General features: G+C 72.3%; 44 protein-coding genes, 1 tRNA gene and 1 pseudogene (1 of these 46 only partly in view). 36 read left to right on the top strand and 10 right to left on the bottom strand.

Annotation, left to right across the window (positions count from 1 at the left end; genetic code table 11):
- Positions 1-3,087, top strand: partial view of an efflux RND transporter permease subunit gene (locus WDW90_RS02670; protein WP_336485708.1) — the 3' portion only. It extends 60 nt beyond the left edge of the window; the window shows 3,087 of its 3,147 coding nt (coding positions 61-3,147); the start codon falls outside the window, past its left edge; its stop codon occupies positions 3,085-3,087.
- Positions 3,088-3,239: 152 nt separating this feature from the next.
- On the top strand, positions 3,240-4,775 hold the full coding sequence (locus WDW90_RS02675) for an efflux transporter outer membrane subunit (RefSeq protein ID WP_336485709.1): 1,536 nt from the start codon (positions 3,240-3,242) through the stop codon (positions 4,773-4,775).
- A 50-nt stretch (positions 4,776-4,825) separates the two neighbouring features.
- Here the strand turns inward: WDW90_RS02675 and WDW90_RS02680 are convergent, their stop codons facing one another.
- Positions 4,826-5,743, bottom strand: a complete 918-nt coding sequence (locus tag WDW90_RS02680) for a LysR family transcriptional regulator (RefSeq protein ID WP_336485710.1) — start codon at positions 5,741-5,743, stop codon at positions 4,826-4,828.
- A 122-nt stretch (positions 5,744-5,865) separates the two neighbouring features.
- On the opposite strand from WDW90_RS02680, the gene WDW90_RS02685 reads away from it, so the two are divergent.
- Positions 5,866-6,312: a DMT family transporter gene (locus tag WDW90_RS02685; RefSeq protein WP_336485711.1), complete on the top strand. Its 447-nt coding sequence runs from the start codon at positions 5,866-5,868 to the stop codon at positions 6,310-6,312.
- A 152-nt stretch (positions 6,313-6,464) separates the two neighbouring features.
- Here the strand turns inward: WDW90_RS02685 and WDW90_RS02690 are convergent, their stop codons facing one another.
- From WDW90_RS02690 to WDW90_RS02700, 3 genes are read right to left on the bottom strand one after another with little or no spacing between them, the layout of a single operon-like run.
- On the bottom strand, positions 6,465-6,932 hold the full coding sequence (locus WDW90_RS02690) for a secondary thiamine-phosphate synthase enzyme YjbQ (RefSeq protein WP_336485712.1): 468 nt from the start codon (positions 6,930-6,932) through the stop codon (positions 6,465-6,467).
- Positions 6,929-8,791, bottom strand: a complete 1,863-nt coding sequence (locus tag WDW90_RS02695; RefSeq protein ID WP_336485713.1) for a cisplatin damage response ATP-dependent DNA ligase — start codon at positions 8,789-8,791, stop codon at positions 6,929-6,931. The genes WDW90_RS02690 and WDW90_RS02695 overlap by 4 nt, the downstream gene beginning before the upstream one ends.
- Entirely contained in the window at positions 8,788-9,831 is a 1,044-nt protein-coding gene (locus tag WDW90_RS02700) for a ligase-associated DNA damage response exonuclease (protein WP_336485714.1), read from the bottom strand. The genes WDW90_RS02695 and WDW90_RS02700 overlap by 4 nt, the downstream gene beginning before the upstream one ends.
- Before the next feature lie 44 nt (positions 9,832-9,875).
- Here WDW90_RS02700 and WDW90_RS02705 point away from each other — a divergent pair, with 44 nt between their 5' ends.
- Positions 9,876-10,817 carry a class I SAM-dependent DNA methyltransferase gene (locus WDW90_RS02705; protein ID WP_336485715.1) on the top strand — a complete coding sequence of 314 codons (942 nt, stop codon included), beginning with the start codon at positions 9,876-9,878 and terminating at the stop codon, positions 10,815-10,817.
- A 215-nt stretch (positions 10,818-11,032) separates the two neighbouring features.
- Positions 11,033-11,779, top strand: coding sequence for a YoaK family protein (locus WDW90_RS02710; RefSeq protein ID WP_336485716.1), 747 nt, complete (start codon positions 11,033-11,035; stop codon positions 11,777-11,779).
- A gap of 4 nt (positions 11,780-11,783) precedes the next feature.
- Here the strand turns inward: WDW90_RS02710 and arfB are convergent, their stop codons facing one another.
- Both arfB and WDW90_RS02720 read right to left on the bottom strand, forming a co-directional pair.
- Entirely contained in the window at positions 11,784-12,206 is a 423-nt protein-coding gene (gene arfB / locus WDW90_RS02715) for an alternative ribosome rescue aminoacyl-tRNA hydrolase ArfB (protein WP_336485717.1), read from the bottom strand.
- Positions 12,207-12,254: 48 nt separating this feature from the next.
- A complete protein-coding gene (locus WDW90_RS02720; RefSeq protein ID WP_336485718.1) occupies positions 12,255-12,539 on the bottom strand; it encodes a BolA family protein in 285 nt (94 codons plus the stop codon).
- A 116-nt stretch (positions 12,540-12,655) separates the two neighbouring features.
- Between WDW90_RS02720 and WDW90_RS02725 the strand changes: the two genes are divergently transcribed.
- The 4 genes from WDW90_RS02725 to cobT all read left to right on the top strand — a co-directional run bounded on the left by WDW90_RS02725 (position 12,656) and on the right by cobT (position 16,574).
- Complete coding sequence (locus tag WDW90_RS02725) at positions 12,656-13,282, top strand: J domain-containing protein (RefSeq protein WP_336485719.1); 627 nt, start codon at positions 12,656-12,658, stop codon at positions 13,280-13,282.
- 240 nt (positions 13,283-13,522) lie between these two features.
- Complete coding sequence (gene cobS / locus WDW90_RS02730) at positions 13,523-14,506, top strand: cobaltochelatase subunit CobS (protein ID WP_336485720.1); 984 nt, start codon at positions 13,523-13,525, stop codon at positions 14,504-14,506.
- 16 nt (positions 14,507-14,522) lie between these two features.
- Positions 14,523-14,666 (top strand): hypothetical protein, encoded by a 144-nt coding sequence (locus WDW90_RS02735; protein ID WP_336485721.1) that lies wholly within the window; start codon positions 14,523-14,525, stop codon positions 14,664-14,666.
- 12 nt (positions 14,667-14,678) lie between these two features.
- The gene (gene cobT, locus WDW90_RS02740) at positions 14,679-16,574 is read left to right on the top strand and encodes a cobaltochelatase subunit CobT (protein ID WP_336485722.1); all 1,896 of its coding nucleotides are present in this window, start codon (positions 14,679-14,681) and stop codon (positions 16,572-16,574) included.
- A gap of 300 nt (positions 16,575-16,874) precedes the next feature.
- Here the strand turns inward: cobT and rpmB are convergent, their stop codons facing one another.
- Positions 16,875-17,180 carry a 50S ribosomal protein L28 gene (gene rpmB / locus WDW90_RS02745; RefSeq protein ID WP_336485723.1) on the bottom strand — a complete coding sequence of 102 codons (306 nt, stop codon included), beginning with the start codon at positions 17,178-17,180 and terminating at the stop codon, positions 16,875-16,877.
- 295 nt (positions 17,181-17,475) lie between these two features.
- Here rpmB and WDW90_RS02750 point away from each other — a divergent pair, with 295 nt between their 5' ends.
- From WDW90_RS02750 to WDW90_RS02780, 7 genes are all read left to right on the top strand, one after another.
- Entirely contained in the window at positions 17,476-18,363 is an 888-nt protein-coding gene (locus tag WDW90_RS02750) for a DUF3108 domain-containing protein (RefSeq protein WP_336485724.1), read from the top strand.
- 7 nt (positions 18,364-18,370) lie between these two features.
- Positions 18,371-18,727, top strand: coding sequence for a hypothetical protein (locus tag WDW90_RS02755; RefSeq protein ID WP_336485725.1), 357 nt, complete (start codon positions 18,371-18,373; stop codon positions 18,725-18,727).
- 101 nt (positions 18,728-18,828) lie between these two features.
- Entirely contained in the window at positions 18,829-22,188 is a 3,360-nt protein-coding gene (locus WDW90_RS02760; RefSeq protein WP_336485726.1) for a helicase-related protein, read from the top strand.
- Positions 22,189-22,201: 13 nt separating this feature from the next.
- Positions 22,202-22,504, top strand: a complete 303-nt coding sequence (locus tag WDW90_RS02765) for an RNA-binding S4 domain-containing protein (protein ID WP_336485727.1) — start codon at positions 22,202-22,204, stop codon at positions 22,502-22,504.
- A 254-nt stretch (positions 22,505-22,758) separates the two neighbouring features.
- Positions 22,759-23,097 (top strand): ferredoxin FdxA, encoded by a 339-nt coding sequence (fdxA, locus tag WDW90_RS02770; protein ID WP_336485728.1) that lies wholly within the window; start codon positions 22,759-22,761, stop codon positions 23,095-23,097.
- Positions 23,098-23,565: 468 nt separating this feature from the next.
- Positions 23,566-24,162, top strand: a complete 597-nt coding sequence (locus WDW90_RS02775; protein ID WP_336485729.1) for a CarD family transcriptional regulator — start codon at positions 23,566-23,568, stop codon at positions 24,160-24,162.
- Between the two features lie 307 nt (positions 24,163-24,469).
- Complete coding sequence (locus tag WDW90_RS02780) at positions 24,470-25,345, top strand: RNA polymerase factor sigma-32 (RefSeq protein ID WP_336485730.1); 876 nt, start codon at positions 24,470-24,472, stop codon at positions 25,343-25,345.
- Between the two features lie 45 nt (positions 25,346-25,390).
- Here WDW90_RS02780 and WDW90_RS02785 read toward each other — a convergent pair whose 3' ends face one another.
- The gene (locus tag WDW90_RS02785) at positions 25,391-26,686 is read right to left on the bottom strand and encodes an MFS transporter (protein ID WP_336485731.1); all 1,296 of its coding nucleotides are present in this window, start codon (positions 26,684-26,686) and stop codon (positions 25,391-25,393) included.
- A 153-nt stretch (positions 26,687-26,839) separates the two neighbouring features.
- Here WDW90_RS02785 and WDW90_RS02790 point away from each other — a divergent pair, with 153 nt between their 5' ends.
- From WDW90_RS02790 to WDW90_RS02800, 3 genes are all read left to right on the top strand, one after another.
- Positions 26,840-27,595 carry a 4'-phosphopantetheinyl transferase family protein gene (locus tag WDW90_RS02790; RefSeq protein ID WP_336485732.1) on the top strand — a complete coding sequence of 252 codons (756 nt, stop codon included), beginning with the start codon at positions 26,840-26,842 and terminating at the stop codon, positions 27,593-27,595.
- Positions 27,596-27,712: 117 nt separating this feature from the next.
- A tRNA-Pro gene (locus tag WDW90_RS02795) sits at positions 27,713-27,789 on the top strand.
- Between the two features lie 259 nt (positions 27,790-28,048).
- Positions 28,049-29,437 carry a methyl-accepting chemotaxis protein gene (locus tag WDW90_RS02800; RefSeq protein WP_336485733.1) on the top strand — a complete coding sequence of 463 codons (1,389 nt, stop codon included), beginning with the start codon at positions 28,049-28,051 and terminating at the stop codon, positions 29,435-29,437.
- 40 nt (positions 29,438-29,477) lie between these two features.
- Here the strand turns inward: WDW90_RS02800 and WDW90_RS02805 are convergent, their stop codons facing one another.
- Positions 29,478-30,236 (bottom strand): Crp/Fnr family transcriptional regulator, encoded by a 759-nt coding sequence (locus WDW90_RS02805; RefSeq protein ID WP_336485734.1) that lies wholly within the window; start codon positions 30,234-30,236, stop codon positions 29,478-29,480.
- Positions 30,237-30,414: 178 nt separating this feature from the next.
- On the opposite strand from WDW90_RS02805, the gene WDW90_RS02810 reads away from it, so the two are divergent.
- Positions 30,415-30,816 (top strand): DUF6894 family protein, encoded by a 402-nt coding sequence (locus tag WDW90_RS02810; RefSeq protein ID WP_336485735.1) that lies wholly within the window; start codon positions 30,415-30,417, stop codon positions 30,814-30,816.
- A 133-nt stretch (positions 30,817-30,949) separates the two neighbouring features.
- Here the strand turns inward: WDW90_RS02810 and WDW90_RS02815 are convergent, their stop codons facing one another.
- Positions 30,950-33,658, bottom strand: coding sequence for an ABC transporter transmembrane domain-containing protein (locus WDW90_RS02815; RefSeq protein ID WP_336485736.1), 2,709 nt, complete (start codon positions 33,656-33,658; stop codon positions 30,950-30,952).
- Between the two features lie 182 nt (positions 33,659-33,840).
- On the opposite strand from WDW90_RS02815, the gene WDW90_RS02820 reads away from it, so the two are divergent.
- The 16 genes and pseudogenes from WDW90_RS02820 to WDW90_RS02895 form a co-directional block, all read left to right on the top strand.
- Positions 33,841-35,103 (top strand): glycosyltransferase family protein, encoded by a 1,263-nt coding sequence (locus WDW90_RS02820; RefSeq protein ID WP_336485737.1) that lies wholly within the window; start codon positions 33,841-33,843, stop codon positions 35,101-35,103.
- Positions 35,100-36,401 (top strand): glycosyltransferase family 4 protein, encoded by a 1,302-nt coding sequence (locus WDW90_RS02825; RefSeq protein ID WP_336485738.1) that lies wholly within the window; start codon positions 35,100-35,102, stop codon positions 36,399-36,401. Before WDW90_RS02820 ends, WDW90_RS02825 begins: the two co-directional genes overlap by 4 nt.
- Entirely contained in the window at positions 36,383-38,305 is a 1,923-nt protein-coding gene (locus tag WDW90_RS02830) for a glycosyltransferase (RefSeq protein ID WP_336485739.1), read from the top strand. The genes WDW90_RS02825 and WDW90_RS02830 overlap by 19 nt, the downstream gene beginning before the upstream one ends.
- On the top strand, positions 38,302-40,146 hold the full coding sequence (locus tag WDW90_RS02835; RefSeq protein WP_336485740.1) for an ABC transporter ATP-binding protein: 1,845 nt from the start codon (positions 38,302-38,304) through the stop codon (positions 40,144-40,146). The genes WDW90_RS02830 and WDW90_RS02835 overlap by 4 nt, the downstream gene beginning before the upstream one ends.
- Positions 40,146-41,102 (top strand): O-methyltransferase, encoded by a 957-nt coding sequence (locus WDW90_RS02840; RefSeq protein WP_336485741.1) that lies wholly within the window; start codon positions 40,146-40,148, stop codon positions 41,100-41,102. Before WDW90_RS02835 ends, WDW90_RS02840 begins: the two co-directional genes overlap by 1 nt.
- Positions 41,099-43,036, top strand: coding sequence for an ABC transporter substrate-binding protein (locus tag WDW90_RS02845; RefSeq protein ID WP_336485742.1), 1,938 nt, complete (start codon positions 41,099-41,101; stop codon positions 43,034-43,036). Before WDW90_RS02840 ends, WDW90_RS02845 begins: the two co-directional genes overlap by 4 nt.
- Complete coding sequence (locus WDW90_RS02850; RefSeq protein WP_336485743.1) at positions 43,033-44,049, top strand: ABC transporter permease; 1,017 nt, start codon at positions 43,033-43,035, stop codon at positions 44,047-44,049. Before WDW90_RS02845 ends, WDW90_RS02850 begins: the two co-directional genes overlap by 4 nt.
- Positions 44,049-45,203 carry an ABC transporter permease gene (locus WDW90_RS02855; protein WP_336485744.1) on the top strand — a complete coding sequence of 385 codons (1,155 nt, stop codon included), beginning with the start codon at positions 44,049-44,051 and terminating at the stop codon, positions 45,201-45,203. The genes WDW90_RS02850 and WDW90_RS02855 overlap by 1 nt, the downstream gene beginning before the upstream one ends.
- Positions 45,204-45,634: 431 nt before the next feature.
- The gene (locus WDW90_RS02860; RefSeq protein WP_336485745.1) at positions 45,635-45,862 is read left to right on the top strand and encodes a hypothetical protein; all 228 of its coding nucleotides are present in this window, start codon (positions 45,635-45,637) and stop codon (positions 45,860-45,862) included.
- Between the two features lie 115 nt (positions 45,863-45,977).
- Entirely contained in the window at positions 45,978-47,246 is a 1,269-nt protein-coding gene (locus WDW90_RS02865; protein WP_336485746.1) for a YbfB/YjiJ family MFS transporter, read from the top strand.
- 271 nt (positions 47,247-47,517) lie between these two features.
- A complete protein-coding gene (locus tag WDW90_RS02870; protein WP_336485747.1) occupies positions 47,518-47,859 on the top strand; it encodes a hypothetical protein in 342 nt (113 codons plus the stop codon).
- A gap of 131 nt (positions 47,860-47,990) precedes the next feature.
- Entirely contained in the window at positions 47,991-48,413 is a 423-nt protein-coding gene (locus WDW90_RS02875) for a hypothetical protein (protein WP_336485748.1), read from the top strand.
- Between the two features lie 141 nt (positions 48,414-48,554).
- The gene (locus tag WDW90_RS02880; RefSeq protein ID WP_336485749.1) at positions 48,555-50,030 is read left to right on the top strand and encodes a protein adenylyltransferase SelO; all 1,476 of its coding nucleotides are present in this window, start codon (positions 48,555-48,557) and stop codon (positions 50,028-50,030) included.
- 349 nt (positions 50,031-50,379) lie between these two features.
- The gene (locus WDW90_RS02885; protein ID WP_336485750.1) at positions 50,380-51,072 is read left to right on the top strand and encodes a calcium-binding protein; all 693 of its coding nucleotides are present in this window, start codon (positions 50,380-50,382) and stop codon (positions 51,070-51,072) included.
- Between the two features lie 268 nt (positions 51,073-51,340).
- The gene (locus WDW90_RS02890) at positions 51,341-51,556 is read left to right on the top strand and encodes a hypothetical protein (protein ID WP_336485751.1); all 216 of its coding nucleotides are present in this window, start codon (positions 51,341-51,343) and stop codon (positions 51,554-51,556) included.
- Positions 51,557-51,855: 299 nt separating this feature from the next.
- Positions 51,856-52,273, top strand: a pseudogene (locus WDW90_RS02895) (biotin/lipoyl-binding protein); the annotation flags it as partial.

A 52,273-nucleotide genomic window follows, 5' to 3' on the forward strand; every position in this document is an offset into this window, starting at 1 on the left:
GTGATGCTGGCGCTCGGCTATGCCAGCTACCTGCAGCTCAACATCGAGGCCTATCCCGATCCCGTCCCACCGCTCGTCGACGTCATCACGCAGAATCCCGGGCAATCGGCCGAGGAGATCGAGCGCTACATCACGATCCCGCTGGAGGTGGCGCTCGCCGGCATCCCGAACGCCACCGTGGTGCGCACGATCTCGTTGTTCGGCCTCTCCGACGTGAAGGTGCAGTTCAACTACGAGTACACGTACCAGGAGGCGCTGCAGCGGGTGCTGAACCGGCTCTCGCAACTGCCGCCCCTGCCGAACGGGGCGCAGCCGCAGATCTCGCCGACGAGCCCGGTCGGCGAGATCATGCGCTACAAGCTCGTCGGCCCGAAGGGCTTCTCCTCCGCCGACATGAAGACCCTGCAGGATTGGGTGCTGCAGCGCCGCTTCAAGGCGATCCCCGGCGTCGTCGACGTCACGGCCTTCGGCGGCAAGGCCAAGGAATACGAAATCGCGGTCGACCTGAACCGGCTCCAGGCGCAGGGCCTGACCCTGGTGCAGCTCGTCAACGCGCTCAACAATTCGAGCATCAACGTGGGCGGCCAGACGCTCAATGTCGGCGAGCAATCGGCGGTGGTGCGCGGCGTCGGCCTGATCCGCGACATGGACGACATCAAGGACACGATGCTCACGCAGGTGAGCGGCACGCCGGTGCTGGTGCGCGACGTCGCCGAGGTCCGCGTCTCGAACGCGCCCCGCCTCGGCATCGTCGGCCATGACGGGGAGAGCGACGTCGTCGAGGGCATCGTGCTGATGAGCCGCGGCGGCCAGAGCCTGCCGACCCTGAAGCGGGTCGAGGCCGAGATCGACAAGATCAACGCGTCGACCATCCTGCCGCCCGACGTGAGGATCGAGCGCATCTACGACCGCTCGAACCTCATCCACACCACCACCCACACGGTGATGCACAACCTCATCTTCGGCGTGGTGCTGGTCTTCGTGGTGCAGTGGCTGTTCCTGGGGAGCCTGCGCAGCGCCATCATCGTGGCGGCCACGATCCCGTTCGCGCTGGGCTTCGCCATCATCATCCTGGTGATGCGGGGCGATTCGGCGAACCTCCTGTCCCTCGGCGCCATCGATTTCGGCCTCATCGTCGACGCGACCGTGATCATGGTCGAGAACGTGTTCCGCCACCTCGCCGAGCCCGAGCACACGCAGGGCCAGGAGGCGCCCGGCGGCCTCTCGGGCCGCCTCGGCACCATCGCGATCGCGGGCGCGGAGGTGAACCGGGCGATCTTCTTCTCGGCCACGATCATCATCGTGGGCTTCCTGCCGCTCTTCACCATGACGGGCGTCGAGGGGCACATCTTCGGGCCGATGGCGAAGACCTACGCCTACGCGCTGGTCGGGGGCCTGCTCGCCACCTTCACGGTCTCGCCGGCCCTGTCGGCGCTGATCCTGCCGAAGCAGGTCGAGGAGCGCGACACGCTGATCGTCAAGCTCCTGCGCTTCGGCCACGTGCTGATCCTGCGCTTCGGACTGCGCAACAAGCTCCTGTCGCTCGGCGTGACGCTGGCGATCCTGCTGGCCGCGGGGCTCGCGGCGCGGGGCCTTGGGCTCGAGTTCCTGCCCAAGCTCGAGGAGGGCAACCTCTACATCCGCGGCACGATGCCGGCCTCGATCTCGCTCGAGGCCGGCAATTCCTACGTGGAGCGCCTGCGCCGGATCGTGGGCGACATCCCCGAAGTCGTGACCGTGATCTCCCACCAGGGCCGGCCGAGCGACGGCACCGACGCCACGGGCTTCTTCAACGTCGAGATCCTGGCACCCCTCAAGCCGTTCGACACCTGGCCGAAGGGCCTCGACAAGGACGGGCTGATCCGGGACCTCTCGAAGCGTCTGGAAGGCGAGTTCCCGGGGATCGAGTTCAACTTCTCCCAGTATATCGAGGACAACGTCCAGGAGGCGGCCTCGGGCGTGAAGGGCGAGAACTCGGTCAAGATCTACGGCAACGACCTCAACGAGATCACCCGGACGGCGAACGCGATCAAGGCGGTGCTGGCCACCGTGCCGGGCGTGACCGACCTCTCGGTCTTCGCCTCCCTCGGCCAGCCGACGGTGCGCATCGACGTGGACCGGCGCAAGGCCGCCCGCTTCGGGCTCTCGATCGGGGACGTCAACACGACCCTGCAGGCCGCGATCGGCGGGCAGATCGCGGGCGACCTCTACGAGTTCGGCTCGGACCGGCACTTCCCGATGCGGGTGCGCCTCGCGCGGGAGTACCGGCGCTCGCTCGAGACGATCCGCAACATCACGATCGGGGCGACGAACCCGAACGGCGGCGTCATCCAGGTGCCGATCTCCGAGATCGCGACGGTGGAGCTCGTCTCGGGCGCGGCCTTCATCTACCGGGAGGACCAGGAGCGCTACATCCCGGTGAAGTTCTCGGTGCGCGGGCGCGACCTCGGCAGCGCCGTGATCGAGGCGCAGCGGCGGATCGCCGAGGAGGTGCAGCTGCCGTCCGGCTCCCACCTCGAATGGGTCGGCCAGTTCACGAACCTCCAGGACGCCGTGCAGCGGCTCACCGTCGTGGTGCCGGTCACGCTCGCGCTGATCGCGCTCCTGCTGTTCATCAACTTCTCCTCGGTGACCGACATGCTGCTCGGCCTGAGCGTGATCCCGATGGCGATGATCGGGGGCATCTTCGCGCTGTTCCTCACCGGCACGCCCTTCTCGATCTCGGCGGCGATCGGCTTCATCGCGCTGTTCGGCATCTCGACCATGGAGGGCGTGATCCTGCTCGCCTACTACAACCAGCTCATCGACGAGGGCTGGGGCCGGGCCGAGGCGGTGTGGAACGCGGCCAATGTCCGGATGCGGCCCGTGATGATGACCTGCGTGGCCGCCTGCGTCGGCCTGCTGCCGGCCGCCGTCTCCACCGGCATCGGCTCGCAGGTGCAGAAGCCGCTCGCCCTCGTGGTCGTGGGCGGCATCCTGCTCGCGCCGAACCTGATCCTCGTCGTGGTGCCGATCCTGATCTCGCTGTTCTCCCGGCGCCGGCCGAGCGCGGCGGCCGCGCCCGCCCCGCACCGGGCGGCCGCCTGACCATGGCCGTGATGCCGGGGACACAGCCCGCGGATCCGAGCGGGCGCGACGGTGCGCGGCCGTTGACAGGCGGGCCGGCCGCGGCGCTGTACTCGTCGGACGGGGCGGGCGCGGTTTCCGGGGGCGGCATGGCGGCGCGAGCCTCAGGCGGAATGCGCGGGCGCGCGCCCGCGGCGCTCGCATCCGCTCTCGGCGCGGCGCTTCTCTTCGCGGCCCTCGGCGCCTGCGCGGTCGGACCGAACTACCTGCCGCCGGCCGACCCGCCGGCGACGCGCTACACCCGGGAGCCACTCGCGAATCCGAGCGCCGCCGACGCGATCCGCACGACGCAGGGCGGCTCGGCCGACCAGAGCTTCGTGTCGGGCGCCGACATCCCGGGCCAGTGGTGGACCCTGTTCCGCTCGAAGGCGCTCAACCGCCTCGTCGCGGAGGCGCTCGCCAACAACCCGACGCTGGAGGCCGCCCAGGCCTCGCTGCAGGTGGCGCGGCAGAATGTCGAGGCCCAGAAGGGCACCCTGTTCCCGACGCTGACGGCGAATCCGCAGGCCCAGGTCGCGAAGGCACCGGGCCTCGACCTGCAATCGCCCCTGCAGAACCAGAACCAGTTCTTCTACAGCCTCTACACGCCGCAGGTCGCGGTCTCGTTCAACCCGGACGTGTTCGGGGGCAACCGCCGTCAGATCGAGTCGCTGGAGGCCCAGGCCGAGAACCAGCGCTTCCAGCTCGAGGCCGCCTACCTGTCGCTCACCGCCAACGTCGTGGCGGCGGCAATCCAGGAGGCGAGCCTGCGCGCCCAGATCGACGCCACCAAGCGGGTGATCCAGGCGCAGACGGAGGTGCTGCAGCTCTACAACAAGCAGCTCTCGCTGGGGCAGATCGCGGGCGCCGACGTGGTGCAGCAGCAGGCCGCGCTCTCGCTCTCGCAGCAATTGCTGCCGCCGCTCGAGCGCCAGCTCGCCCAGCAGCGCAACCTCCTGACGGCGCTCGCCGGGCGCCTGCCGAGCGAGGAGGTGTCCGAGACCTTCACGCTCGCCCAGCTCCACCTGCCGACGAAGCTGCCCGTCAGCCTGCCCTCGCGCCTCGTGCAGCAGCGCCCCGACGTGAAGGCCGCGGAGGCGCAGGTCCATCAGGCGAGCGCCGATGTGGGCGTGGCGGTGGCCAACCGCCTGCCGCAATTCAGCATCACGGCCAATGCGGGCGCGAGCGCCGTGAAGCTCGCGCAGCTCGCCAACCCGAGCGCCGGCTTCTTCACGGTGATCGGCGCGGTGACGCAGCCCCTGTTCGACGCCGGCACGCTCTATCGCCGGCAGCGCGCCTCCGAGGAGACGCTCGCCGGGGCGCAGGCGCAGTACCGCGCCACGGTGATCACGGCCTTCCAGAACGTCGCCGACGCGCTGCGGGCGCTGCAATCGGACGCCCGCGCGGTCGCGGCCGCCTCCGCTGCCGAGCAGGCGACGGCCAAGAGCGTCGAGCTGATCCGCAAGCAGTACACGGCGGGCTCGGTCAACGGCGCCGTGGTGCTGATCGCCCAGCAGAGCTACCTGCAGGCCCTCGTCACCCAGGCGCAGGCGCGCGCCAGCCAGTACGCCGACACCGCCGCCCTGTTCCAGGCGCTCGGCGGCGGCTGGTGGAACCGCATGGACGTGGCCCCACCCCGCCCCGACACCGACCCGGCGAAGTTCCTGTAAGTCATAGTAAATCCGCTTGATCCCCGCGGGATCGCGGATCGGGGCCTCGCTCAGTCGCCGCGCGGCCGAGGATGCCATTCTGACGAAAGCGCGTCGCGCTCGGCCTTGAGATGGCCGATCAGGCGCTCGGCCAGACGGCCCGGCGGACGTCCCGACGGCCGGATCAGCATCGTCTCGATGCGCAGGCGAGGCCGGAACGGCCGCAGCACGACGGGCAGGCCGGCGAGCTCCCGGGCCGGGATCGGATCGACGACGGCGAGTCCCAGCCCTTCGGCCACGAGGCCGCAGCGCGCCGCGGTGTACTGCGCCATCAGGACGAAGCGCGGCGCGAGGCCGGCCCGCGCGAAGGCCGCCTCGACCGCCTGCTGGAACGGGCCGGCGCCGCCCGCGATCAGGGGCTCGTCCGCGAGATCCTGCACCGTGACGGTCCGCTTGGGCGCGAGGGCGTGCTTGCGCGGCAGCGCGCAGACCGCATCGACCGCGAGGAAAGGTTCGCAGACAACCCCCGCATAGCCGGACCGGGGCCGCACCAGGCCGACATCGCACTGCCCCGAAGAGGCCCACGACCAGATCGTGTCCGGGCTCGGCACGTGGACCGCGACGCGGGCGCCCGGACATTCGGCGCTCCAGCGCCGGACGGCACGCGGCAGCAGGCGGGACGCCAGCGAGGGCTGGCAGGCGACGCGCAGCGGCCCGGTGCCGAGCTCCCGAATCTGGCGCGCCGCGTGGCGAAGGTGGTCGAGCCCGGCACAGGTCCGCTCGACCTCGCGGGCGAAAGCCTCCCCCTCCTGCGTCGGCGACGCGCTCCCGTGGCCCCGCACGAACAGGGGAAAGCCGAGATCGGCCTCGAGCTGGGCCATCGCGCGGCTGACATGCGGCTGGCCGATGCCGAGCGCCGCCGCGGCCCGCGTCATCCCGCCATGGCGCAAGACGGCGCGGAACAGGTCGATATGGGCCGGGTTCATCATGCCCATCCTGCATGGAAAGGGAGATGTCCGGCATTTGACGGCATGCGCCGAGGGTGTTGTCAATGACCGATGCCGGGCTCCCGAGCGCGTCGCGGCACCCCCTTCGACAAGGCCAGGCGCCGATGCTCAACCTCCTGCTTCCCCTGGCCCTCGCCGCCCTGGCGGGAGGCAGCATCGTCGTCCAGCAGGTGCTGAACGCGAACCTGCGCGTGGCCCTGAACTCGGCCGCCTGGTCAGGGTTCGTCAGCTACCTCGTCGGGGTCGTCTGCATGGGGCTGCTCGCCCTCGCGCTGCGCGACCTGGTCCCTCAGGCGAGCCTGGCGGCACGCATCCCGTGGTGGGCCTGGAGCGGCGGCCTGTTCGGCGCGATCTTCATCGGCCTCGCCATCGTCCTCGTGCCGCAGCTTGGGGCGGCGGCGTTCATCGCGCTCCTCGTCACCGGCCAGATGCTCGCCTCGGTGGCGTTCGATCATTTCGGCTGGATGGGCCTCGCGCAGCGTCCGCTCGGCCTGCCGCGCCTGGCCGGCATCGCGCTCCTGATCGGCGGCGTGGTCCTGATCCGGCGTTGAGCACGGCGGCTAGCGCGCTTTCCGCCGAGTTGGTTGCCGGTTTGGCGATCAGAAAGCGCGCCAGATCAATGGTTTGGAGCATTGTCCGTGATCCAGGAATCGCGGACAATACTCTCGGCGCCCCGGACCGGCCCCGGGATCGACGAGGCCGGTCACGCCCCGATGGCGTGCAGCGCGATCTCTCGGCAGTGTGGGCGGTCGCGGTGCTCGATCAGGTAGATCCCCTGCCACGTGCCGAGCGCGAGACGGCCATCCACAACCGGAACCGACAGGCTCGAATCGGTCAGCATTGTGCGGATGTGGGCGGGCATATCGTCCGGGCCCTCGGCGCCGTGGACGTAACCCGCGTGGCGGGGCGCGAGCCCGTCCAGCGCCGTCATCAGGTCGGCCTGCACGTCCGGGTCGGCGTTCTCCTGGATCGTCAGCGAGGCCGAGGTGTGCCGGCAGAAGACGGTGACGAGCCCGTCCCGGATCCCGCTCTCGCGCACGAACCCGGTCACCGCCGCGGTGACGTCCGTGAAGCCCCGGCCGGGCGTCGCGACGGCGAGCGTCGCGCCCGCCTGGCGGCGGATCTCGCCCGCCGAGAACCCCTCGAGAGCCCCGATCCTGCCCGGCCTCATGTCGCCTCCTCGATGAGTGTCGCGCCCGGCGCGATCTCGCGCTCGCCGCGGGCGAGGATCCGCTCGAGAAGCTCGATCCGGTCGGCCTCGGCCGCAGGCTTGTCCCAGCGGATGCGGCTGACCCGGGGGAAGCGCATGGCGACCCCGGACTTGTGCCGCGTCGAGCGCTGCACGCCCTCGAAGGCGATCTCCAGGACGAGGCCCTTGTCGCGCCCGTACTCCACCTCGCGCACCGGGCCGAAGCGCTTGGTGGTGTGGTTGCGGACGTAGCGGTCGAGCTTGGCGAGCTCCGCGTCCGTGAAGCCGTGATAGGCCTTGCCGACCGGAACCAGCTCCTCGCCCCCCTCCGGCCGCTCGCGCCAGACCCCGAACGTGTAGTCGGAATAGAACGAGGAGCGCTTCCCGTGCCCGCGCTGGGCGTACATCATCACGGCATCGACGAGGTGCGGCTCGCGCTTCCACTTCCACCACGGTCCCTTGGGGCGGCCCGGCAGGTAGGCGCTGTTCAGGCGCTTCAGCATCACGCCCTCGATGGCCTCGGCATCCTCGCCGGCCCCGACCGAGGCCGGGTCGGCGCGGGCGGCAGCGAGATCCTCCCAGCTCGCGAAGGGCACGAGCGGCGAGATGTCGATGCGGGCGTGGTCGAGACGGGAGACGAAAGCCTCGAGCCGGGCGCGTCGCTCCGCGAAGGGGAGCGGGCGCAGGTCCTCGCCGTCGGCCGCGAGCAGGTCGTAGGCCCGCACATGGGCCGGGAACTCCTCGAGGAGCCGGCCCGTTACGGCCTTCCGGTTGAGGCGCTGCTGCAGGACGTTGAAGCTCTGCACCCGGGCCTCGCGCAGGATCAGGAGCTCGCCGTCGAGGGCGCCCGAGAAGGTGATGGCCTCGGCAAGGTCCGGAAAGGCGCCGGAGATATCCTCGCCGGTGCGGGAATAGATGCGGGCGACCTGGGCTCCGGCGCGGTCGCGCCCGCCGACGAGTTGCACCCGGATGCCGTCCCACTTCCACTCGCCCGAGAAGGCCTCGGGCTCCAGCCGGTCGAAATCGCTCTCCTCCTCGATCGGGTGGGACAGCATGGGCGGCCGGAAGGGGGCCGGGTTGAGGGTCTCGGGCCGCTCCCCCCTGCCCTCGACCCAGGCGAACAGCGCCTCGTAGGGCGGCTCGAGCCCGTGCCAGACCTCCTCGACCGCGTCGGCCTCGTGCCCCCCGAGCGCGCCGACCGCCGTCTTGGCGAGCCGGGCCGAGACTCCGACGCGCAGGTTGCCCGTGACGAGCTTGAGGAGCGCCCAGCGCCCGGTCTCGTCGAGGGCGTCGAGCCAGGTCGCGAGGTGGCGCGGCAGGTCGGCCTTGCGGGTGGCCGCGAGCGTCTCCACGACCTCGGCGAGGGTGGGCGCGTGGACGGACAGGTGCGGGGGCGGGTTGTTGTGGCCGGGGCCCGGCTCGCGCCGCGCTCCCTCTCCCGTTCGGGAGAGGGTCGGGGTGAGGGGTGCGACCTCTCCGGATATGGAGCACCCCTCACCCGGTCCGCGTCCCGCGGACTCGACCTCTCCCGTTCGGGAGAGGTGCCCCGCGCCCGATCCGGCCGCGTCCGGCGTCGGCCAGATCAGCGCCGTGGTCTCTGCGAGATCGCCCACGTAATTGTGCGAGAGCCTGAACAGGGTCGGGTCGACGCGCTCCTCCACGAGGCCTCGGATGAGGGCAGGCTTGGCCTCCCGGAAGGTCAGGCCCCCGGTCATGGCGGCGAGCGCGTAGCCGCGCTCCGGATCCGGCGTGTGGGCGAAGTAAGCCTGCAGGAGCCGGAGCTTGGCGTTGCGGCGCGGCTCGTAGGCGAGGCGGTCGAGGAGATGGGCGAAATCGTTCACGCGGTCGCCTCCGCGGGCTCGGCGGCCTGCTCGACCTCCTCGTCGCCGTAGCCGAGCATGTGCAGGGGCCTCGCCCGGATCCCCTGCAGCCCGCACCAGTGCACCAGCGCATCCTCCTGCCCGTGCGTGACCCAGACCTCCTCTGCACCGGTCTCGAGGATGGTGCGGCAGAGGTCCGGCCAGTCCGAGTGGTCCGAGATCACGAGAGGCAGCTCGATCCCCTTCTGGCGGGCGCGGGCCCGCACCCGCATCCAGCCCGAGGCGAAGGCGGTGACGGGGTCGGGGAACTTGCGCGACCACAGGTCCTGGATGGCGGAGGGCGGACAGAGCACGATCGCGCCGTGGAGCTTCGCGCGGTCGGCCGCCGCCACCTTCGGGGTCTGCCCGAGCGCGATGCCCTCGCGCTTGTAGAGTTCGGTGAGCTTCTCCATGGCGCCGTGCAGGTAAATCGGGCGGTCGTAGCCCGCCTCCCGCAGCAGCGCCATGACGTGCTGCGCCTTGCCGAGCGCGTAGGCGCCGACGATGTGGGCGCGCTCCGGGAACAACGTCACCGATTCGAGGAGCTTGGCGATCTCCGCGCCCGTATCGGGCATCCGGAAGACCGGCAGCCCGAAGGTCGCCTCGGTGATGAAGACGTCGCAGGGCACGGGCTCGAAGGGCAGGCAGGTCGGGTCGCGCGCCCGCTTGTAGTCTCCCGAGACCACCACCCGCACGCGCTCGGCTTCGATCGCGATTTGCGCCGAGCCGAGGACGTGGCCGGCCGGTGCGAAGCGTACGCTGACGTCGCCGATGCGGATCACCTCGCCGAGGCGCGCTTCCTGCCGGGTTGCGCAGAAATCCTCGCCGTAGCGCACCGCCATGATGCGCAGCGTCTCGGGGGTCGCCAGCACGCTGCCGTGGCCGGAGCGGGCATGATCGGCGTGCCCGTGGGTGATGAGTGCGCGCGGCACCGGCCAGGTCGGATCGACGTGGAAGCGCCCGAGCGGGCAGTAGAGACCCTCGCGGGTTAGGGTGAGGAGATCGCTGGCGCGTAACGGCATCGGCGAGGCTATATAGGGCGCCGATCCGCGCCCCGCTCACCCGCATGTCCCGCCAGCACACCTCCGGCGACCTCCGCGCCGACCGCCGCTACGCCTATGCCGAGGCCTGCCTCGCGGAGGGCGACGCCGCGGGCGCGGCCGAAATGGCCGAGCAGGCCCTCGACCTCGCGCCGCGCTTCGCGCCGGCCTGGCTGCTGCTCGGCCGGGCCCGCGAGGCGCTCCACGCGGCGGGTGGGCGGGAGACCGACCTGCAGGGCGCGCTCAGGGCCTACGCGAACGCCCTCGACCTCGATCCCGAGGACGTGCTCGGCAGCCGGCTGCGCCTAGCCCAGCTCGGCGTCGGCGACGCGCTCGCGGCGATCTCGCCGGCCTACGTGCGGGCCCTGTTCGACGGCTACGCCGCGCGTTTCGAGCGCCACCTCGTCGGCGAGCTCGGCTATCGCGGGCCCACGATGCTGTGCGCTTCCATCGATGCGCTGGCGGGCGCCGGGCGGCGCTTCGCGCGGGTGCTCGATCTCGGATGCGGGACCGGGCTGATGGGCGCGACGCTCGAAGGCCGTTTCGATCGCCTCGCGGGCGTCGATCTCTCGCCCGCCATGCTGGCGAAGGCGGAGGCACGCGGTCTCTACCACCGCCTCGTGGCGGGCGAGCTCACGGGCTTCCTGGCCGGCGAGGCCGCCGCGTCCGCCGACCTCGTCGTGGCGGCGGACGTGTTCATCTATCTCGGCGACCTCCGGCCCGCGCTCGCCGCGATCGCGCGGGTGCTCGGCCCGGACGGGCTCGCCGCCTTCACGGTGCAGTCGCATGACGGCGCGGGCATCGTGATCGGGCCGGACGGGCGCTACGCCCACGCGGATGCGGAGGTTCTGGCCGCCGCCGACGCGGCCGGGCTGAGCCTGCGAAGCCTCACGCCAGCGGCGATCCGCCGGCAGAACGGCCTCGGCGTGCCGGGCCGGATCGCGGTGCTGTCGCCCGGCCTTGCCTGACACGTTCCAGGCTCGAGGCTCATCCCCCCGCAAAACCCGGTTCCGGCAGAGGCCGCGGCCGCGCATCCGAGCACCGCACACGGTTGCGTGAGCGCGCCCGGATTCGCGCGCGCCGACCGAACCTTCGCCGGCGTGGGGCGGTTAAGCGGCCTAACCGTTTCCCGCCCGCCACGCGGGAAGCCAAGACCATCCGAACGACCAGTCACGAGGGCCCGATGGCGGAGAAGCAGGACAAGGCGTTCCCGGCGAGCGCGGCGACGCGCGTTCCCTTCGCGCTCGCGCTGGCGGCGCTCGCCGGCTGCGCGGATTCGATCGGATTCCTCGAGTATTCGCAGCTCTTCATGTCGTTCATGTCAGGCAACACCACCCGCTTCGGCGTCGCGGTCTCGTCCTTCGACTGGGAGAACACCGCGCGCGCGGCGAGCACCATCGTGGTGTTCTGCTTCGGGGCGTTCCTCGGCACCCTGCTCGCCGCCTGGGTCGGGCCCTGGCGCCTTCCGGTGCTCCTGTCGATCGAGGCCGCGCTCCTCGCGGTGGGGTTGATCGCGCCCTGGGGCAGCTTCTCGTTCCCGCTGCACGCCTACCCGATCGTGCTGGCGCTCGGCCTGCAGAACGCGACCCTGCAGGATGCCAACGGCAACAGCATCGCGCTGACCTACGTCACCGGCGCCGTGGTCCGGTTCGGGACGGGCCTCGCCAACCTCGTCCTGCACGAGCCCTCGCCCGCCTTCTGGCTCCAGGCCCCGCTCTGGGGAGCGCTGAGCACCGGCGCGGTGATCGGGGGCGCCCTGCAGATCCGCTACGGCGAGAACGCCTTCCTGTTCCCGGCCGCGCTCGCGGCCGGACTCGCGGTGGTCGCGATCGTGCTGGCCTTGGCCAAGCCCCGCTCGCCGCTCGTCACCGGCAATGCCCCGGCGCCCGACGCGCCGCCGCACGCCAAGGCCGTCGGCATGCTGCGGTGACGCGTCACTCGGCCGAGGCCGTCCCGCGCAGGCGCTTCGTGGCGCCGCGCTTCGCCTTGGCCTCGAGCCGGCGCTTCTTCGAGGCGAGCGTCGGCCGGGTGGCGCGGCGCGGGGTCGGAGGCACCGCCGCCTCGGCCACGAGCTCGGCGAGGCGCTCGCGGGCATCCGCCCGGTTGCGCTCCTGGGTGCGGAAGCGCTGGGCCGTGATGACGAGAACGCCCTCGGCGGTGAGCCGCCGCCCGGCGAGCCGCATCAGCCGGACGGCGACCGCGTCGGGCAGGGCGGCGGAGCGGCGCACGTCGAAGCGCAGCTGCACCGCGGTCGAGAGCTTGTTGACGTTCTGCCCGCCCGGCCCGGAGGCGCGCACGAAGCTCTCCTCCAGCTCCGCCTCGTCGATGGCGATGTGGGGGGTGCATTGCAGGGCCACGATCGCCATCTCCGGGAACGATGGGACAGGGGTCGGGGGGACGATCCGTCAGGCCGCTTCGGAGGGGGTGCGGGCCCGCACCGCCAGCGCGTGCAATCCGCGCTTGAATGCGTCGTCCAGCAAACCGTTCACCAGCCTGTGCCGCTCGACGCGGCTCTTCCCCTCGAAGGCGGGGGAGACCACGTCGAGCCGGAAATGGGTCTCGCCCGATTCGCGCCAGCCCGCATGGCCGGCGTGGAGATGGGATTCGTCGATCACGTCGAGATGTGTCGGCGCCAGCGCCGCGCTCAGCGTCCCGGCGATCCAGGCTTGCAGGGGTCCGGCTTCCGTCATTTGCGCCTCTCCTGGAGGAGGCGGGCGCGCCGACCGCGTCAAGCCCCGTTCTCCGCATGCGTCATCAGGCCCGACGGCCTTGTGTCTCAGGTCCACCCCCTCATAATCGCCCCACCATGGATCTCAACTCGCGCCTGTTCGACAGCATCCGCATCAAGCCCTCCTGCGACGAGCCGAAGGCCGCCGAGACGGCGACCTGCGAGACCCCGGGCTGCACCCATCCCGGCCTGTACCGGGCCCCGAAGGGCCGCAAGGCGGAAGGGCAGTACTGGCGCTTCTGCATGGACCACGTGCGCGCCTACAACGCGAGCTACAACTACTTCGACGGGATGAACGACGCCGCCGTCCAGGCCTACCAGAAGGACGCGATCATCGGGCACCGGCCGACCTGGGCGATGGGCGTGAACCGCTCCGACGGGGCGAAGAGCACCAAGCCCGAGGCCACACGCGACTGGGCCTATGTCGACCCGCTGGGCATCCTGCGGGCCGAGGGCGTCGGCGAGACCGCCCGGCGCGCGCGGCCGGAGCCGCCGCAGCGCCCCCGCCACTCGGCCAGCGTGCGCCGCGCCCTCGACGTGCTGGGTCTCGAGGAGGGCGCCGACACCGCGGCCATCAAGCAGCAGTACAAGGCCCTGGTGAAGCGCTTCCATCCGGATGCCAACGGCGGCGACCGCTCCTTCGAGGAGCGGCTGCGCGACATCATCCGAGCGCACGATGTCCTGCGGGCCGCCGGCCTCTGCTGAGGCGGAGCCCCCCGGCCCGGCGGCACGATCGATGCACGTTTGCACCCGCCGCATTGATCGGGGTGGCGGCAAACGCCGCGCGGCGCACTATATCCTGTGCCCGCACCCCGGTGGCGCTGCCCGGCGCCGACCATTAAGGAGGGCCGGTGCCCGCGGCCGCGAAGCCGCGCGGATGCCAGCCTGGAGACATTGGCGGGGTCCCGCGCTTGACCGGCGGCCCCTGCCCCGACGAGGTCCCGAATGCTTTCTGACGACACGCCCGCCTCGCTGCCCGACCGGACCGTTTCCGTGCGCGAGGTCTTCGGCATCGACATCGACCTCAAGGTGCCGGCCTTCTCCGAGACCGACGAGCACGTGCCCGATCTCGACCCGGACTACATCTTCGACCGGGAGACGACGCTCGCGATCCTGGCGGGCTTCGCCCGGAACCGCCGCGTGATGATCACGGGCTATCACGGCACCGGCAAATCGACCCATGTCGAGCAGGTCGCCGCCCGCCTGAACTGGCCCTGCGTGCGGATCAACCTCGACAGCCACGTCTCGCGCATCGACCTTGTCGGCAAGGACGCGATCGTCCTGCAGGACGGCAAGCAGGTCACGGCCTTCCAGGACGGCATCCTGCCCTGGGCTCTGCAGAACAACGTCGCGCTCGTGTTCGACGAGTACGATGCGGGCCGCCCCGACGTGATGTTCGTGATCCAGCGGGTGCTCGAGGTGTCGGGCCGGCTGACGCTGCTCGACCAGAAGCGGGTGATCCGCCCGCACCCGGCCTTCCGGCTCTTCGCCACCGCCAACACGGTGGGCCTGGGCGACACGTCGGGCCTCTATCACGGCACGCAGCAGATCAACCAGGGCCAGATGGACCGCTGGTCGATCGTCACGACGCTCAACTACCTGCCGCACGACCGCGAGGTGGACATCGTCCTGTCGAAGGCGACGCACTACAGGGGCGAGCAGGGCCGCGACACGGTCAACCGGATGGTGCGCGTGGCCGACCTGACCCGCAACGCGTTCATGAACGGCGATCTCTCGACCGTGATGAGCCCCCGTACGGTGATCACCTGGGCGGAGAACGCGGAGATCTTCCACGATATCGGCTTCGCCTTCCGGGTGACCTTCCTCAACAAGTGCGACGAGCTGGAGCGGCCGCTCGTCGCCGAGTTCTACCAGCGCGCCTTCGGCAAGGAGCTGCCGGAGAGCGCCGTCAACGTCGCGCTGAGCTGAAGTCCCGGAGGCGATCATGGCGGACCCGGCCCTCAAGCCCGACGAGCATTCGGCGAGCGCTTCCGCATCGCAGGGCCGGATGCGCTACGAGGCGACCTCTACAAATGTCCTCATGCCTGGGACGACATCCTCGACCGTCCGCTCGACCTCGATTCGATGAAGCGATAGCTGCGTGTCCATCTCGAACCGCAAGCCCGGCGAGCGTCGCGAGACCGTCGCCGAACCCCTGAAGCGCTCGATCGCCGGATGCCTGCGCGCCATCGCGCGGCGCCAGGAGGTCGAGGTCACCTACGCGACCGACCGTCCGGCGCTGACGGGCGACAAGGCGCGCCTGCCGGAGCCGCCGCGCAAGCTCTCGGCGGCCGACGTGGCGGTGCTGCGGGGCAACGCCGATTCGATGGCGCTGCGCCTCGGCTGCCACGACGCGGCCGTCCACCGCCGCCTGGCGCCCGAGAACGCGGCCGCGCGCGCCGTCTACGACGCCGTCGAGCAGGCCCGCGTCGAGGCGATCGGCTCGCGCCGGATGGCAGGCGTCGCCAGCAACATCACGGCGATGCTCGAGGACCGCTACCACCGCGGCGGCAAGTACGAGAGCATCACGGACCGGGCCGACGCCCCGATGGAGGATGCGGTCGCCCTGATGGTGCGCGAGCGCCTCACGGGCCAGGTCCCGCCGCCCGCCGCCCGCCGGATCGTCGAGCTGTGGCGCGACCATGTCGAGGCCAAGGCCGGCCCGAATCTCGACGGGCTCCTCGGCTCGCTGGAGAACCAGCGCGCCTTCGCGCGCTCGGTGCGCGACCTCCTCTCCTCCCTCGACATGGCCGACGAGACGCCGTTCGATCCGGACGACGAGGACAGCGAGGACGAGAACGAGGCCCAGGACGACGAGCAGACCCCGCAGGACGGCGAGGCCGAGGAGCAGAGCCAGGGCGACCGCGCCGAGATCGACGCGTCGGAGGAAGCCTCCGACGACATCGAGGAGGGGGCGACCGAGGCTGCCGACGCGCCGTCCGGCGAGCTGCCCGAGGAGGCGGAGGACGCCGAATCCGAGGAGGCTTCCGAGGCCTGGCGCCCGCCGAGCCAGCGCGCCAACGAGCCGCGCGGGCCCGACTACAAGGTCTTCAACCCGCGCTTCGACGAGGTGATCCACGCCGAGGAGCTCTGCGACCCGGACGAGCTCGCGCGCCTGCGCACCTATCTCGACAAGCAGCTCGCCCATCTGCAGGGCGTCGTCGGGCGCCTCGCCAACCGGCTGCAGCGGCGCCTCCTCGCCCAGCAGAACCGGGCCTGGGATTTCGACCTCGAGGAGGGACAGCTCGACCCGGCCCGGCTGGTCCGCGTCGTGATCGACCCGTTCCAGCCCCTCTCCTTCAAGCAGGAGAAGGACACGAATTTCCGCGATACGGTCGTGACCCTGCTCCTCGACAATTCGGGCTCGATGCGCGGGCGGCCGATCACGGTCGCGGCGACCTGCGCCGACATCCTGGCGCGCACCCTGGAGCGCTGCGGCGTGAAGGTCGAGATCCTCGGCTTCACCACCCGCGCCTGGAAGGGCGGGCAGTCGCGCGAGGCCTGGCTCAACGCGGGCAAGCCCGCCGCCCCGGGGCGCCTCAACGATCTGCGGCACATCGTCTACAAGTCCGCGGACGCGCCCTGGCGCCGCGCGCGCAAGAATCTCGGCCTGATGATGCGCGAGGGGCTCCTCAAGGAGAATATCGACGGCGAGGCGCTCGACTGGGCGCACAAGCGCCTGCTCGGCCGGCCCGAGCAGCGCAAGATCCTGATGGTGATCTCGGACGGCGCCCCGGTCGACGATTCGACGCTGTCGGTCAATGCCGGCAACTACCTCGAACGCCACCTGCGCTGGATGATCGAGGACATCGAGACGCGCTCGCCCGTGGAACTCCTCGCCATCGGCATCGGGCACGACGTCACGCGCTACTACAGGCGGGCGGTCACGATCATCGACGCCGAGGAACTCGGCGGCGCCATGACCGAGAAGCTCGCCGAGCTGTTCGAGGAAGACGCCGCGCCCGCTCCCGTGCGGGCGGCGGGCGGGCGGCGCTGAGGCCGCCCGCCTCACCGAGAGCCTGCCGCCTCGCACCCCGCGCCCTCGTCCAGAGGCGAGGCGCGAGAGCGGTGCCTTCGAAGGAGGCTCTCAAGGAGATCTCGGAGACCTCCTGAGGGACGCGGCGAGATCTCTTCGGGCCAGCTCAGGACGAGGTCACGGCTGGGATCCGTCGTCTCGTCCCCCGGATCGGGGCAACGGCGCGGCCCGACCGGGTTTCAGGCGACATCCGGACACAACAAGGCCGCCGTGCGGGGCTTTCCACGCGGCGGCCTCGAACGATCGATGGAGCGGCCGGCCTCAGGCGGCGGCCGGGGTCTCGGCGCCGGCGAGCTTCTTCTCGATCTCGCGCTTCAGCAGGCGGGCCGATTGCGACAGCTCGATCTCGCGGGCCTTGACCAGGAAGGCGTCGAGGCCGCCGCGGTGCTCGACCGAGCGCAGGGCATGCGCGGTCACGCGCATGCGGACGCGGCGGTTGAGGGCGTCGGAGGTCAGGGTGACGTTGCAGAGGTTCGGCAGGAACCGGCACTTCGTCTTGCGGTTCGAGTGGCTTACGAGGTGGCCGACCTGCACGGCCTTGCCCGTGAGTTCGCAGCGGCGCGACATAGCAAAATTCCCGTATCGTTCCGTGGGCGGTCAAGACTCGGACCGTGACGGCAGACGCGGCGCTCGCCGCGGGCCGCGCCCAAGCGTGATTCCAGGTCCAGCGGAGTCCTGTTGAAGGCGCGAGCCTATAGGGGACGAGCCCCCTTTGCGTCAAGGCGCAACCGTCGGCGTACTGTGCCCTCGCGGCGACTGGCGGTCGCCCAACACTCTGTTAACCATGGCGGTCGATAACCTTGGGCAGTCCCGCGGGCCTCGCCCGGTGCCCGCGCGAGCGTTGAGGATTCGAATCCGGACCATGTGCGCCACCCTCCCTCGCACGCAACTGTTCCTGCGCGCAGGCCTGATCGCCGCGGCGTTCCTGGGCCTCGGCGCCGCCGAGGCCCGCCCGCGCCACGTCCGCACCGCGCCGGCCGGCGTCACGGTCGATTACGGCGTCAACCTCGCGGGCCTGCCGATCGGCACCGCGCAGCTCTCCGGCGCCTTCGAGGGCGCGCGCTACCGCATGGACGTCTCGGCCCAGCTCACCGGCCTCGTCGGGGCGATCACGGGCGGGATGGGCTCGGCGCGCTCGACCGGCACGATCGCGGCCGGCCCCCAGCCGAGCGCCTTCTCGATCGCGACCCGCACGGCGAGTTCCGGCATCGCGGTGCGGATGGCGCTCTCCCGCGGCAACGTCGTCCAGTCCGAGGTGACGCCGCCCCTCATCGACATGGGCGACCGCGTGCCCGTCACGGCCGCCAACAAGCGCGGCGTGATGGATCCGGCGAGCGCCCTGCTGATGCCGGCCCACGCGCGGGGCGACCTTATCGACCCCGAGAACTGCAACCGCACGCTCCCGGTCTTCGACGGGGCCACCCGCTTCAACGTGGTGCTGAGCTACGGCGAGACCCGCACCGTCGAGAAGCCCGGCTATTCCGGCCCCGTCCTCGTCTGCAATGCCCGCTACCAGGCGGTGGCGGGCCACCGGCCGGACCGGCCGGGCGTGCGCTTCATGGAGGAGAATCGCGACATGTCGGTCTGGCTCGCCCCGGTCGACGGGACGCGGGTGCTGCTGCCCTTTCGGATCGCGGTGCGCACCACGCTCGGCACCAACATCATCGAGGCGACCCGCTGGACCCGCTCCGGCGCGACCGCGACGGCGGCGGCTCCGGCCGGGGCCGTGGCCAGCCTCGACCAGCGCTGAGCGGACCATGCGCCGCGCCGCCAGGCTCGCTCCGGCTCTCGTGGCGGCCTCCCTCCTGCCGGGCGGCGCCGCGGCAGCGCCCCTCGAGGCCGGCGGCTCCTGCGGGGGCAATGCCTATTCCTCCGCCCAGCTGATCGAGGGCCGCCCGCCCCGGCGCGGGCCGATCACCAGCGTGCCCGACACCCTCTGCGCCGACCTCAAGGGGCCGCGCCCCTCCGTCAACATCGACATCTACGGCGTGCCCGGCCTTCAGGTCGGCGGGCAGGCCACCGACGGGATTGGCAGCCGGGACACCGCGACCCCATATGAGGGGCAGCCCCGGCGCGGCGCGCGGTCGCCCGGTTCCCGCTTCAGGGGCGATTGACCGCGCCTCGCGCGCGGACCATCCCCCCAAGACGCGCACGCCCGCCCGAGACGCGCACGGCGCACCACCGGCCGACCGGCCGAAGGGATTGCCCCGACCTGATGAACCGCCGCTCCCTCCCCCCGCAGGCCCGCTCGCGCGGCGTCACGGCGGTGCTCGGGCCGACCAACACCGGCAAGACCCATCTCGCCATCGAGCGGATGCTCGCCCACCCGACCGGCATGATCGGCCTGCCGCTGCGGCTGCTCGCCCGCGAGGTCTACCTGCGGGTGGTCGCGCGCGTCGGCGCCGACAGGGTGGCGCTCATCACCGGCGAGGAGAAGATCAAGCCCGACCGGCCGCGCTACTGGATCGCGACGATCGAGGCGATGCCGCGCGACCTCGACGTCGCCTTCGTGGCGATCGATGAGATCCAGCTCGCCGCCGACATGGATCGCGGCCATGTCTTCACCGACCGCATGCTCTACCAGCGCGGCCGCGAGGAGACCCTGCTGATCGGCTCCTCGACCATCGAGCCCCTGGTGAAGGCGCTGATCCCGGGCGTCCACACCACCACGCGCCCGCGCCTGTCGCAGCTGAGCTTCGCCGGCGAGAAGAAGCTCTCGCGGCTTCCCCGCCGCACCGCCATCGTGGCCTTCTCGGCCGAGGAGGTCTACGCCATCGCGGAGCTGATCCGGCGGCAGCGCGGCGGCGCCGCCGTGGTGCTCGGCGCGCTCTCGCCCCGCACCCGCAACGCGCAGGTCGAGCTCTACCAGTCGGGCGACGTCGACTACCTCGTGGCCACCGACGCGGTCGGCATGGGGCTCAACCTCGACGTCGACCATGTCGCCTTCGCGGCGAACTGGAAGTACGACGGCACCCGCTTCCGCAAGCTGACGCCGCCCGAGATGGGCCAGATCGCGGGCCGCGCCGGGCGTCACGTCGCGGACGGCACCTTCGGCTCGACGGGGCGCTGCCCGCCCTTCGAGGCCGAGATGGTCGAGGCGCTGGAGACGCACAGCTTCGAGCCGCTTCGCATCTTGCAATGGCGCAACCCGGACCTCGCCTTCCGCAGCCTCGGCACCCTGCGCGAGAGCCTCGACGAGCATCCCCGCGAGGCCGGCCTGACCCGCGCGCCGATGGGGGAGGACCAGCAGGCTCTCGAGATCCTGATGCGCGAGGACGACATCCGCGACCTCGCGGCGAGCCCGAAATCCGTGCAGCGCCTCTGGGACGTCTGCGGGGTGCCCGACTACCGCAAGGTGCATCCCCAGACCCATGCCGACCTCGTGGCGCAGCTCTTCCGCTTCCTGATGCGCGGCATGGCCGGGCGCATCCCGGACGACTGGTTCGCCAAGCACGTCGCGATGATCGACCGCACCGACGGCGACATCGACGCGCTCTCCCAGCGCATCGCGCAGGGGAGGACGTGGACCTTCGTGGCGAACAGGCCCGACTGGCTTCTCGACCCGGAACATTGGCAGGGCGAGACTCGTCGGGTAGAGGACAGGCTATCCGACGCCCTGCACGAACGCCTCGCGAGCCGTTTCGTCGACAGGCGCACCAGCGTCCTGATGCGGCGCCTGAGAGAGAACACGATGTTGGAAGCCCAAATCACCGCCGGCGGGGACGTGACCGTCGAGGGGCAGCATGTCGGCCATCTCCACGGCTTCCAGTTCGTGCCCGATCCGGGCGCGGAGGGGCATGAGGCCAAGACCCTGCGCAGCGCCGCCGAGAAAGCGCTGGCCGGCGAGATCGAGGCGCGGGCCGACCGCTTCGCGGCGGCCGCCGACGCCTCCCTGGTGCTGAGCCACGAGGGAATCATCCGCTGGACCGGCGACCCGGTGGCGAAGCTCGTCGCCGGCGACAAGCTGTTCGAGCCGCGCCTGCGCCTGATCGCCGACGAGGGCCTGACCGGCCCCGCCCGCGAGAAGGTCGAGGCGCGCCTCGCCGCCTGGCTCAAGGCCTACGTGGTGCGCCTCCTCGGCCCGCTCATGGAGATCGAGACCGCCGCCGACCTGACGGGGCTCGCCAAGGGCATCGGCTATCAGGTGGTCGAGGCCCTCGGCGTGCTCGAGCGCTCGAAGGTGACGCACGAGATGCGCAGCCTCGACCAGGAGGGCCGCGGGGCCTTGCGCCGCCACGGCGTGCGCTTCGGCGCCTACCACATCTTCCTGCCGGCGCTGCTGAAGCCCGCTCCCCGCACCCTCGCGGCCCAGCTCTGGGCGCTGCGCAACGGCGGCCTCGAGCAGCGCGGCCTCGACGAGATCGCGCATCTGGCGGGCTCCGGCCGCACCTCCATCAAGGTCGATCCCGAGATCGCCAGGGGCCTCTACCGCGCGGCGGGCTTCCGGGTCTGCGGCGAGCGGGCCGTGCGCGTCGACATCCTGGAGCGGCTCGCCGACCTGATCCGCCCGGCCATCGCCTACCGGCCCGGCACCACGCCGGGCGATCCGCCGGCGGGCTCGGCCGATGGCGAGGGCTTCGTCGCCACGGTCGGCATGACCTCGCTCGTCGGCTGCTCGGGCGAGGATTTCGCCTCGATCCTGAAATCCCTCGGCTACGTCGCCGAGACCCGGCCCGGCCCTGCCATCACGGTGCCGCTCCTGCCGGCCGCCCCGACCGAGCCCCTACGCCCCGCGGCGGCAGCATCCGAGGGCCCGACGGCCGACGCGCAGGCCGAGGCCGCGGCGGCGGTCGAGGCCGTGAGCGAACCCTCCGAGGACGGAGATGCCGCGCAGGCGTCCGAAGCCGCGACGGCGGAGACCGGCGCTGAGGCGCAGCCGAGCGACGAAGCGCCGGCTCCCGCCGCTCAGCCTGCGGACGCGTCCGAGGCGGCTCCCGCATCCGATCCGGGGGACGCGCAGGAGCCCGCGATCGTGCAGGAGCCCGCGGTTGCGCAGGAGCCGACGGACGCGCAGGAGCCCGCGCCCTCCGCAGAGGAGAGCAACGCGGCCGAGCCGTCCGCGCCGGAGCCGGAGCCGGACGCCGTCGCGGCGGCGGAAAGCGGTACGGACGCGGCGACCGCGGAGGAACCGGCCACGGCCGAGGCGGCGGAGCCCGCCACCGTCGAGGTCTGGCATCTCCACCGCCACCAGCGGCAGCCGCATCACCGCCAGAACCGGCCCCGCGGCCAGGGACGCGGGCGCGACGCGGCCCAGGGCGCGCCGCGCCAGGACGGCGAGGCGCGCCGGGACGGCGGCCGCGACCGGCCCGAGCGCCAGCGCGCGCAGGGCGAGGCGCGCCGCAACGGCCCGGGCGAGCGGCCCGAGGGCGGCCGTCGGGACGGCAACGGCCCGCGCCGCGAGCGCTTCGAGCCGGGCCGCAACCGGCCGGACCGCCGGGACGAGGGCCGCCATGCCGGGCCTCGCGAGGACCAGCGCCCGCCCCGGCGCGAGCGCGCGCCCGATCCGGATTCGCCCTTCGCCAAGCTCGCCGCCCTGAAGGCGCAGCTCGAATCCGGCGAGGGCGGCAAGCGCTGAGCGGCCGCGCAGGATGGCGGACCCGGCGAAGGCGGAACGGCAGCGGCTCGACAAGTGGCTGTGGTTCGCGCGCTTCGCCAAGACTCGCTCGCTCGCCGCGCGCCTCGTCGCGGAGGGGCATGTCCGGGTGAACGGCAAGCGGGCCGAGGCGCCCGCCAAGGGCATCCTGGTCGGCGACGTCGTGACGGTCGCGGCCGCCCACGTGACCGCGCTGGTCCGGGTGGCCGGTCTCGGCGAGCGGCGCGGGCCCGCCCCAGAGGCGCGGCTCCTCTACGTCGATCTCACGAAGGCCGAACCGGGCCCGGACCAGCCCTGAGGCGCGGCCGGTCATTGCAGGGGGGCGACACTTCCGTCCCGAGGCGGGCCCGGGCGGGGCCTACGTCGTGAGCGCGCTTGTCAGCCTCCCTGGCAGAGGCTAGAGCCGTTCGAATTGGGGGCCGCCCGTCCGGCCCCACGCGTGCGCTTCCCGTTGAGAGGACCGCGCATCTAGAGCGAAGGCTGCGGCCGGGGCCCGACCAGGGGCTCCCAACCCGCCTCGCCGGTGCGCGGATCGAGGACGAAAAACAGCCCATGACCTACGTCGTCACCGACAATTGCATCAAGTGCAAGTACATGGACTGCGTCGAGGTCTGCCCCGTGGACTGCTTCTACGAGGGCGAGAACATGCTCGTCATCCACCCCGACGAGTGCATCGATTGCGGCGTCTGCGAACCGGAATGCCCGGCCGAGGCGATCAAGCCCGACACCGAGCCGAACCTCGAGAGCTGGCTCAAGCTCAACGCCGACTACGCGAAGAGCTGGCCGAACATCACGCAGAAGAAGGATGCGCCCGGCGACGCCAAGGAGTGGGACGGCGTCACCGGCAAGCTCGAGGCGCATTTCTCGGCCAATCCCGGCACGGGCGACTGAACGCCGCGCCGTCGGCCGACCGGTTTCGGAGCTTCGCGGAGCAGGCGCGTCAGGGGCGGCGCGGCCGGGACTGGGACGGGGACCGGCCGAGCGCTATCCCGTGCAAAACCGTGCCGCCGGGCTCGCGCAAGCGCACGCATGAGGCGGCAATCCTTTGATTCGGCGGCTGGATTGTGATACACAATCCTTCTGCCGTCGCTCGTGCCTGACGTGCTCCCTCCGCCCGCCCAAGGCGGTTCCAGGCTTTTCGTGGAAACGGGGTTGCATGCGATCGACCGCTGAAGGCGTCCTCGCTTTCGGTGGCCGTTCCGTCGTGGTGTGGGTGCGGCTGCGCCTGGGAACCGAAGGGCTGCGCGAGCCTGCGAGGCCGAGAGCCGACGGTCGGTGGCAAGAGCCGGGTTTCCCGCCCCGGTTGGACGGTACGGTGCGACGCGATCAGTCGCGCGATGTTCTGGAGGCCCTTCTCGCATGACCACAGCCAAGAAGACGACGGCAGGCCGCCAAGGCTTCAAGACCGGCGAGGCGGTCGTGTACCCGGCGCACGGCGTCGGCCGCATCGTCGCGATCGAGGAGCAGGAGATCGCCGGCTACAAGCTCGAGCTGTTCGTCGTCTCGTTCGAGAAGGACAAGATGGTTCTGCGCGTGCCCACCGCGAAGGCCAACAGCGTCGGCATGCGCAAGCTCGCCGAGCCGGACGTCGTCAAGAAGGCGCTCGACCTGCTGACCGGCCGCGCCCGGATCAAGCGCACCATGTGGTCGCGCCGCGCCCAGGAATACGAGGCCAAGATCAATTCCGGCGACCTGCTCTCGGTGACCGAGGTCGTGCGCGACCTGTTCCGCTCCGAGGCCCAGCCGGAGCAATCCTACAGCGAGCGGCAGCTCTACGAGGCTGCCCTCGACCGCGTGGTGCGCGAGATCTCCTCGGTCAACCGCATCACCGAGACCGAGGCGCTGAAGCTCATCGAGCAGAGCCTCGCCAAATCGCCGCGCCGCGGCAAGAACGAGGTCGAGGCCGAGAGCGACGCCGAGCAGGACGGCGACGACCTGCAGGAGGAGGCCGCCTGAGAGCGGCCGGCGCCACGACCCCTTCTCACGAGCCCGGCGCGCGAGCGCCGGGCTTTTTGTTTGGCCGCGGCTTGCAGGCCGCCCGTCGCCCGCCTGTCGTCCCCCTGTCATGGGCTGCGGCGCATGGTCTCCCGGCCGGCGACGGCCCCCGCGGACCCCGTCCGCAGCATTCCCCTCCGGAGGAGCGGAACTTTCGCGCCCGCGCTTCCGTTGTCGGTTGCCTGGCGTGGGTCCCCGTCGGTGCCGCGGGCACCGTCATGCGCGGCCCCGTCGCAACAGCACTCGAACGAAAGAGGCGGAGGCGGGGATGGCGGACATCGCAGGGATACGTCGGCAGTTCATTCGCACGGCCATGGAAGCCCCCTTCCTCGCCCGCGAGGAGGAACGCGGCCTGGCCGTCCGCTGGAAGGACCAGCGCGACGAGCAGGCCCTGCACCGGTTGATCTCCGCGCATATGCGCCTCGTCATCGCGCTGGCCGGCCGCTTCCGGCATTACGGTCTGCCGATGGCGGATCTCGTGCAGGAAGGCCATGTCGGCCTGATGGAGGCCGCCGCCCGCTTCGAGCCCGAGCGCGAGGTCCGTTTCTCCACCTACGCCACCTGGTGGATCCGCGCCTCGATCCAGGACTACATCCTGCGCAACTGGTCGATCGTGCGCGGCGGCACGAGTTCCGCCCAGAAGGCCCTGTTCTTCAACCTGCGGCGCCTACGCGCCCGCCTGATGCAATCCACCGAGGAACGCGTCGGTGACGAGATCCACCGCCGCATTGCCACCGCGATCGGCGTCTCCCGCGAGGACGTGGCGCTGATGGACGCGCGCCTGTCCGGCCCCGACATGTCGCTCAACGCGCCCGTCGGCGAGGAGAGCGAGGCCTCCTCGGAGCGGATGGACTTCCTGGTGGACGGCGCCGCCCTGCCGGACGAGACCGTCTCGGCGACGGTCGACGGCGAGCGCCGCCTGATCTGGCTGCAGCAGGCGCTCACGGTGCTCTCCGAGCGGGAACTGCGCATCCTGCGCGAGCGGCGCCTCGCCGAGGATCAGGCCACCCTCGAAGCCCTCGGCCACCGCCTCGGCATCTCCAAGGAGCGCGTGCGCCAGATCGAGAACCGCGCCCTCGAGAAGCTGCGCCGGGCGCTCGCCGAGCGCTTCCCGCAGACCGCCGGCAGCGTCTACGCCGGCTAGGCGCATTCGCCGGCCGCACCGTGATGATCCCGCGGGCGCGCGGCGTCAGCCCTGGACGGGCGCCCGCGCGCCGTTGCGACCCGCGGGCGGCCGCGCGAAGACGAGGTGCGGGCGCCGCACCAGCGCCGCGCTCGCCAGGAAGACGAGGCCGGCCAGCGGTGCCAGCGGCAGGTAGGGCGCGAGCGGGCCGGAGGCGGCCCCGCCCGCCACCGACCCGAGATTCATCGCCGCCATGAAGACCTCGAACTCGGTGGCGGCGCCGGCCCGTCCGCGGCTCGACCGCATCAGGGCGGGCACGAGCGCGACGATGAGGAGACCCGGCAGCACGCTCGTCAGCCCGAGGATGACGGGGCCGCCGGGCCCGCCGAGACCGGCGGCGATGAGCCCGCTTGCGAGCGCGAAGGCGGCCGCCGAGGCGAGGAGCAGCAACCGCAGGGCGGCGAGCGGCCCGGCCCGGTCGGACCACAGGCCGACCGCGAGAGCCCCGAGCGTGCCGCTCGCGAGGGCGAGCCCCGCCTGCAGCCGGGACAGGCCGGCCGCGTCCCAGCCCTGTCGCTGCACCAGATCGACGCCGAAGCGCAGCTCGAACAGCGCGAGCGCCGCGTCGATTCCGAAGCAGAGCGCGAGGAGCCGCAGCGCCCGCGGCCTGCGCAACCCGATCGCGAGCCTTCTCAGGAAGCGGCGAAAAGGCAGCGCCCGTGCGGCCTCGCCCGATCGGCGCGCGAGCGACAGGAGGGCATCGCCGGGCGCCTCGCGGACCAGCAGAACGGGTCCCGTCAGGGCGGATCCGAGGCCGAGAAGGAGGCCGGCACTCGCCGCGAGGCCGTGAGCCGGCAGCATCCAGGCGAACAGGGCAGCGCTGAGGCTCGTGCCGCCGATGAAGCCTGCCCGCGTGCAGGCGCTCATGCGGCCGAGCTCGGCCTCCGGGACGTGGTCCATGATGAGGCGGTCGCAGGCGGTGTCGAGGAGCGAGGCGAACAGGCTGTGCCCGAGGAAGACGAGGCCGATCAGGCCGAGGGCCTCCACGCCCGGCACCAGGAACAGGCCGGCGAGCGCGAGGTGGCAGCCGAGGAGCGCCGTGACGCTCCAGAAGCGGCGGCGGCCCATGCGGGCCCGCCCGGCACGGTCGACGACCGGCCCCCACAGCAGCGGCTGCAGCGTCCAGGGCAGGCCTGCGAGGGCGAAGTGCAGGCCGACCTCCGAGACCGGCACGCCCCGCCCGGCCAAGTGGTTGGCGAGTGCCGTGAGCGAGAACCCCGCCACGAGCCCCTGATAGGCATAGGTGGCGGGGAAGACGACGTAGCGCGCCCGGGCGTCGTCCAGGCTCGGCAGGCATCGCACGGACCGGCCGCGCGCAGGCGCCGCGGGCGCTTGCGCGGCCCCCCGGCCCGGACGATCCTCGCCGCCCCCGCCTGCCAGAGGCTCGCCGATGCCCCCCTCCCCCGTCTCGCGCCGCGAGCCTAGCCGAGCCGCCCGTCCGCGGCGAGGCGCCGCGTGACGTCCGGATCCTGGGCCACGCTCGCGCCGGGGCCGGCGGGCGGCACCGCGGTCTGGTCGATCGACCTGCGGGCGGCCGAGGCACGGCTCGCGGCTTGCGGGGCCGTCCTGTCGGCGCAGGAGCGGGCCCGCGCGGACCGCTTCCAGCGCGCGGAGGATCGGGCGCGCTTCCTCGCGAGCCACGCGGCCCTGCGCCTGATTCTCGGGCGCGCGCTCGATGCCGATCCCGGCGCCCTCGCCTTCGCGGCGGAGCCCTCCGGCAAGCCGGTGCTGGCGGAGGGGCAGGCGGTCGCCTTCAACCTCTCGCATTCGGGGGACCGGGCCCTCGTCGGCCTCTCGACGGAGGCCCGCATCGGCGTCGACGTCGAGGCCGTGCGCCCGATGCCGGACGCGGCCCGCGTGGCCCGCAGCTACTTCGCGCCCGACGAGGCCGCCGCCCTCGCGGCCCTGTCGCCTCCGGCGCTCGGCCCGGCTTTCCTCGCCGTCTGGACGCGCAAGGAGGCGGTGGTGAAGGCGATCGGCGCCGGCCTCGCCATGCCGCTCGACCGGTTCAGCGTGTCGCTGCCGCCGGGCCCGGCCAGGCTCCTGCGCTTCCGGGACGGCCCGGAGACCGCCGCCGCCTGGACGCTGGTCCATCTCGATCCGGATTCCGCCCATCTCGGGGCCGCGGCCGTGGCGCGCGCCTCGGCCCGCCCTGTCCTGCTCGCGCTCCCGTCGTGCTGGCCGGATCTCCTGACGGGTCCGGCCGGCTGAGAACGGGCACCGCGCCCACGATTCATTCATAGCGCGACGGATTCATTCATAACGCGACGCTTGCGGCCCGGAGGAGCGCTCGCTATAAGCCCGCTCGCCGGAGGAAGCGCCGGCCTTCGGAGTGTAGCGCAGTCTGGTAGCGCACCACGTTCGGGACGTGGGGGTCGCAGGTTCAAATCCTGCCACTCCGACCAATCTTTCCCGAGATCTTCCCTTAGCCCTTGCGGATCGCGCGTTCCGGCGCCGCCGCGCTCGTCGACAGGTTCCAGCCTCGACGCGAGGATGCGAACGCTCGCGCGCCCGATGACCGGCACGCCCGGCCCGGATGGCCAACGCCCCGCCGGCGGACAGGGCAAGCGGACAGGGCAAGACGGGCACCCCGGCGTGAAACGTCAAAGTAGCATTAAGAAATCTAGTTCAACTTCCTCACGATAGCGTTGGGGGGAATGAAGAATGTTGCGTTCGGCTCTGGGCATTCAACGCAGGCCGCCGGTCGAGGCGGGCGACGCGTTCGCGGTCTCGGCGCCGTCGCAGGCCGAGCAGCGGCTCGTCGCGGCGCTCGAACGGCTCGTCGCGGGCCAGGCCCTGGCCGTCGACGACCTGCCGCCCGGCCCGGCGCGCGATGCCCTGCAGAGGCTCGCGGCGATGCGCCTGCAGGATCGCTTCGGCGACCTCGCCGACAGCGCCCGCCTCGCCAAGGAGGCGTCGGAGGCGGCCATCAACGTGGGCTGGACCACCTACGACGTCGGCCAGATCGCCGGCTCGTCGCAGACCATCGCGAGCGCCACCGAGGAGATGGTGGCCTCGATCGCGCAGGTCGCCGAGACCTCAGAGAGCGCCGGCGCCAAGTCGCACGCCGCCGAGGCCGCGATGACCGCCTGCCTGCACGACGTGCAGCAGGCACGCCAGGCGATGCAGGCCATCCACGACCGCACCATGCAGATTGACGAGCGCCTGAAGGTGCTGCAGGGCGCCATCGCGCAGATCGGCACCATGGCGAGCACGATCGCGGGCATCTCGGGCCAGACGAACCTGCTCGCGCTCAACGCCACCATCGAGGCGGCGCGGGCCGGCGAGGCGGGCCGCGGCTTCGCGGTGGTCGCCGCCGAGGTCAAGGCGCTCTCGGGTCAGACCGCCAAGTCCACCGAGGAGATCCGGACCTGGCTCGGCACGCTCCAGAGCGAGATGGGCCTGATCGCCGAGGCCGTCAGCGAGAGCCGGGAGGCCGTGGCCGGCGGCAACGCCATCGTGTCTCAGCTCGGCTCGCGCATCGAGGAGGCGGAGGCCGGCATCACGCAGACGAGCCATCTCACCCTCGCGCTCTCCGAGATGCTGAGCCAGCAGCGCATGGCCACGGAGGAGATCGCCAAGAACGTCCAGGGCATCGCCGAGAAGTCGGCCAAGACGCGCACCGAGATCGACAGCATCACCGACCGCCTCGTGAAGGCGGAAGGATCCGCCCAGATGACGCTCGACGCGGTCGACGCGGCCTCCCCGGTCTACGGCCTCGTCCGGCTCCCCGCCGACATCGGCGCCTGGAAGCGCCGCCTCGCCCGTGTCCTGGCGGGCTTCGCCCCCGCCGAGAAGGGCGCGGCGGCCATGAGGGATGGCGCCGCGGGCCGTCTCGCCCGCCTCCTCGATGCCGGCCCGCTGGCAGGCCACCGCGCCGTCGCGGTCTTCGCCCAAGCCGAGGAGGCCGCCCATCGCGAGGCCGACCGGATGGTCTCGGCCATCGCCCGCAGCGACTGGGAGTCCGGGACGCCGGCCTACCGCGCCGCCTCCAAGGCCATGAAGGAGATGCTCGACGCGGCCGACGAGCTGGTCGCGGCGAGCGCGCGCTGAGGCCCGTCGCGGATGCGGGGCGCGGGAACCGTGCCCCGCCTCAGGCGAAGGGACGCTCCGGGCCGTTGGCGTCGAGGTGGCGGCCCTCGCGGTCGAGGTGCAGGTAGTTCGTGTTGAACAGCGACACGGCCTGGAGCGCGGCGAGATCCGGGATCGTGAGGTGCCGGCCCTTCAGGACGATCAGCCCGGAGCCGCGCAGCTCCTGCAGTACTCGGTTGACATGCACGTTCGACAGGCCCGTCGCGTCCCCGAAATCGACCTGGGTGACCGGCAGGAGGCAGGAATCGCCCTCGGTCAGCCCCACCGCGCGCAGCCGGATGAACAGCTCGCATAAAAGGTGGCCGACCCGCTCGAGGCCCGTGCGCTGGCCGATATTGACCGTCCATTCCCGCTGGATCGCCGTGTGCACGAGCATCTCCCACCACAGCGCCTGCGTGATCCGCGGATGCTGTTCGGTGAGGTCGAGGAGCAGGTCGCGCTGGATCTCGGCGAGCTTGACGGGTGTGATCGTGCTGATCGAGTGGTCCATCTCGCGCAGCACGAAGATGTGCGGGTCGCAGAGGTCGCCCGGCAGGAAGAACGAGATGATCTGCCGCCGCCCGTCCTCAAGCTGCTTGTAGCGGCAGGCCCAGCCCTCCAGGATCAGGTTGACGTGCTCGGGCGGGTCGCCCTCGTGGATGATGTCCTGGTGCGGCCCGAACAGGCGCACCCTCTGGTTGGCGATGTCCTCGAGCGCCCGCCGGTCGGCGTGGGACAGCCGGGTGAATTGCTCGAGCTTGCGAATGAGATGCTGAGGCACGGCCGGGCTCCCTGCCACGTCAAGGGCACATTAGGCGCTTCCGCTCCGCTCGAACTTCACCTGTGTGAATGTCGGCGCCCGCCGACGGGGACAAAGCGGGCCCGTTCGAGGGGATGCGGGCGCCTTGAGGCCGGATTCCGGTCTCTCGCGTTATCAGGCAGGAGACGAAGGAGACCGGATGCCCCGCTACTTCTTCCATCTGCGCACCGTCGCCGGCCTGCAGCGCGACGAGGAGGGACTGGAATTCGCAGGTCTGGAGCCGGCCTATCTCGATGCCTGCCGGGCCATTCCCGACATGACCGCCGACCTGATGCGGAAGGGCCAGGCCCCGGCGAGCTCGACCTTCGAGATCACGGACGATGCGGGCCGGCTCCTGATGGAGGTGCCCTTCAGCGAGATTCTCGGCAAGGGCCAGAAGCCGCGCCGGCCGCTCTCGCCGGCCCTGACCCGGAAGGCACAGGCCGAGCGGGAGCGCACCCGCCGACTCATCGCCTCGCTCGGCGAGCAGAAGAAGGCGCTTCAGGCCACGCTCACGGAGACGCAGGTCCTCGTGGCGCGCCTGCGGGGCCGCGGCCCCTGACCGCGCCACCCCGGTGGCGGGGCATCTCGCCAGGCGGATCGCCCCGCGGCGGCGTGGAGCGGCCGGGCGGCCCCGTTGCGGGCAGGAACCGGTCGGGCGACCGCGCAGCGTCCCGGGCGGAACCGCCGGCCCGTCAGCCGGTCGCCGACGCGGGCGCGGGATCAGGCTCGGCCAGCTCGCGCACCGTCCGCTCCTCGATCCCGATGACGCCGTTTTGTCCGATGCGCAGGATCCGCGGGAAGTGCTCCGCATGGGCTTCGGCCTCGACGACGGCGAGGATCGTCATGTCGGCGCGGCATTCGGCCAGCACGTCGAACACGGCGCGCTGGGCGGCTCCCTCCAGGCGGTCGATCACCCCGTCGAGGATGAGGATCTCGGGCCGCCGGATCAGGGACCGGGCCAGGTCGATCAGGATGCGCTGGTGCGGCGCGAGGCTCTGGCCCTTGTTGCCGACCGGAAAGTCGAGGCCGCGCAGGTTCACGTCGAGTTCGAGGCCGAACTCCTCGATGACCATGTGGACGTGCCGGTTCACCTCCACTTCGGCGTGCACCTTCGTCCGGTTGATGCGCCCGAACAGCAGGTTGTCGAGGATCGAGCTGCGCCGATTGATCGTCTCCGGATCGTAGAGCTCGACCGCCTCGCCGTGACCGGCGTTGAGGGCCTCCTGGACCGCCTCGCGCGCCTCCACCACGCGCCCCATGATGGCGGGCTCCAGGAGCCCGAGGCGCCAGCGCGGCTCGATGTAGAAGAGCGCCAGCGCCAGGAACGCCTCGGTGTCGGCGCCCCGCAGGGAGCGGTGCTGCGAGACCCGCACGAGCCGCTGCTCGAACTCCGGCAGCTCGTCCGGGGCGATGATGGAGAAACGCCGCCACAGGGGATGGCCGACCGGCAGGTCGCGGAAGATCTCGACGAGGTTCTGGGCGATGTTGATGCCCATGGCGACGAGCTCCTCGAGGAGCCCCTGCCGCGCCAGCACGGCCCGCAGGCGCCCCTCGCTGGCGAGGCGGCGCCCGACGAGGGCGGTCACCCGCGGCACGCCGAACAGCAGGTTTTCGGCGACAGTCGCCTGGCCGTTGTAGACGTTGCGGTCGAACGGGATCACGAGGTCGCCCATCCGGTGCTCGACGAGGTGGACCCGCAGACGGTGGCGCGCCGCGATGAGGCGCTCGGCCAGGGCGCTCTCGGGCCGGATGCTGCTCTGGGCCGCGAGGCCGAACCGGTAGAGGTCCTCCTTCATCCCGAGCCGGGACAGGAGGTCGATGACGCGCCGGTCGAGCTCGGCCGCATCCGCGACCCCGAGGGCCGCGAAGTCGATCCAGTCCTGGCTGATGCTGTCGGGCGGATTGCCGGTCGCCAGCGCCTCGACGAGCCGCCGCTCGCGCGCGGGCATCGGGCCGTCCGCCTGGGTCGGCATGGGCCGGCGGCGCAGGCCGTACAGCACGTTGTTGCGGATCGTGCCCGCGAACAGGGTCGGCTCGGCGCCCGCATAGGCCACCTGCCGGGACAGCACCGCGCGCGGCAGCGTCTGGAGATCGTGCCCGCCGATCCGGACCGAGCCGGCATAGGGCGCGTGCAGGCCCATCAGGGCCCGGGCGAGCAGGTGGGGCGCCTCGCTGCCGGGCGCCAGCACGGCGACCCGCGCCGGCAGTTCGAGGCGGAACGAGCCGACGATGTGGGGCTGGCCGCCATGGGGGCTGCGCAGGCTGAGGCCGTCCGCGCGCAGCGGGCTGCCGAGATGCGCGATCTCGCCCGGCGTCTCCGGCTCGGCCTGGCGCAGGCGCTGCGGCGCGAAATGGGCCGCGATCGTCTCGTACTTCACCTCGACGTCGAGGCGCTGCTGGTCCCAGTCGATCAGCTCCTTCAGCGGCGGGGGCAGGTCGCGGTAGGCCGCCAGCACCGCCACCAGCTGGCCGACATCGAGCTGGCCCCGCAGCGCGAACACGCCGCCGACCGCGTAGAACAGGAACGGCGTGACCTGGGCCAGCATGTTGTTCAGGTATTTCACCATGAACTTGCGCTTGTAGATCTGCAGCCGCAGGTCGAAGAGGCTGTGCAGGCGCGTGCCGATCTCGGCCCGCTCCCAGCGCGCCGAATCGTTGACCCGCACCGCCTCGATCCCGTCGAGCACCTCGCCGATCCGCCCGGCGAACATGCGCGAGGCCAGCTGGCGCTCGCGGTTGAGCTTGAGCAGCTGGCGCCGCAGCCGCGGGATCACCACGACCTGCACGCCGACGATGGAGGCGGCGGCGAGCCCCAGCACCACGTTCTGCATCAGGATGAAGATGAGGGCGGTGGCCGCCTGCGTGCCCAGGAAGGCCGGAACCACGATGGCGTCGCCGATGAAGGAGCCGATCGGCTCGACCTCGTCCTTGATGATCGTGGCCGTCTCCGACGGCTTGATGTCGCGCAGCGTCTCCGGCTTGAACCGCAGCATCAGGGCGAAGAGCTGGAAGCGCAGGCGCCGCAGCATGCGCTCGCCCAGCACCCCCTTCGCCAGATTGATCCAGAACTTGAACGCCCCGTTGATCAGCACGAGGATCAGGAACAGGCCCGAGAGGCCGAGCAGGAGGTCGAGCCGGTCGAGCTGGAAGCCCTTGAAGGCGTGCAGGACGCCGCCGCCGAGCCAGTCCGGCCAATGAATCGTGAATTCGAGGAAGCTCGACGTGCGCTCGCCGTGCGCGAACGCCTTGCCCATGATCGCGTCGTTGACGATGCGCCGCGGGAGATCGAGGGACGCGAAGTAGAACGGCAGGGACGCCAGAACGACGACACAGATCAGCACCTGATCGCGCCTCGAATGGCGCCAGATGTACCCGAACAACCGTGGTTCGAGCTCGTTCATCGTCCTGGTTCCGCGCGGCGCTCGAAGCCCGCTCATGGGTTGGGCAGCGATCCCTCGGGGACCGCGTCGGCGGCGCACGATGGAACGTACGGTGTCGGAACGAGACCGCCGACGTGCGCAGGGCCTGCATATCATATACGGTGCCGCTCCGCCGTGCAGGCCCGAGGATGACCGTGCTGGACATGCCGTCAGTCACGAAGGTAACGCGCGCGGAGGGCGGCCCCCGGCGGCCCGTCCGGCGCATCCTCATCTACAGTCACGACACATTCGGGCTCGGGCACCTGCGCCGCTCGCGCGCCATCGCGAACGCCCTGGCGGGCAGCGGGCGCGACCTGCAGATCCTGGTCCTGTCGGGCTCGCCCGTGGTCGACAGCTTCGCAGCAAGGGAGGGCGTCTCGTACGTGCGGCTGCCGGGCGTCAGCAAGCGCACGGACGGTGGCTATGCGAGCCTGGACGCGCGCATTCCTCTCGGCCGGACGATCGCCGGGCGCATGGCCGTCATCGCCCGCGCGGCGGCGGAGTTCCGGCCGGACCTCGCCATCGTCGACAAGGAGCCCACCGGCTTCCACGGCGAGATGCTGCCAACGCTGGAGCACCTCTCGGCCGAGGGCTGCCGCCTCGTGCTCGGCCTGCGCGACATTCTCGACGATCCGGAACTGCTGGCGCCGGAATGGGAGCGGAAGGACGCGGCCGCCGCCGTGCGGGCCTTCTACGACGAGATCTGGGTCTACGGGATCGCCCGCATCCACGAGCCCCTGGCGGCGCTCGGGCTCGGCCCCGCGGTCGCGGAGCGGCTGCACTACACGGGCTACCTGCGCCGGGATGCGGCCCTGCCCGATCCCGGCCGCCCCGCGCCGGCCCTTACCCGCTCGCCCTTCATCCTGGTGACGCCGGGCGGCGGCGGGGACGGAGCGGGCCTGATCGACTGGGTGATCGCGGCCTACGAGGCCGATCCCGGCATCGCGCTGCCGGCCCTCATCGCCTTCGGGCCCTTCCTCGACCCGCAGGCCCGCCAGGGCTTCGAGGCGCGCATCGCCCGCACGGGCCGGCTCGCGTCGATCACCTTCGACAGCGAGATCGAGGTGCTGATGCGCCGGGCCGAGGGGATCGTGGCCATGGGCGGCTACAACACCTTCTGCGAGATCCTCTCCTTCGACCTGCGCGCCGTCCTGGTGCCGCGCACCGAGCCGCGCCGGGAGCAGCTGATCCGGGCCCGCGCCGCCGAGGCGCTCGGCCTCGCCCGGGTCCTCCTCGAGAGCGAGGGGCGCGATCCGCTGCGCATGGCCGCGGCTCTGCGGGCCTTGCCCGCGCAGGCGCCCCCCTCGCGGATGGTGGTGCCGGGCCTCCTCGACGGGCTCGACGCGATCCGGGCCAGGGTCTTCCCGCAGGCGCCGGCCGATGCGTCGGCCCGCGACGCGCCCCGCCTCCTCGGGGCCTGCTCGTGAGGCCGGCCGGCGAGCCCGCGGCGCCGCGCATCGCGATCGTGGTCAAGGGCTATCCGCGCCTGTCGGAAACCTTCATCGCCCAGGAGATCCTGGCGCTCGAGCGGCGCGGCCTGAGGCTCGACATCTGGGCGCTGCGCCGCCCGACCGATGCCCTGCGCCACCCGATGCACGCGGCCGTGCGCGCGCCCGTGGCCTACCTGCCGGAATATCTCCACCAGGAGCCGCTGCGCGTGCTGCGCGGCCTCGCCTGGGCCGCGCGGCAGCCGGGCTTCGGCCGGCTGATGCGGCTGTTCCGGCGCGATCTCGCCAGGGATCCGACGGCCAATCGCCTGCGCCGGCTCGGCCAGGCCCTGGTCCTCGCCCGCGAGCTGCCCGACGCGGTGACGCATCTCCACGCCCATTTCCTGCACACGCCCGCGAGCGTCGCGCGCTACGCGGCGCTCCTGAGGGGGCGGCCCTGGAGCTTCTCCGCCCACGCCAAGGACATCTGGACGACGCCCGGCTGGGAGCTTGCGGAGAAGATGGAGGCCGCCGCCTGGGGCGTCACCTGCACGCGCGACGGGCTGAACCGCCTGTGCGACCTCGGCGGCACGGGCAAGGTGAGCCTCGCCTATCACGGGCTCGACCTCGCCCGCTTCCCGCCGCCGCCCCGGCGCCGGCCGCGCGACGGCGCCGATCCGCGCGAGCCGCTGCGGATCCTCTCGGTCGGGCGCCTCGTCGCCAAGAAAGGGTTCGACGACCTCGTCGACGCGCTCGCGCGCCTGCCGCCCGCCCTCCACTGGCGCGCGGCGCTGATCGGCTCGGGAGAGCTGCGGGACGCCCTGGAGGCGCGCGTGCGCGCGGCGGGTCTCGCGGAGCGCGTCGCCTTCCTGGGCGCCCGGGCCCAGCCCGACGTCGTCGCGGCGATGCGCGAGGCCGACCTGTTCGTGCTGCCGACGAAGCCGGCCGCCTCCGGGGACCGGGACGGGCTGCCGAACGTGCTGATGGAGGCGGCGAGCCAGGGCCTGCCGATCCTCGCCACCGACTTCGCCGGCACGCCCGAGCTCATCCGGTCCGGCACCGACGGGCTCCTCGTGCCCCCGGGCGACGTACCGGCCCTGACCGAATCCATCATCCGCCTCGCCCGCGACCCCGAGCAGCGCCGCCGCCTCGCCGAATCCGCGCGGGCGCGGCTCGCCCGCGACTTCACGATCGACCGCGGCATCGACCTGATGGCGGCGCGCCTCGCGCACGCGGCCGGGTTGACGCCGGAGCCGCCGATCCCGGCGCCGGAGGCCGCATGCGCCTGCGGGTCCTGATCGCGGTCACGCATCTCCTGGGTGCCGGCCACCTCACCCGCGCCGCCGCCCTGGCGCGCGCGCTGGCCGCGGCCGGGCACGAGCCGGTGCTGGTGACGGGCGGGCTGCCCGTCCCGCTCGTGCGGCTCGACGGGGTCGAGACCGTCCAGCTGCCCCCCGTTCAGGTCCGCGGCACGGATTTCGGGACGCTGCTCGACCCGCAAGGCCGCCCGGCCGGGCCCGAGACCCTGGCCCTGCGCCGCCGCGGGCTCCTCGACGCGCTCGCCGGGCATGCGCCCGACATCGTGGTCACCGAGCTGTTCCCCTTCGGCCGGCGCGGGCTCGCGGGCGAGTTCACGGCCCTCGTCGAGGCGGCTCGCGAGCGCCGGCCCCGCCCCCTCGTCCTCGCCTCGATCCGCGACATCCTCGTCGCGCCGGATCGGCCCGAGAAGGTGGCCGCGGCCCACCGGCGCATCGCGGAGGGCTACGACGCGGTCCTCGTACACGGCGATGCCGGCCTCGTGCCCCTCGACGCGTCCTGGCCCGTCGACGACGCCCTGCGGAGCCGGCTCCGCTACACCGGCTACGTCGACGAGGGCGGCGCGGTCGCGGCGCCCGCGGGCCCGCGCCGGGGCATCGTGGTCTCGGGCGGGTCGAGCGCGGCCGGGCTCGGCCTCTACGAGGCCGCCGCGGGGGCCGCGCGCCTGAGGCCCGACCTCGGCTGGCGCATCCTCGTGGGCCACGGCGTGGCGGACGAGACCTTCGCGGCCCTCGGCGAGGGCGCGGCGCCGGGCACCGTGACGTGGGCGCAGCCGGGTTTTCGCGCGCTGCTCGCCGCCTCGGCCCTCTCGGTGAGCCAGGCCGGCTACAACACGGCGGTCGACCTCCTGGCGACGGGCACGCGCGCCGTCCTCGTGCCCTTCGAGGCCGGCCGCGAGAGCGAGCAGCGGCTGCGGGCGGAGCGCCTCGCCGCGCGCGGGCTCGCCCGGGTCCTGAGCGAGCGCGACCTGACCGCGCCCGGCCTCCTCGCAGCCGTGGAGGCCGCCCTCGGCGCGCCGGCCGCCGCGTCCCACGGCGTGGACCTCGACGGGGCGGCGGCCTCGGTGGCGATCCTCGAATCCCTCGCGCCCGCCCGGCCGGCCCTGCACCCGGGAAGGCTCCCGGGCCGGCGCCTGCGGGACCTCCTCGACGCGGCGGCCGATCGCGGCCATGCCGTCCCGCTCTGGTGGCGGGACGACGACGCGATCGCCCACACGCCGGCCCTCGACGACCTGCTGGCGCTCGCCGACACGGTCTCGGCCCCGATCCTCGTCGCCGCGATCCCGGCGCTCGCCGAGCCGTCCCTGGCGGAGAGGCTCGCCGACGCGCCGGGACACAGGATCGGCGTGCACGGGCTCAGCCACGCCGACCACGCGCCGCCGGGCGCGAGACCCGCGGAGTTCGGAGAGCACCGTCACCGCGCCGCCCTCGTGGCGGAGGCGGCTGAGGCCCTTCGGCTGGCGCGCGGGCGCTTCGGCCCGAGCCTGCTCCCCGTCTTCGTGCCGCCCTGGAACCGGATCGCGCCGGATCTGGGAGACGCCCTCGCGCGGCTCGGATACGCTGGCGTTTCCGCCGCGGAGGGCGCGGCCATCACAGGACTGGCGCGGGTGGACGTTCATCTCGACCCGATCGATTGGCGCGGCACGCGCAGCCTCCTCGACCCGGACCGGCTGCTCGACCGGCTCGCCCGCCAGCTCGCGACGCATCCGGGCGAGCCTCTGGGCCTCCTCACCCACCACCGCGTCCATGACGCGACGATCCGGACCTTCCTGGCCGACCTCCTGGGCGCGCTCGCCTCGCACCCGGTCGTGCGGCTGGTGAGGCCGGACGATCTGTTCCGGCCGGGCGCGTCGCCGGCGCCGCTCGCGGCGGGTGCGGTCGCATGAGCCCGCTCCTCTCCATCCGCGACCTGACGGTCGACTTCCGCGGCCACGGAAACGATTTCCGCGCGCTGCACGGCCTCTCCCTCGACATCGCGCCGGGGCGGACGCTGGCCCTGGTCGGCGAATCCGGCTCCGGCAAATCGGTGACCGCGCAGGCGATCCTGCGCATCCTGCCCCGATCCGCCGCGATCGCGGGCGGGCGCATCCTGTTCGCGGAGCCGGACGAGGCCGTCACCGACATCGCCGCGCTGCCGGCGAACGGCGCGCGCATGCGCGACCTCCGCGGCGGGCGCATCGCCATGATCTTCCAGGAGCCGATGACCTGCCTGTCGCCGCTGCACACGGTCGGCGACCAGGTCGGCGAGGCCCTGCGCATCCACACGGCCGCCTCGCGCGCGGAGGCCGAGGCGCGGACCCTGGAAGCCCTCGACCATGTCGGCTTCCCCGACCCGAAGCGGGCGCTGCACACCTACCCGTTCGAATTGTCCGGCGGCCTGCGCCAGCGCGCCATGATCGCCATGGCGCTGATCATGCGCCCCGCCCTCCTCGTCGCGGACGAGCCGACCACCGCCCTCGACGTGACGACGCAGGCCCAGATCCTGGCGCTGCTCGGGCGCCTGCAGGCCGAGACGGGGATGTCCATTCTCCTGATCACCCACGATCTCGGCGTCGTCGCCAATATGGCCCACGACGTCGCCGTGCTCTATCGCGGCCGCCTGGTCGAGGCCGGCTCGCGCGAGGACGTGCTGCGCCGCCCCGGCCACCCCTATCTGCGCGCGCTCATCAAGGCGGTGCCCCGCTTCGACATGGCGCCGGGCGAGCGCCTGACCCCGATCACGCCTGCCCGCGTCACGATCCCGCAGCGCCCGCCGCCGGTGCCGCCGGCGGGCCCGATCCTGGCGGTGGAGGGCATCAGCAAGGTCTTCACCCTGCGCTCGGGCCGCTTCGGCGCCGAGGCCCGCCTGATCCACGCCGTCTCGGACGTCTCGCTCGAGGTCCTGGCGGGGCAGACGCTCGGGCTGGTCGGCGAATCCGGCTCGGGCAAGACCACGCTCTCGAAGATCGTCATGCGGGCGCTCGCGCCGAGCGCGGGGCAGGTGCTGTTCGATGCCGGGGCGGGCCAGCGCGACGTCCAGGCGCTCGCGGGCGCCGACCTGTTCGCCTATCGCCGTGCCGTGCAGTTCGTGTTCCAGGATCCCTATTCCTCGCTCGACCCCCGCATGACCGTGGGGGAGATCCTGGGGGAGCCCATGGAGATCCACGGGATCGGCCGGCGCGTGCGGCAGCAGCGGGCGCGCGACCTGATGGCCATGGTCGGCCTCGATCCCGCCGGCCTGTCGCGCTACCCGCACGCCTTCTCGGGCGGGCAGCGCCAGCGCATCTGCATCGCGCGGGCGCTCGCGCTGGAGCCGCGCGTGCTCCTCCTCGACGAGCCGGTCTCGGCCCTCGACGTCTCGGTCCAGGCCCAGATCCTCAACCTCCTCAAGGACCTGCAGGCGGCGCTCGGCCTCACCTACCTGATCGTCTCCCACAACCTCGCGGTGATCGACTACATGGCCGACACGATCTCGGTGATGTGCCGGGGCCGGATCGTCGAGGCGGCCCCGAAGGCGACCCTGTTCCGCAATCCTGCCCATCCCTACACGCGGGCGCTGCTCGCCGCCGTGCCGGACCCGAGCCCGGACCACCCCCTCGACTTCGCCGCCGTGACGGGCGAGCATTCCGATCCCGCGGCCTGGCCCGAGCCCTTCCGCCTCGCCGCGGACGAGGCCGGTGCGATGCGCAAGATCGAGGCGGGCCACCAAGTCCGGATGGGCGAGGCCAGGGTGAAGCGGGCGGCGTGATGGCGGGTCCTCCTCCCCGGTTGCTCGAACGCCTGCGGCGGCGTGTTCTGTCGCCGTTCTTCGACCGGCTCGGCTACGACCTCGTGCCGGCGAGCCCCGACTGGTCGCATCGCCCGCTGTCGCGGCGCGAGGTGGACACCCTCATCGGAGCGGCGAGCGACAGCCTCGCGCGCGACCTCGCCGCCGCCCGCATCGCCGCGCCCGCCATCGCCGACGACGTGCGGGCGTTCTGGGACCTGATCCCCGCATCGCCCGTTCGGCAGAAGCGGGGCGGCAGCGGCTTCAACGGCGCGCTGCAGCTCTACGTGCTCATGCGGGCGCTGAAGCCGCGGGCCATCATCGAATCCGGGGTTTTTCGCGGTCTCACGACCTGGGTGATGCGCCGGGCCTGCCCCGAGGCCGAGATCCTGTGCTTCGATCCCGACCTGTCCGGCCTGCAATACCGCGATCCGCGCGCGCGCTACAGCCGGCGGGACTGGTCCGAGGCCGATCTCACCGGGTTGGACCGCGCCGCGACGGTGGCCTTCTTTGACGACCACGTGGCGCAGGGGCGGCGCGTCCTCGAGGCGCGGGCGCGGGGAATCGGGCGGCTCCTGTTCGACGACGACGCGGCGGCGCACCGCATCCACGCTCACGGCGGCCCCGCGCACCCGACCATCGCCATGATCGAGGCCGTCAAGATCGAGGCCGTCAAGATCGAGGCGGCCCGATCCGCGGCATCCGTGACATCCGTGACATCCGTGGCCGGCGCGCGCGAGACCGGCTTCGTGGGCGGCGAGCCCATCCGCTGGCTGCGCAACGGCCGCGCCTTCGAGCAGCCGGTGGACGACGCGATCCTGCGCGAGGCCGGCGCCGGCATCGCCCTCGCCCACGCCTTCGACGACCTCCACCGGGCGACGGGCTACTCACCCGCGCGCCTGACCTACGTGGCGCTCGATCTCGGGGAGCCGCGATGATGCCGGGCCTGTCCCGCAGGGCACTCCTCGCCGGCCTCGCCGCGCTGACGCCGCTTCGGAGCGGGCGGACCAGCGCCTCGACCACCGCGGAGCCGCCTGGCCTCGCCGAGCAGGTCCGCGCCGGCACCCTGCCGCCGATGGCCGAGCGGCTGCCGCGCACGCCCCTCGTGGTGGACCTCGCCGCGCGCGGGCGGCGGGAAGGCCAGGCGGGCGGCACGGCCCGGATGCTGATCGCTCGGGCGCGGGACGTGCGCTACCTCTCGGTCTGCTCCTACACGCGCCTCGTCGGCTACGACGCGGAGCTCGCGCTCCGTGCGGACATCCTCGAGCGCGTCGAGAGCGAGGGCGGCCGGGTCACCTTCCACCTGCGCCCGGGCCATCGCTGGTCGGACGGGCACCCCTTCACCGGCGAGGATTTCCGCTACTACTGGGAGGACGTCGCCAACGACCGGGAGCTGAGCCCAGGCGGGCCGCCCGACTTCTTTCTCGTCGAGGGGCGGCCGCCGAGATTCGAGATCGTCGACGAGACGACGGTCCGGTATGCGTGGGACAAACCGAACCCGCGCTTCCTGCCGAATCTCGCCGCCCCCCGCGATCCGCTGATCTACCGCCCCGCGCACCTCCTCAAGCGCGTCCACCCGCGCTACGCCGGGCGCGAGGGGGCCGCCGCGATGGCCAAGGCGCAGAACCTGCGCGGCTGGACCGCGATGCACAACCGCCTCGACGACATGTTCGAGATGACGAACCCGGACACGCCGACCCTCGGGGCGTGGTGCCCGCGCACACGCGCGCCGGCCGCGCGCTTCGTCTTCGAGCGCAATCCCTATTACCACCGCGTCGACGCGGCGGGCTCCCAGTTGCCCTATCTCGACCGGATCGTCATGGACGTCGCCTCGCAGGGCCTGCTCGTCGCCAAGACGAATGCGGGCGAGGCCGACCTGATGTTCCGAGGCCTGTCCATGTCGGACATCCCGAACCTGAAGGAGGGCGAGCGGGCGCACGAGTACCGGACGAATCTCTGGCCGGTCGCCCGCGGCTCGGAGCTCGCCCTCTACCCGAACCTGACCACGGCCGATCCCGGCTGGCGCGCCCTCAACCGCGAGCCGCGCTACCGGCGGGCGCTGTCGCTTGCCATCGACCGGCGCACCCTCAACACCACCCTGCTGTTCGGGCTCGGCAGCGAGGGCAACGACACGATCGTGCCGGAGAGCCCGCTCTTCGCGGCCGAGATGCGCACGCTCCATGCCCGCCACGACCCGGCCGAGGCGGACCGCCTCCTCGACGCGCTCGGCCTGACCCGCCGCGACGGCTCCGGCACCCGCCTGATGGCGGATGGGCGCCCCCTCGAGATCGTGGTCGAGACGGACGGCGAGGCCTCCCTCATCCTCGACGGGCTGCAGCTCATCGCCGAGTTCTGGCGGGAGGTCGGCCTGAAGCTCCTCGTCAAGCCGCAGGAGCGCACCAACCTGCGCCGCCGCTCGGTCGCGGGCCTCACCGTGATGGTGGCGGCGCAGGGGCTCGACCTCGCCGTGCCGACCGCCATCATGCCGCCGACGGAGCTGAGCCCGGCCCAGCCCGACCATTACGCCTGGCCCCGCTGGAGCATCAACGTCGAGAGCCGGGGTGCCAGCGGCGAGCCCTGCGACGTGCCGGAGGTGCAGCGCCTCCTCGCCCTCGACGCGCAATGGGGCGGCACCGACGATCCCAACGCCCAGGCGCGGATCTGGCGCGAGATGCTGATGAACCACGCCGAGAACCAGTGGGTGATCGGCACGGTCGCGGGCGCGCTGCAGCCGGTGGTGACCGGCAACGCGCTGGCGAACGTGCCGAGGCGCGCGCTCTATTCCTGGGACCCGACCGCCCTCATCGGCGTGCAGCGGCCCGACGAGTTCTTCTGGGACCAGGCGGACAAGCGCCTGGCGGCGGCGCCATGATCGGCATCGTCCTGCGGCGCGTGCTGACGATGGCGGCGAGCCTGCTCGTCATCTCGGCCGTCGTGTTCCTGGTGATCAAGCTGCCCCCGGGCGACTTCCTGACGAACCGGATCTCGGAGCTGCGCGCCATGGGCGAGGCCGCCTCGGCGGCGAAGGCGGAACTCCTGATCAAGCAGTACGGCCTCGACCGGTCCTTGGTTGAGCAGTACCTGATGTGGGTCGGGCTGATGCCGGGGCCGGCCGGCTTCTCGGGGCTGCTGCAGGGCGATTGGGGCTGGTCGTTCGAGTACGACCGGCCGGTGGCCGAGGTCGTGGGCGACGCCCTCTGGCTCACCCTCGTGGTGAACCTCGCGGCCCTTGTCTTCGTGCACGTGGTGGCGATCCCGATCGCCCTCTACTCGGCGACGCATCGCGGCACGCTCGGGGACGCCCTCGTGACGATCCTCGGCTATGTCGGCCTCGCGGTGCCGGGCTTCCTGCTGGCCCTGATCATGCTGTTCTACGCCAACCGCTGGTTCGGCCTCTCGATCGGCGGCCTCTACGACGCGGATTTCGCCGGCAAGCCCTGGACCCTCGCCAAGGTCCGCTCGCTCCTCGGCCATCTCGTGGTGCCGACCCTGGTGATCGGGCTCGGCGGCACCGCCGCCATGATCCGACGCATGCGCGCGAACCTCCTCGACGAGCTCGCCAAGCCCTACACGGTGACGGCGCGCGCCAAGGGCCTGCCGCCGACCCGCGCGCTCCTGAAGTACCCGTTCCGGATGTCGCTGAACCCGTTCGTCTCGGATATCGGCAACCTGCTGCCGCACCTCGTCTCGGGCTCCGTCCTCGTCTCCCTCGTCCTCAGCCTGCCGACCGTGGGCCCGCTGCTGCTCGATGCGCTGAAGACCCAGGACCAGTTCATGGCGGGCTTCATCCTGATGTTCGTGGCCGTCCTGACGATCGTGGGCCTGCTCATCTCGGACCTGCTGCTCGTCTGGCTCGATCCGCGGATCCGCCTGGGGGCGCGCTGATGGAGGCGGGCGGCACCCGGCACTTCGTCGATGCGGCGCCGTTCGATCCCGCCGCACCCTCGGCGCATGGCCCCGAATCGGGCATCGACACGGCCTCGGCCTGGCAGCTCATCGCCCGCAAGTTCCTGCGCCACCGCCTCGCCGTCGCCTCGGCGGTCGTGCTGGCACTCCTCTACGCCACGATCCCCGCCGTCGAGTTCCTGGCGCCCTACGACCCCAACCGGCGCCACGGTGACTACCTCTACGCGCCCCCGCAGGCCCTGCACCTGTTCCACGAGGGCCGCTTCGTCGGGCCGTTCGTGTATCCCTACCGCTCGCAATTCGACATGGAGACCTTCCGGCGCGGCTACATCGTCGACACCGCGACGCCCCAGCCCGTCCGGTTCTTCTGCCGCGGCGAGCCCTATCGCTATCTCGGCCTCGTGCCGGGTGACCGGCACCTGATCTGCCCGCCCGAGGGCGGGACCCTGTTCCTGCTCGGCACCGGCCGGCTCGGGCGCGACCTCCTCTCCCGCATCGTCTACGGCGCGCGCATCTCACTGGTGATCGGCCTTGCCGGCGTCGGGATCTCCTTCGTGCTCGGGCTGTTCTTCGGGGGCATCGCCGGCTATTTTGGCGGCCTCGTCGACGCGGCGGTGCAGCGCCTGATCGAGGTCGTGCGCGCCCTGCCCGAGCTGCCGCTCTGGCTCGCCCTGTCGGCGGCGCTGCCGCCGAACTGGAGCCCGCTCGCGATCTTCTTCGGCATCACCCTGATCCTCGGGCTGCTCGACTGGCCGGGGCTGGCGCGGGCGGTGCGCTCGAAGCTCCTGGCGCTGCGCGAGGAGGATTTCGTGGCCGCGGCCGAGCTGATGGGCGCCTCGCCCCGGCACGTCATCCTGCGCCACCTGATCCCGAACTTCATGAGCCACCTGATCGCCTCGGCGACGCTCGCGATCCCCACCATGATCCTCGGCGAGACGGCCCTCTCGTTCCTCGGCCTCGGCCTGCGCCCCCCCGTCACGAGCTGGGGCGTGCTCCTCAACGAGGCGCAGAACCTCGCCGCCGTGCAGCTCTATCCCTGGCTGCTGCTGCCGGTCGTGCCCGTGCTCGTGACCGTGCTCGCCTACAATTTCATGGGCGACGGCCTGCGGGACGCGGCAGACCCGTACCATTGAGGCTCTCCGCGACGCTGCCGGACCCGCGAGGCGCCCCTGTTCCGTTCGGGCCGGCACGCTCACGCGACGCCATCCGTGTCGGGTTCGAGGCGCTCCTCGTCCGGGCGCGTGTCTCCTCTCCCGCACGGGAGGAGTGAGACCTCCGGTCGGGCCGAGGTCGAGCCTCGCAGCGGCGCCACTCCGCAGACCCTGCCGGGCGAGGGAGGTGCCGGCGAGAGGCGTGCCGGGCAGAGCGCAGCCGCGTCGCCGTCGCCGACCGAGGAGGGGAAGCGGCCGCGACGGGCCCGACCGAGCGCGCCACCCGCGCGATCGATTAACGTAGGTTGCGCTCCTCGCGCGCGGTTTCGGACCCAAGGCGCAGAAAGTGCGCGAACCATCTCGAAATCGCCGCAACCCTTGATAGGTGTTGAGCTTGGCCATTCGAGGAGGCGATGATGGCGTTCGATCTTGTCTTCACGCAGGCGGCGTTGCGCGCGGCCGGCGTGGCGGGCGACCTGCCCGCGCTCGAGGAGCGCGCGCGCCGCGAGATCGAGGACTCGGCCGCCCTGGAGGAGCGGCTCTTCCACACGTTCGCGACGGAAGACGGCCAGGAATGCATCTGCACCCTGCTCGCCGGCCACGTCGTTCAGGTCGATATCTGCGCGGTCGGGACGGCCTGAGGCAGGTCGGGCCTCGCGCGGCAAAACGCTCGCTTTCTCTCGAAACCGGCCCCGCCCGGGGCAGACGCGGCCCGCCCGCCGGCTATGGTGCGCCGGGTTCGACGAGAGGACGCGCATGGCCCCGGGACCGCGAGAGAGCACGATCGGCGGGCCCGAGCGCGCGCCGCCGGGCCTGTGGCGCATCACGGCGGCCGGGCTCTGCGCGGCGCTCGTCGGCATCGGCATCGGACGCTTCGCCTACACGCCGCTGATCCCGGTCCTGATCGAAGCCCGCTGGTTCGCGCCGGCCGACGTGGTCTATCTCGGCGCGGCGAATCTCGCGGGCTACCTCGCCGGCGCGCTGGCGGCGCGGCCCGCGAGCGCCCGCATCGCCCCCGGCTGGCTCCTGCGCGGATCGATGCTGACGGCGACGCTGGCCTGCCTGGCCTGCGCCGCACCGGTCTCGCTCGCGTGGTACTTCCTCTGGCGCTTCGCGGCGGGCTTGAGCGGGGGCATCATCATGGTGCTGGCCGCGGCCACCATCCTGCCGCACGCGCCGGCCCGGCGCCGCGGGCTCGTGGGCGGCCTCATCTTCACGGGGGTCGGCCTCGGCGTCGCGGCCTCCGGCACCCTGGTGCCCCTCCTGCTGCGCGCGGGCCTCGTCGAGACCTGGATCGCCCTCGCGGTCCTGTCGGGCCTGCTGACGCTGGCCGCCTGGCCGAACTGGCCGCCCGCGCCCAGGCCGGAAGCGGCAATGGCGCATGGAGGGGACCGCCGGACGCGCGGCGTCGCGCCCCGTTCGCTGCCGGTGCGCGCCCTCGTCCTCGCCTACGGGCTCAACGCCGTCGCGCTCGTGCCCCACATGGTGTTCCTGGTGGATTTCGTGGCACGCGGCCTCGGCCGGGGCGTCGACGCGGGCGCGCGGTACTGGATCCTCTACGGGCTCGGCGCGACGGTCGGGCCGCTCGTCGCCGGGCATCTCGCCGACCGGACGGGCTTCGGGCCGGCGCTCCGCCTCGCCTACCTCGCGCAGGCCGCGGTGGTGATGCTTCCGGCGCTGAGCGACGGACCCGCCGCGCTGGCGGTGTCGAGCGTGCTCGTCGGCGCCTTCACGCCCGGCATCGTGCCGCTGGCGCTCGGGCGCCTGCACGAGCTGCTTGCGCACGATCCCGAGGCGCAGCGCGCCGCCTGGAGCCGCGCCACCACCAGCTTCGCCCTGTTCCAGGCAGCCTCGGCCTACGGCTACTCCTACCTCTTCGCCCACACCGCCGGCAGCCATGCCGGGCTGTTCGAGATCGGCGCCGCCTTCGTCCTCGCCGCGCTCCTGCTCGACCTCGCGGTGGGCAGATTGGCGCCGGGCAGGCCCGCACCGGCTTCGGATCGGTCCGGCCTCGGCACCCGGTAGCCGGGGCCGGTCCGCGCAGCGTACGCAACCGGACCGACGCGCGCGGCGGCGGCGGCGCGGCAGGGATCAACCCTTGCACCCGCAACCCGAAAGCGTGCTAAGGCGCGGGCGTTATGGCGGCGCTGCTTCTCATTCTCCTCGTCGGGTGCGTCCTCCCGATCGCGATGATCATCTGGGTCCTGGGACAGAAGGACACCTGAGGGCACACACACGCTGCCGCAATTCGGCTACGCGAACGGCGCTTGATCGCGCCTCCCGATTCGAGGCCACGATGCGGATCCTTCTCGTCACCGTCCTGACCCTGAGCACCCTGTCGCCCGCGGGCGCGGCCGAGCGCCCCGCCGCCCACATGGCGGCGCCCTCGACCTCTCCCGCGCCGATGGCGGCACCGAGCAATCCGGTGAGCCGCGAGATCGAGTCGCGGGCGGACCGGGCTCGGATCAGCGACGACGCCTTCGAGCGGCGGATCCAGGCCTCGGAGGAGCGCGCCGCGCGGTCGATCTGCGAGGGCTGCACCGGCCGCTCGCGCCGAAGCGCCGCCGTGGCGGATCCCGGCGACACCGCGCCGCCCTACCTCGACGATCCGGCCCAGGCCCCGATCGCCGACCAGTGACGCGTCGTCCGGGCCCGTGAACCGGCCCGCCGTCGCGCGTGTTGTCCCGGAAGCGGCGCCGGACCCCGTCCGAGGCGCCGGAGGCCTGCGCGGGCTCCCGCCTGCGCGGCCAGCACCGGAGACACGCGACGATGCGCCCATCGACGGGACTGACTCTCGCCCTCGCCTGCGGCCTCGCGCTGCTCGCCGGACCGCTGCCCGCCGCGGCACAGAGCACCGGCTACGTGACGGGCTTCCCCGGCAAGGATCCGGCCGCCGACGACGAGATCGGCTGGGGCCCGGCCTACCGGCCGGAGACCAGCTTCTCGCAGCCCGGCACGCCGCCGACGCCCGGCGACTTCGCGGGCGCGGCCTACCGGGCCCGAACGGGCCGCGGCCCCTACGACGCCGTGCAGGGCCCGGGTCCGGCCCGTCCGATCGGCTACGGCATCCGGGATGAGCGCGAGGGACCGTTCGTCCGGCCGGCTCGGCGGCAGCGGGCGGCCGGATCCCGCGCCGGGCATCGCGGAGCGCAGGCCCTGCACCGCCCGCCGAAGCGGCAGGCGCTGCGTTGAGCAAGTCCTGCGTTGAGCAAGTCCTGCGTTGAGCAAGTCCTGCGTTGAGCAAGTCCTGCGTTGAGATTGCGTCCCGGCGCCGATCCGGGAGATAGGACCGGCTCCGGGCTGCCCGCCCGGCCACGTGAGCGAATGTGCCCAATGCCCGCGATCCCCTTCGACAACAGCTATGCGCGCCTGCCGGATCGGTTCTTCGCGCGCCTGCCGCCGACGTCGGTGGCCGCGCCGCGGCTGATCCGGCTGAACCGCGACCTCGCCCTCGCGCTGGGGCTCGATCCCGGCTGGCTCGCAGGCCCGGAGGGCCTCGCGATGCTCTCGGGCAACGGCGTCGCGGAAGGCTCCGAGCCGCTCGCGGCAGCCTATGCGGGCCACCAGTTCGGCGGGCTCGTGCCGCAGCTCGGCGACGGGCGGGCGATCCTCCTCGGCGAGGTGATCGACCGGGACGGCCGGCGCCGGGACATCCAGTTGAAGGGCTCGGGGCCGACGCCGTTCTCGCGCCAGGGCGACGGCCGCGCCGCCCTCGGGCCGGTTCTGCGCGAGTACGCCGTCAGCGAGGCGATGGCGGCGCTCGGTATCCCGACGACGCGGGCGCTCGCCGCGGTGCTGACGGGGGAGCGCGTCCTGCGCGAGCAGGCGCTGCCGGGCGCCGTGCTCACGCGCGTCGCGGCCAGCCACATCCGGGTCGGCACCTTCCAGTACTTCGCGATCCGGGGCGATACCGAGGCCCTGCGCAGCCTGGCCGACCACGTCATCGCCCGGCACGACCCGGACCTCGCGGGAACCGAGCATCCCTACCGGGCCCTCCTGTCCGCCGTGATCGGCCGCCAGGCCGACCTCGTGGCGCGCTGGCTCCTCGTCGGGTTCATCCACGGGGTGATGAACACGGACAACATGTCGGTCGCCGGCGAGACGATCGATTACGGCCCCTGCGCCTTCCTCGACGCCTACGATCCCGCCGCCGTCTTCAGCGCCATCGACCAGCACGGCCGCTACGCCTACGGCAACCAGCCCCGGATCGCGCTCTGGAACCTGACGCGGCTCGCCGAGGCGCTGCTGCCGCTCCTCGCCGACGGGACCGACGCGGCGGTCGCCGTCGCCGAGGAGGCGCTCGGCGCCTTCGGACCCCGCTTCGCGGGCGCCTATCACGGCGGCCTGCGGCGCAAGCTCGGCCTGTTCAGCGAGCGCGAGGAGGACGCGGAGCTGGCCGCGGACCTGCTGGAGGCCATGCGGGCAGGGCGGGCCGATTTCACGCTCACCTTCCGGCGCCTCGCCGACGCGGCGGCCGGCCCAGCGGGCGATGCGGACATGCGCGCCCTGTTCGAGGATCCCACCGCCTACGACGCCTGGGCCGGGCGCTGGCGCCGGCGCCTCGACGAGGAGCCTCGCGCGGGCGAAGAGCGCCGGGCGGCGATGCGCCGGGTCAATCCCGCCTTCATCCCGCGCAACCACCGGATCGAGGCCGTGATCGCGGCGGCCGTGGAGCGGGACGACTTCGCGCCGTTCGCGGAGCTGCTCGAGGTGCTGGCGAACCCCTACGAGGAGCAGCCAGCCCGCGCGCATTACGCCGACCCGCCCGGGGAGCACGAGCGCGTGCACCGCACCTTCTGCGGCACCTGAGCCCGCGGGCCGCGTCCGCCGGAAAGGGCCGGGGCGCGGTCCGCCGCTCACGCGCGGGGCAGATGATTCGTGAGCCCCGCCCCGGCGCGACATCCTTGAGAACGAGAGCGCGGATCAGCGCGGCGCCCGGCCCCGATCCGGCCGCCGCGGAGCGCCTGTTCGCCAGCTGAGCCCCCTCGGCGGCGGCCATCGTCAGCAACCAAATTTTCGATCTTCAGCAACTGTGATGCCGGTCACAGTTACCATGCCGGCTCTCCTGTAAATCAGTTCTCGGCTTCGGGACAAGCTTTGAGCCCATCTCGATAAAAGCCCTGATCATAAATTCTATCAAAACACAGGAGAATGCACCATGGCTTCGAAGTATGGCACTGTCGGCAACGACTACATCGACTTCATCGGCTACGGCAACAGCGACGATTACGGCTTCGGCGATGCCGGCAACGACACGATGTACGGCTGGGACGGCAACGACACCCTCGACGGCTGGACCGGCAACGACACCCTCTACGGTGAGAACGGCAACGACACGCTGCTCGGCTACGACGGCGCCGACTACCTCTACGGCGGCAACGGCAACGACTACCTCTACGGCGAGAACGGCAACGACCATCTCTACGGCGGCGCCGGCAACGACTACATGAGCGGCGGCGCCGGCTACGACATCATGTACGGCGGCGACGGCAACGACACCCTCTACGGTGGCGCCAGCTTCGACGACCTGTACGGCGGCAAGGGCGTCGACACGCTCTCCGGCGGCAACGACGGCAGCGCCGACTACTTCTACTTCGACACGCAGGACACCGGCGACGTCTATCAGGGCAAGGCCGATACCATCACCGACTTTACCGATTCCGACCAGATCTTCCTGAAGGGCTCGTACACCTACGACGCGAGCGGCACCAACGCGCCCGCCGACGGCTCCTACAGCATCTGGCAGAAGGACGGCAACTTCGTCGTGACCTACAACTCGACCAGCGACAGCGGCTACCACGACATCGTGGTCAAGGGCGGCGACCCGCACGGCGACATCTCCTTCTACTGAGACGACACCGGTCCGACCGGACCCGAACCACGCTCCCGCCGGGCCCGGTCCGGCGGGAGCTACTCGTCCTCGGGCGGCCGCCGGCGGGTGTGAGGCGGGTCACGGAAACGGGGCGGTCCAGCCGCTACAACGGGGCATTCCCGGAGACAGCCGCCGCGGGAGACCGGACCCCGGACACCGAACGGTCCGCGACCCGCCACCTGCTCCCGGGCTCATGCCCCGCCCTCGGAAAGCGGCGGTTCGGCGCATCGAACAGAGGATCATCGAGATGGAAACCGAAGCCTTCGAGCGTCCCGCCTCTCTCAAGGTCTGGCATGTCGGACCCGAGCACTTCTTCCCGACCGACCCGGAGCGGTTCGGAAGCCTGCGCGAGGCAATCGCCGCGGCAGGCGACATTCTGATCGAGCCTGGTCGCCATCCCTGGATCGTCACGGAGGACGGCGACCTGCTGCCGCCGAACTGGATCCGCACCCAGCTCCACTGAGCGAGCGTGGCCAGCCCCGGCGTTCAGCGATGCCCGACGGTCACCGCGCGGCCATCGGCCGAGCGGTTCGTCGCGCAACGGACGCGCAGGCATCGTGCGGCCGCGACTGCGCGCACGCTCCTCGAGCACGGCCGTTCGTGTCGCGGCAGCCGCGTTGGATCGACACACCGAAGGCGGACGATACGCGCTGGCGCGATCCCGCATGGCCCTGGATCCTGAGCCTGTGTGAGCAGGCTCACGGACCCTCGCCGCTGGCCCTCTAAGACATGCCTCATGCCCATCCCGCAGGAGAGCGCCCAATGTCCACCGTCATCCCAGCCAACATCGCCATCCTTCCCGCCGACGAGCGGCGCCGTGCGGGCACGGCAGCGCGCACGGCGATTCGCCGGCAGGTCCGCATCACGGGTCTGATCGTTCTGGCCCTGGTGGGCGGGGTCGGCGGCTGGGCGAGCTTCACGAAGATCGACGGGGCGGTGATCACCGCCGGCAAGCTCGTGGTCGAGAGCGCGGTCAAGAAGGTGCAGCACCCGACCGGCGGCACGGTCGGCGAGCTGCGGGTGCGCGAGGGCGACCGCGTCAAGGCCGGCGACATCCTGATCCGCCTCGACGACACCCAGCCCCGCTCCAACCTCGACATCGTGCTGCGCGCCCTCGACGTGCTGGCCGCGCGCCGGGCCCGCGAGGAGGCCGAGCGCGACGGCGACGTCGCGGTCACCT

The sequence above is a fragment of the Methylobacterium nigriterrae genome, from assembly GCF_037106235.1.
Taxonomy (GTDB): domain Bacteria; phylum Pseudomonadota; class Alphaproteobacteria; order Rhizobiales; family Beijerinckiaceae; genus Methylobacterium; species Methylobacterium nigriterrae.

What these genes read in the sequence shown, in the direction of transcription:
- WDW90_RS02685 (WP_336485711.1), top strand. Translation starts at nt 5,866, where the DNA reads ATGCTCAACCTCCTGCTTCCCCTGGCCCTCGCCGCCCTGGCGGGAGGC.
- WDW90_RS02840 (WP_336485741.1), top strand. Translation starts at nt 40,146, where the DNA reads ATGGCGGGTCCTCCTCCCCGGTTGCTCGAACGCCTGCGGCGGCGTGTT.
- WDW90_RS02800 (WP_336485733.1), top strand. Translation starts at nt 28,049, where the DNA reads ATGTTGCGTTCGGCTCTGGGCATTCAACGCAGGCCGCCGGTCGAGGCG.
- WDW90_RS02690 (WP_336485712.1), bottom strand. Translation starts at nt 6,932, where the DNA reads ATGAGGCCGGGCAGGATCGGGGCTCTCGAGGGGTTCTCGGCGGGCGAG.
- WDW90_RS02855 (WP_336485744.1), top strand. Translation starts at nt 44,049, where the DNA reads ATGGAGGCGGGCGGCACCCGGCACTTCGTCGATGCGGCGCCGTTCGAT.
- WDW90_RS02875 (WP_336485748.1), top strand. Translation starts at nt 47,991, where the DNA reads ATGCGCCCATCGACGGGACTGACTCTCGCCCTCGCCTGCGGCCTCGCG.
- WDW90_RS02880 (WP_336485749.1), top strand. Translation starts at nt 48,555, where the DNA reads ATGCCCGCGATCCCCTTCGACAACAGCTATGCGCGCCTGCCGGATCGG.
- WDW90_RS02870 (WP_336485747.1), top strand. Translation starts at nt 47,518, where the DNA reads ATGCGGATCCTTCTCGTCACCGTCCTGACCCTGAGCACCCTGTCGCCC.
- cobS (WP_336485720.1), top strand. Translation starts at nt 13,523, where the DNA reads ATGCTTTCTGACGACACGCCCGCCTCGCTGCCCGACCGGACCGTTTCC.
- WDW90_RS02735 (WP_336485721.1), top strand. Translation starts at nt 14,523, where the DNA reads ATGGCGGACCCGGCCCTCAAGCCCGACGAGCATTCGGCGAGCGCTTCC.
- WDW90_RS02835 (WP_336485740.1), top strand. Translation starts at nt 38,302, where the DNA reads ATGAGCCCGCTCCTCTCCATCCGCGACCTGACGGTCGACTTCCGCGGC.
- WDW90_RS02725 (WP_336485719.1), top strand. Translation starts at nt 12,656, where the DNA reads ATGGATCTCAACTCGCGCCTGTTCGACAGCATCCGCATCAAGCCCTCC.
- WDW90_RS02720 (WP_336485718.1), bottom strand. Translation starts at nt 12,539, where the DNA reads ATGACGGAAGCCGGACCCCTGCAAGCCTGGATCGCCGGGACGCTGAGC.
- WDW90_RS02860 (WP_336485745.1), top strand. Translation starts at nt 45,635, where the DNA reads ATGATGGCGTTCGATCTTGTCTTCACGCAGGCGGCGTTGCGCGCGGCC.
- WDW90_RS02700 (WP_336485714.1), bottom strand. Translation starts at nt 9,831, where the DNA reads ATGCCGTTACGCGCCAGCGATCTCCTCACCCTAACCCGCGAGGGTCTC.
- WDW90_RS02675 (WP_336485709.1), top strand. Translation starts at nt 3,240, where the DNA reads ATGCGCGGGCGCGCGCCCGCGGCGCTCGCATCCGCTCTCGGCGCGGCG.
- WDW90_RS02680 (WP_336485710.1), bottom strand. Translation starts at nt 5,743, where the DNA reads ATGATGAACCCGGCCCATATCGACCTGTTCCGCGCCGTCTTGCGCCAT.
- WDW90_RS02755 (WP_336485725.1), top strand. Translation starts at nt 18,371, where the DNA reads ATGCGCCGCGCCGCCAGGCTCGCTCCGGCTCTCGTGGCGGCCTCCCTC.
- WDW90_RS02710 (WP_336485716.1), top strand. Translation starts at nt 11,033, where the DNA reads ATGGCGGAGAAGCAGGACAAGGCGTTCCCGGCGAGCGCGGCGACGCGC.
- WDW90_RS02815 (WP_336485736.1), bottom strand. Translation starts at nt 33,658, where the DNA reads ATGAACGAGCTCGAACCACGGTTGTTCGGGTACATCTGGCGCCATTCG.
- WDW90_RS02750 (WP_336485724.1), top strand. Translation starts at nt 17,476, where the DNA reads ATGTGCGCCACCCTCCCTCGCACGCAACTGTTCCTGCGCGCAGGCCTG.
- WDW90_RS02705 (WP_336485715.1), top strand. Translation starts at nt 9,876, where the DNA reads ATGTCCCGCCAGCACACCTCCGGCGACCTCCGCGCCGACCGCCGCTAC.
- rpmB (WP_336485723.1), bottom strand. Translation starts at nt 17,180, where the DNA reads ATGTCGCGCCGCTGCGAACTCACGGGCAAGGCCGTGCAGGTCGGCCAC.
- WDW90_RS02810 (WP_336485735.1), top strand. Translation starts at nt 30,415, where the DNA reads ATGCCCCGCTACTTCTTCCATCTGCGCACCGTCGCCGGCCTGCAGCGC.
- WDW90_RS02830 (WP_336485739.1), top strand. Translation starts at nt 36,383, where the DNA reads ATGCGCCTGCGGGTCCTGATCGCGGTCACGCATCTCCTGGGTGCCGGC.
- WDW90_RS02775 (WP_336485729.1), top strand. Translation starts at nt 23,566, where the DNA reads ATGACCACAGCCAAGAAGACGACGGCAGGCCGCCAAGGCTTCAAGACC.
- WDW90_RS02850 (WP_336485743.1), top strand. Translation starts at nt 43,033, where the DNA reads ATGATCGGCATCGTCCTGCGGCGCGTGCTGACGATGGCGGCGAGCCTG.
- WDW90_RS02780 (WP_336485730.1), top strand. Translation starts at nt 24,470, where the DNA reads ATGGCGGACATCGCAGGGATACGTCGGCAGTTCATTCGCACGGCCATG.
- WDW90_RS02765 (WP_336485727.1), top strand. Translation starts at nt 22,202, where the DNA reads ATGGCGGACCCGGCGAAGGCGGAACGGCAGCGGCTCGACAAGTGGCTG.
- WDW90_RS02760 (WP_336485726.1), top strand. Translation starts at nt 18,829, where the DNA reads ATGAACCGCCGCTCCCTCCCCCCGCAGGCCCGCTCGCGCGGCGTCACG.
- WDW90_RS02885 (WP_336485750.1), top strand. Translation starts at nt 50,380, where the DNA reads ATGGCTTCGAAGTATGGCACTGTCGGCAACGACTACATCGACTTCATC.
- WDW90_RS02865 (WP_336485746.1), top strand. Translation starts at nt 45,978, where the DNA reads ATGGCCCCGGGACCGCGAGAGAGCACGATCGGCGGGCCCGAGCGCGCG.
- WDW90_RS02890 (WP_336485751.1), top strand. Translation starts at nt 51,341, where the DNA reads ATGGAAACCGAAGCCTTCGAGCGTCCCGCCTCTCTCAAGGTCTGGCAT.
- fdxA (WP_336485728.1), top strand. Translation starts at nt 22,759, where the DNA reads ATGACCTACGTCGTCACCGACAATTGCATCAAGTGCAAGTACATGGAC.
- WDW90_RS02845 (WP_336485742.1), top strand. Translation starts at nt 41,099, where the DNA reads ATGATGCCGGGCCTGTCCCGCAGGGCACTCCTCGCCGGCCTCGCCGCG.
- WDW90_RS02820 (WP_336485737.1), top strand. Translation starts at nt 33,841, where the DNA reads ATGCCGTCAGTCACGAAGGTAACGCGCGCGGAGGGCGGCCCCCGGCGG.